Origin of the sequence: Proteus sp. G2618, from assembly GCF_009915995.1 — a bacterium.
Classification (GTDB): domain Bacteria; phylum Pseudomonadota; class Gammaproteobacteria; order Enterobacterales; family Enterobacteriaceae; genus Proteus; species Proteus terrae.
Window position 1 is genome coordinate 288,357 of the sequence record NZ_JAABNI010000023.1, and the last position, 57,671, is coordinate 346,027.

A 57,671-nucleotide genomic window follows, 5' to 3' on the forward strand; every position below is an offset into this window, starting at 1 on the left:
TCTGACATAAATTCATCAGAGTAATAATAATCCTCGCCATTGAGACTTAAATGGGCGATATCAATAAACTCGTCGCTCTTTAACGCGGTTTCTAACTGCGCAATGTCCTCTTCAGTCAGAGAATAGGGCGCATCATACAGCGTTGAAATTGCTAATAGTTCACCTTCTTTTGAACATTGACGTATCGCATTCGCTAGATGTTGTTCAGCAGATAATTCTGCTACTTCCGCAATGGGTTCTTCTGCGATATCTGTTGAGGTGTTAGCACTACGTCCAACACCTGTTTCTGATAATGGCAGTAACCAACGGCGACGAGAAATATCAGGTTGCTCTAAAGCAATATCTGCATCATCAGCGATATCTTGTGGTATAGAAGCCGATGCATTTTGTTCTATCATCATGATCTCCTTCTTTTACCTATTAACTTGGTAATAAACCACGAGACGCTAAATCGTCTGCAACATCTTGTAATCCAAGGCGAACTAAAGTTTCTTTTGTTGGGCAACCTAACTGTGGATCCCAGCCCATTTCTTGATAGAACATGGTGAGAGAAAGCTGCATATCGGCTCTGTCCATTTTGTCTGTACCTTCAGTAAAGACTGGAATATCAGGATCTTTATCGAATACCCATGAACAGATTTGGTCATGCTCATTACGCATATCCATGGTGTTCATTAATTTAACGGTATAAGCGCGGTGTAAAGTGAAGATACGCTCTGAGGCTAAATCCAGATCTTTAGAAGTGGTTGGTTCACCAGTGATAGCGGTAAAGAACTTGGCTTCCATTTCTAAGTCACCACGATAATTACGGCTCTTATGAGGAGAAACCGTCATCGGCCATACCCAGTTACATAAGGTGACCGCATCGTGTAAGCAACTACGTAAAATAGTCCACTTGGTATAAGCAATTTTGGCTTTATTGATTGGTGTATAGTTTTTGGTTTCATCAAAAGCATCACCAGAGCCAAATAGCTCACCCGCAATCTCTTTTTGTAGTTTTAGAGGTAAACCACTACCGATATAGTTGATATGTGTATGTGTCATCGCATCTCGGTTAAACATACAGTTAACGATAGAACCCACTTGAGCCGATGCTTCATTTGCGTGGTGAATTGGGAAGCCCATTGGTGACCAGAGTTTATTTTTCTTATCAGCCCAATACTCTTCACCTAAATTCCAGCGTTGTGCAATGAGATAAGAGCCATCAGCAAGGTGGCTAAATTCACCTTTACGATGCGCTAAACGGTAGTAAAAATCTTTAATAAATTCAGGATTGCCTTCTTCCAGTTTATCCCAAGGAATATCGTTATATTCTTCTTCAGAAAGTACACGCTTAAATACACCGTGGGTATAACAATAAGTGAAGTCACGATGAAGCTGACCGTAGTTACACCAAAGTCCCATATCATCAAAAATATTAAGACCGACTAAGTTACCTACAACGTTACCATCTCCTTTTTTCTCAACATCTTTAGGGCCATTAGGGAAAATGGTTGTGTGAACGAAGTTAGCGACACAAGTGTTACCACCCGTTTGTGGTACTCCAAATTTTTTCGCTTGAGGCACATTGAGTTGAGCCATACAACGGATAGGGCAAGAGTGACAACCTCCCATCTTCACGGTGTATTCTTCAGCTTCTGGTCCTAAGTCAAAGGTTGATTTCATGGTTCTAAAACCAACAGTATTGATATCACCAGGAGGAATTTCGCCTGTTTCAATTGGGCCACCTTCAGCAGCTCCCCAATACAGTCCTTTACGTGCAGTCCAACGAGAGCCTGGGTGTGAATATTCAGCCCATGATTGTGGCGTACTTGGTACAACGTGGTTGTTATTAGAGCCAATCAGTTGTGTCATCATATAGTCGTTAAGTTCTTTTAACGCTTTACGGTCAGCAACGTTAACGCCACGGCTACCTTCGACGACAATGGCTTTTAATTTTTTAGAACCTAAGACTGCGCCAACACCAGCACCACCACTGTGGTTACGGCTATTAATAATGCCGGATAAAGGTACGAGGTTTTCACCCGCAGGACCAATGGTCGCGACACAAGCTTCTGGGCTTGTTTGAGCACATAGTTCTTCTGTGGTTTGACGAACACCTTTACCCCATAAGAAAGAGGCATCTTCAATAGAAACTTGGTCATCATCAATATGGATCCAAACAGGCTTATCTGATTTACCTTCAATAATCAGAGAGTCATAGCCTGCAAATTTCATCCATGCGGCAAAAAATCCCCCCATATGAGCATCAACGACAAGATTGCCACGAGTAAAAGTGGAAAGAGAGGTGATATTGACGCGTGAGCTGCAAGGCGCACCAGATCCAGTTAGAGGTCCTACTGCGAAAACAACTTTATTTTCTTCATCAAAAGGTTTAACGCCGGGAGCAACCTCTTCGTACATAATCTTGTAACCAAAGCCCATGCCTCCAATTAAGGATTTATATTTGCTTGAGCTTTCACGAGTGATGGCACCGGTAGTTAAATTGATTCTTAGAATGTTTCCAGTCCAGCCGTTAATCATAATATTGCTTCCTAATCTAAATGTGGTTCAGTGATGTGATTGTCTGGATTTATTAAACAGTAATTTCTTTCCATTCAATGATTTGCAGAGCACCTGTTGGGCACGCTGATGCACACTCACCACATAAATTACATTTGCCGGATTTTTTAGTTTGTGGGTTGACGGTTGCCATCATCCACGGACAGGCTGTTGTACAGGCGGCACAACCAATACAACGACGTGTATCAACGACAATACAGCCGAACTCTTCTTGATAACGGATAGCTTTTACTGGGCAAACCTTCATACATTCAGGATCTTTACATTGGCGGCATGTATCCGTTGTAAAGTTTAAATCGCCATAAAGTCCACCACCGGAGCCAATACCTTTATCACCAAAATAAAAATGACGATGGATTTTTGTGCGCGAGAAGAATGAACCTACGCTTCCATCATTCCATGTTGTACATGCTGTTTCGCAGCGGTGGCACCCTGTACAACGCGCTCTATTTGTAACTAAGACGCCTTTAGGTGTTGTGGTTAATTGAATTATTCCGCTATCTATTTCTTCTTGCTTACAACCTAAAAGAGAAAGCAATGCGGGTGCTATTGTGATCCCTGCAAGCCCTTTACCGGATATTCGCAGAAACTCTAGTCTTGATAGCCCAATATCTAATATTGGACGGTGATGTGTATCAGACATTAATATTTATCTCCGCTTAACTAATTTATATAAGAATTAAGTTGTGATGATAAATTCTTTATTTATCCGCTTGCTTTACCGTTATATAAAAAATATAATAACGCTATAGTTAAGGGATATATTATAAGATTTAACTATTTTTATGATAAAAACACACTGAGACTAAATGTTAAATATTTGTATTTACAATGTGTTATCTCCATTTTTTACGTATTTTTATTATCCTTTATGATAGTGTGGTTATTAAAAAATTTATTCTGTGATAGCTATCATAGAAATAAAAATAGAGAGTGTTATTAAATTTTATTTAATTAAATGATTATTGTTTTTATCTGTAATTAAGAAAGAGAATAAATACCATTTATATATATTCTTTCATTGAAATTAAATTAAAAGTGATTTGCTCTTATATTCTATAAAATATTATTATTTTAATAATAATTTGATATTCAATATTAAATATATACATAATCAAAAATAGATATTGATTATTATTAATAGAATAAAATATGAATAAATTGTAAAACCATGACTAGATCATTTTTATAAAAAAAGAAACCTTATCTAATCAAGAGAAGGTTTCTTTTGTTGTTTTATTCGATGGCTTTATTGTTAGTAACCCACTGCTTTACCAGCTGGGCGACGAACATCATTTGATCCATAAAGATAACTTTCACGTACTGCACCAGAAACAGCGGAATCATTACCTGATGATGCTGGGATCACTCCTTCTTCTCCTGGGAGTCCGACCATAATAAGTTCAGCCGCTCCCCATGGAGTCTGTTCTACCATTTTATATCCCATGGCAGAGAGTTTCTCTAAAGTGTCTTTTGATAATCCTCTTTGCTCATAATAAACCTCATCCGGTAACCATTGATGGTGAATGCGAGGGCTATTAACCGCTTCTTGTGGGGGCATTCCAAACTCAATGATATTCAGTGCCGTTTGTAAGGTGATCGAGATAATACGTGAACCTCCTGGCGATCCTAAAATAAGGAAAGGTTTGCCTTCTTTAGTCACAATCGTTGGGCTCATTGATGATAGTGGGCGTTTTAATGGCGCAATACTATTGCGTTCACCTTGAACTAAACCATAGAGATTTTTTTCACCAACTTTGGTTGTAAAGTCATCCATCTCGTTGTTGAGGAAAAATCCAGTTCCCGGTGCGATGACTACGGCACCAAAGCGGCCATTAATGGTGTAAGTGGTCGAAACTGCATTGCCGTCTTTATCCATTACTGAGTAGTGTGTTGTTTCAGGGCTTTCATGAGGAGCGATACCAGGTTGTACATTTTCTGATGGCGTTGCTTTATTCGGTTTGATTTGTTGGCGTATTTCTGTGGCATAAGCTTTATTTAATAACTTTTCTGTAGGGTTTTTAATAAATTGGGGATCACCAAGAAAAGTATTTCTGTCCATATAAGCATGACGCATTGCTTCTGTTAAAGTATGAACATATTCAGCTGAATTAAAGCCCATCGATTTGAGATCATAACCTTCCAAAATATTTAGCGTTTGGCAGATAGTAACTCCGCCTGAACTTGGTGGCGGTGCAGAAATAAATTCATAACCTCGGTAAGTACAGGTGATAGGTTTGGTTTCTGTGATAGTAAAATTAGCAAAATCTTCTTGAGTTAACAGGCCATTATGTTGTTTCGAAGCTTCTTCAACTTTTTTAGGGATCTCTCCTTGGTAAAATGCATCAGAACCTTGGTTTGCGATGAGTTCTAATGTATTAGCTAAATCAGTTTGAATTAGGCGATCACCGGGTTGCCACGGTGTTCCATCTGGTTTTAAGAAAATTTTTGCAGACTCAGGATCTTGTTTAAAACGCTCTGTTGTCGTTTCTAACACATCAGTATCAGCGCGGGTTAAAATATATCCTTCTCTTGCAAGCTTAATTGCAGGCGCCATGACATCTTGGCGTGAAAGCGTACCGTATTTCTCTAATGCTGAATTCAATCCTTTTACTGTACCGGGTACTCCTGAAGCAAGATAACCATATAGGCTGGCATCTTTAATCAAATTTCCATCTTTATCTAAATACATATTTTTAGAAGCAGAAGAGGGAGCAGTTTCCCTAAAATTTATAAAAGTATTTGTACCATCAGCAAGGTGTATTGTCATAAAACCACCGCCACCAATATTACCACAGCAAGCATTTACGACTGCTTGTGCATAACCGACGGCAACGGCGGCATCAATCGCGTTACCCCCTTTTTGTAAAATATCATTCCCGACTTGTGATGCGAGGTGTTGAGAGGAGACAACCATGCCATGCTGTGCTTCAACAGCGGGTTCATAGGCTGCATAAAGTGAATGTGAAAAAAGGGTAGTAAGTAATAGCAGGTGCATTTTTTTTATAGTAATCATTATTATCTCCATTAATAACAGGGAGTTATTTTGAATAGATACAAATATAGAGTTTTACGCTGTTATTAATATGAATTAACAATTGCGTAACAATAAGTATAGAGAGAGGTTATTAGTGATGAGAATTTTTTTTGATGTGATGATCACAAAATTATCTTTAAGCAGATAAACAATAAGCTTATGTATAACTAATAACAGTAATAAATAGAGTGGATAAAAAATGAAAAGATAAGTGCTGAATAAACAAAAAAAGCCTGTTTTCACAGGCTTTTAAAAATGCGTTAGCTTACTGAACTATTACAGTTTGCCAGAGTTTGCTTTCAGGTATTTAGCAACGCCGTCTGGAGATGCGCCCATACCTTCTTGACCTTTTTCCCACTGTGCAGGACAAACGTCTCCGTGCTCTTCGTGGAATTGCAGTGCATCTACCATACGGATCATTTCGTCGATATTACGGCCTAATGGCAGATCGTTAACGACTTGGTGACGGACAACACCTTCTTTGTCGATCAGGAATGAACCACGCAGTGCAACGCCTGCTTCTGGATGTTCGATGCCGTAAGCTTTGATGATGTCGTGTTTGATATCAGCAACCATTGGGTATTTAACTTCACCAATACCACCGTCATCAATAGGAGTTTTACGCCATGCGTTATGAACGAATTCTGAGTCCATAGAAACGCCGATGATTTCAACACCACGTTTTTTGAATTCTTCAAAACGGTGATCGAATGCAATCAGCTCTGAAGGGCAAACGAAAGTGAAATCCATTGGCCAGAAGAAAATAACGGCAGGTTTGCCTTTGATAAATGAATGCAGGTTGAAATCATTAACAATCTCACCATTACCTAAAACGGCAGCAGCTGTGAAATCAGGGGCTTTGCGAGTAACCAGAACCATAATGTACTCCTGTAAATTGAAAGAGTTTATACTCGTCATATTTCAAGTTGTAGCGTTGTTGACTGTGCTCATTCGCACTAGTCACATACTATTGTATGCTCCTAGCGACTCATTCACTTGTCGCCTAGCTACACCTTGAACTATTTAGAGCAAATTCAGGGTGTATACCTTGTTTATACTCGTCATATTTCAAGTTGTAGCGTTGTTGACTGTGCTCATTCGCACTAGTCACATACTATTGTATGCTCCTAGCGACTCATTCACTTGTCGCCTAGCTACACCTTGAACTATTTAGAGCAAATTCAGGGTGTATACCCTGTTTTTAAATGATGCATACAGCATAAATAATCAATCGCTATTGATAAAGTCAAACAGAACAATCTATTTGATAGATTATAGCTATCAGTTTAATACAATAAAGTAGGATTATTTATGACTCCTTGTATAACGATTCATTCTAATCAACTTTGGAAATGAATACTATGCTTGTTAACAAATCGTTACGAATAATATGATAAATTGACTCAGCATCTATTTGATATATCAAATGTAATTCGACAATATGACAAAAAGATGAAACTCAAAATGACAGTTAAATGTATCAGTCATCAAGTTGATGTTGCTGTGCTCTTTCTAGCAATTGTGGATAAAACTGCCAAAAAATCCCACTTAATTCATCGTAATGTGTTTCGAGTACGATATAAGAGCCCGCAAGTGCGCTTAGTCGTGGTCTTCTTCTCGCCATTCCTTTCAATGTTTGAGCAATATATGCCTTGTCAGCATAACGAATTAACCAAGATTGTGACCATAGATATTCGTTGAGCTCTTGGAATTTTTCAGGTGTTTGCCATAAATCTGGTTCAATAATATTTCGAGTCTTGGTGACAAATTCAGTCAATGGTATATGCGGTTCAAACTTTGACCAATTTAAAGAAAGAAAATGATCCCAAAAAACATCTAAGGTAATCGGTGAAACTCGGCGATATTCATCAGGAAATAAAAGGCGAGCTTGTTTGACTAATGGGTGAGTATCAGTGAGTACATCAATACGTCTATGCATACGAATACCCTCAATAACAGCTTGGCTGTAATCAGAGCTAGGTGCGCCTTTGACGTAATCTGCCATCATATTACCTAATAGAGAGCTTTTTGCCCTAAAGGCCAGATGCAAGTGAGCAAGATAATTCATCTCATCATCATAGCGCTTTTTGAATAAAAAAGGGCTTCTTTGTTGCACTGATAAGCTGGCAGCACTAGACTAGTCCGCCTGTTTTTTATGAAAGTAGTCGTTTAATTATGCGTGTATCAGACTTTACATTTGAATTGCCAGAAGCCTTGATTGCTCACTATCCTCAACCTCAACGCAGTGGTTGTCGTTTGCTCTCTTTAGAAGGTGAGACTGGTGCTTTATCACACGGTATTTTTACCGACGTGTTAGATAAAATAAATGCCGGTGATCTACTGGTTTTTAATAATACTCGCGTGATCCCTGCGCGTATTTATGGCCGTAAAGCGTCAGGCGGTAAAATCGAAGTGTTAGTTGAGCGTATGCTTGATGAACATCGTGTGCTTGCCCATGTTAGAGCCTCTAAATCACCCAAAGAAGGCGCTGCGCTTGTACTAGGTGAAGATGAAAGTGTACAGGCAACTATGGTTGCGCGTCATGATACACTTTTTGAAATTCGCTTTGATGATGAAAGAGATGTTCTCACCATCCTAAATAGCATTGGGCATATGCCTTTACCTCCTTATATTGATCGTCCTGATGAAGAATCTGATAAAGAGCTTTATCAGACGGTCTATAATGAGCGTCCAGGCGCTGTTGCCGCTCCGACTGCGGGATTACACTTTGATGAACCATTACTTCAAGCCTTAAAAGAAAAAGGTGTGGAGATGGCATTTGTCACACTGCATGTTGGTGCGGGTACTTTCCAACCAGTACGTGTTGATAACATCGAAGAACACACAATGCATTCTGAATACGCAGAAGTACCACAAGACGTGGTTGATGCTGTATTAGCATGTAAAGCGCGTGGTAATCGAGTGATTGCAGTGGGTACAACTTCTGTTCGTTCTTTAGAAAGTGCTGCGAAAGCAACAAAAGATGCGTTAATCGCGCCTTTCTTCGATGATACCCAAATCTTTATTTATCCGGGTTACCAATATCAAATTATTGATGCATTGATTACGAATTTCCATTTGCCTGAATCAACTTTAATCATGCTGGTTTCTGCTTTTGCAGGGTATAAAAATACCATGAATGCATATAAAGAAGCTGTTGAGCAAGAGTATCGTTTTTTCAGTTATGGTGATGCGATGTTTATTACTCGTAATTCTTTAGCTATTAATGAAAAAGTAGGACAAGAATAAAGATTTATTATTCTTTTTAACGTTTTTCTTCGTTTTATGAATTGTTATTTCAACTTTATTACTTAATCCCTTTGACTAAGCACTGTTTTTGTTGAAGTAACATATACAGCCGTCTAACAAATGATTAGAATGTGCTGTTTTTTATTGCGCATTGGACTGTTTTTCTGATGCTTGGAGGATGAGTGAAATACGAATTAGACAAAACCGACGGTAATGCTCGTCGCGGTCGCCTTATTTTTGAACGTGGTGTTGTTGAAACACCTGCATTTATGCCAGTGGGTACTTACGGCACAGTAAAAGGAATGACACCTGAAGAAGTAAAAGCAACAGGTGCACAAATTCTTTTAGGTAACACCTTCCACTTATGGTTACGTCCTGGTCAAGAAATCATGAAATTACATGGTGATTTACATGATTTTATGCAATGGCAAGGTCCTATTTTAACGGATTCAGGTGGTTTCCAAGTCTTTAGTTTAGGCGCAATGCGTAAAATTAAAGAAGAGGGTGTTCACTTCCGTAACCCTATTAATGGCGAAAAAATTTTCTTAAGCCCAGAAAAATCAATGGAAATCCAATACGATTTGGGTTCTGACATTGTGATGATTTTTGATGAGTGTACGCCATATCCTTCAGATTGGGATTATGCGAAAAACTCAATGGAGATGTCATTACGTTGGGCTAAACGTAGTCGTGCGCGCTTTGATGAACTTAATAACAAAAATTCATTATTCGGTATTATTCAAGGCGGTGTTTACGAAGATTTACGTGATATCTCTGTAAAAGGGCTAGTCGAAATTGGTTTTGACGGTTACGCTGTCGGCGGCCTTGCGGTCGGTGAGCCTAAAGAAGATATGCATCGTATTTTAGAGCATGTCTGCCCTCAAATTCCTGCGAATAAACCGCGTTATTTAATGGGTGTTGGTAAACCAGAAGATTTAGTTGAAGGTGTTCGTCGTGGTATTGATATGTTTGACTGTGTCATGCCAACACGAAATGCACGAAATGGCCATCTGTTTGTAACCGATGGTGTTATTAAAATTCGTAATGCGAAACATCGCTCTGATACATCAACACTTGATGAACATTGTGACTGCTATACCTGTAAAAATTATAGCCGTGCTTATTTACATCATCTTGATCGTTGTAACGAAATTTTAGGTGCAAGGCTGAACACTATTCACAACTTACGTTATTATCAACGTTTGATGGCTGAGATTCGTCAGTCTATTGAAGATTCACGTTTTGAAGAGTTTGTACACGAATTCTACGAACGTATCGGAAAACCTGTCCCACCGCTAAATGGCAGTGCGACTAAATGTGAATAATGTATACGAGAAAGCCCAATTCTGTGTATGATATTGGGCTTATAACTTGAATATCGTCGATATCGACAACAATGAGGAAAAGTGAATGAGTTTTTTCATTTCTGATGCTGTAGCTTCTGCTGGACAAGCAGCACCTGAAGCTAGCTTTATGTCTATTTTACCGATGTTAGTGATCTTTATTCTGATTTTCTATTTTATGATCCTACGTCCACAGCAAAAACGTACTAAAGAACATCGTAAACTGATGGATTCTATCGGTAAAGGTGATGAAGTTTTAACGACTGGTGGTTTAATTGGTCGTGTTGTTAAGGTTTCAGATAACGGCTATATCGTTGTTGCTCTGAATGAAACAACTGAAGTAACTATCAAACGTGACTTTGTTGCCGCTGTATTACCTAAAGGCACAATGAAAGCTATTTAATAACATTTCCCCAAAGGGAAAAGGGAACTGCCGTGCTAAACCGTTATCCTTTGTGGAAGTACCTGATGTTGATAGCCGCTATCCTCATCGGTCTGCTTTACGCACTTCCTAACCTATATGGTGAGGATCCGGCTGTTCAAATCACTGGCGCGCGGGGAACCGCCGCCAATGAGCAAACACTGGATCAAGTTCGATCTTTATTAGATAAAGAAAAAATTGAAGCGAAATCTATTGCACTTGAAAATGGTGTGATTTTGGCTCGTTTCGGTAACCCTGATATTCAGTTACGTGCCCGTGAAGTGTTGTTACCTGCATTAGGCGACCAGTTCATTGTTGCACTTAACCTTGCACCGGCAACACCAAAATGGTTAGAAGCCATTGGTGGTGAGCCGATGAAACTGGGGTTAGACTTACGTGGTGGTGTTCACTTCCTGATGGAAGTTGATATGGAAACTGCGTTAGGTAAACTTCAGGAACAAAATGTTGAAAGTCTGCGTACATTATTACGTGACGAAGGTATTCCATATTCCTCTATCCGTAAAACGGATAGCTATGGTGTTGAAATCCGTTTCCGTAATTCGGATGATCGCTCTAAAGCTTCAGATTACCTAGCTCGTCGTAATCAAGATCTCATTTTTAGAGATGGCGCAAATAACTCATTAAGAGCTATTTTTACTGACGAACGTTTACGTGATGCACGTACTTATGCGGTACAGCAAAATATCACTATCTTACGTAATCGTGTTAACCAGTTAGGTGTTGCAGAGCCATTAGTTCAACGCCAAGGCGCTGACCGAATTGTTGTTGAGTTACCAGGTATCCAAGATACCGCTCGTGCTAAAGAAATCTTAGGTGCGACAGCAACATTAGAATTCCGTTTAGTCAATACTACCGTTGATCCTTCTGCCTTAGAAACAGGTCGTATTCCGGGTGACTCAGAAGTGAAATATACCCGTGAAGGTAGACCAACTATTCTTTATAAACGCGTTATTTTAACGGGTGACCACATTACTGACTCAACCTCTCAGGCTGATGAATATGGTCAACCTCAAGTGAATATTTCACTTGATAGCGCTGGTGGTTCTATTATGTCTAACTTTACGAAAGATAACGTCGGTAAACCGATGGCAACACTGTTCGTAGAGTATAAAGACAGCGGTAAACGCGATGAGAATGACCGTGCTGTATTGGTTAAAAGCGAAGAAGTTATCAACATTGCGAATATTCAGAGTCGTTTAGGAAATAGCTTCCGTATTACGGGTATTTCAAATGCGAATGAAGCTCGTCAATTATCTCTGTTATTACGTGCTGGTGCGTTGATTGCACCTATTCAAATCGTTGAAGAAAGAACGATTGGTCCAACTTTGGGTCTGCAAAATATTACTCAAGGTTTAGAAGCGTGTTTATGGGGTCTGATTGCGTCAGTTTCCTTTATGATAATTTATTATCGTAAATTTGGTGTGATTGCGAGTACTGCATTAATGGCAAACTTAGTGTTAATCGTTGGGGTAATGTCACTATTACCGGGCGCAACACTGACCATGCCGGGTATTGCGGGTATCGTATTAACACTTGCCGTCGCCGTCGATGCCAATGTATTGATAAACGAACGTATCAAAGAAGAGTTACGTAATGGTCGATCAGTACAACAAGCAATCCATGAAGGTTATAAAGGTGCCTTCTCCAGTATTATTGATGCGAACTTAACCACATTAATTACAGCTGTGATCCTTTATGCAGTCGGTACCGGCTCAATCAAAGGCTTTGCTATCACAACTGCAATTGGGGTTGCTACATCCATGTTTACCGCTATCGTCGGTACTCGTGCGATTGTAAACCTGTTGTATGGTGGTAAACGCGTTAAGAAACTGTCTATTTAAGGAGCACGTTGTGGCACAGGATTATACTGTTGAACAATTAAACCATGGTCGTAGAGTCATTGACTTTATGCGTTGGGACAACGTCGCCTTTAGTATTTCGTTTCTGCTTTTGATAGCATCAATTGCTATCATTTCCGTGAAAGGATTTAACTGGGGACTGGATTTTACAGGTGGTACAGTAATTGAGATCAATCTCAGTCAACCAGCCGACCTTGATAAAATGCGTGATAGCCTAGATGCAGCGGGCTTTAAAGATCCTCTGTTACAAAACTTTGGTAGCAGTCGCGATATTATGGTGCGTATGCCTCCTGTTGAAGGGCAGGCGGGTCAAGAATTAGGTAAGAAAGTTATCGATGTTATTAATGCTGAAGTTGATAACGATGCTGTGGTAAAACGTATTGAATTTGTTGGGCCAAGTGTGGGTAGTGAATTGGCTCAAACAGGTGCAATGGCGTTATTATCTGCACTTATCTGTATTCTTATCTATGTTGGATTCCGTTTTGAATGGCGTTTGGCGTTAGGTGCTGTTATCGCACTTGCGCATGACGTGATTATTACGCTGGGTGTGCTTTCACTATTCCACATAGAGGTTGACTTAACCATTGTGGCATCATTGATGTCTGTTATCGGTTACTCACTAAACGATAGTATTGTCGTATCAGACCGTATTCGTGAGAACTTCCGTAAAATTCGTCGAGGTACTTCATATGAAATTATGAACGTTTCTCTGACACAGACATTAAGCCGTACCATCATGACATCAGCAACAACATTATTGGTTGTATTAATGCTGTATATCTTTGGTGGTTCAATGCTAGAAGGCTTCTCTTTAGTCATGTTAATCGGTGTTTCTATCGGTACTATTTCTTCTATTTATGTGGCTTCTGCATTAGCACTGAAAATGGGAATGAAACGTGAACACTTGATTGTACAAAAAGTGGAAAAAGAGGGTGCAGATCAGACAACACTCTTACCATAATAGAGCGTTTTTCTGATAAAACATTGCAAACACCCTGCCAGTGTATACTGACAGGGTGTTTTTTGTTCACTGAACAGGTACACTGTTTATGAGTATTGTCAAAAGTAGGAATAACTATGCATTGCCCATTTTGTGGAGCCGTAGATACCAAGGTAATTGATTCCAGACTTGTTGGTGATGGTTCACAAGTGCGCCGTCGTCGCCAATGTCTTGTTTGTCATGAGCGTTTTACTACCTTTGAAGTAGCAGAGCTTGTGATGCCTCGTGTTGTGAAAAGTGATGAAATACGTGAGCCTTTTGATGAAGAGAAACTTCGTCGAGGTATGCTTAAAGCATTAGAAAAACGTCCAGTGAGTTCAGATGATGTTGAAGCTGCGATAAGCCATATCAAATCACAACTAAGAGCGACGGGTGAAAGAGAAATACCTTCAAAAGAAATTGGCAATTTTGTTATGGAACAACTAAAGAAACTCGATAAAGTGGCTTATATTCGCTTTGCTTCGGTTTATCGTAGTTTTGAAGATATCCGTGATTTTGGTGAAGAAATCGCAAAATTACAGGATTAATGCGCTAATACTGTGATTTATTTAATGATTTGATAAATAACGATAAATAATAAAATTATATGTAATTATTATGACAAATAACAACAGCAACAATCCAAGTGAAAATGAAAGCCTGCATGATGAATACTATATGCGTCGAGCTATTGAGCTTGCAGCATTAGGTCGCTTTACAACATCACCTAACCCTAATGTGGGATGTGTGATCGTAAAAGAGGGTGAGATTATCGGTGAAGGTTATCACCATCACGCAGGTGGCCCTCATGCTGAAGTTAATGCATTAAAAATGGCTGGGGATAAAGCAAAGGGGGCGACGGCTTATGTCACACTTGAACCTTGTAGCCACTTTGGTAAAACACCACCTTGCGCTGATGCCTTGATTAATGCAGGTGTAAAACGAGTTGTTGCTGCGATGCAAGATCCTAATCCTCAAGTTGCAGGCCGTGGTTTGCACAAATTATTATCAGCGGGGATTGATGTTTCACACGGCGTTTTAATGCAAGAAGCTGAAAAACTTAACGTTGGGTTTTTTAAACGAATGAGAACAGGCTTCCCTTATATCCAGCTAAAATTAGGTGCATCTTTAGATGGTAAAACGGCATTAGCATCAGGTGAAAGCCAATGGATAACCTCTAAAGCATCTCGTCGAGATGTGCAAAATTTCCGGGCTCAAGCTAGTGCTATTTTAACGACCAGTGCAACAGTAATTGCTGACAACCCTTCTATGAATGTTCGTTGGGATGAGCTTTCAGATGAAATCAAAGCGATCTATCCTGAAGAAACGCTACGTCAACCTATTCGTATTGTTACTGATAGCCAAAATAGAGTGAGTGAAAATCATAAAATCACTCAAATTGAAGGCGAATGCTGGTTGGCGCGTACAAAATCACAGCCAAGTGACTGGCAAGGCAATGTATCAGAAATCCTATTACCAACAAATGGCAAAAGCAGAGGTGTGGACTTAGTTTTATTAATGATGCAATTGGGTAAACGCAATATCAATACTGTATGGGTTGAGAGTGGCGCTCATTTTGCTGGTGCATTATTAGAGGCTGGGCTTGTTGATGAACTTATTATTTATATAGCGCCTAAAATTTTAGGGAATGATGCTCGAGGATTATTTGCACTTTCTCCACTTTCATCATTATCCGAAGCACCTGAATTTACAGTAGATTCTCTCCAACAAATTGGCTCTGATATCAGAGTTTGTTTAAAACCTCGTTATTAATAGACGCAAATAAGTGTGTCTACGGCGCTATTTGTAGTAAAATAGCGCCGTGTGTGTTATTTCCTGTCGTTACGACATCGTTATCAGCCAACTAAATGCCTTGATTTATCAAGGGTTTTTGGCTCCTTTGCTGTGTAATAATAAAACAGAGCGCAGTAAAGGAAAGAATATGATAAAATCCGCGCCCCCGCGGATAGGAGAAAAAGGTAACCTATGAACGTAATCAAAGGTGTTGTCGCGGCGCCAAACGCACGCGTAGCAATTGCAATTGCCCGTTTTAATAATTTCATCAACGACAGCTTATTAGAAGGTGCGGTTGATGCATTAGAACGTATTGGACAAGTTTCCTCTGAAAATATTACCGTCGTTTGGGTTCCAGGCGCTTATGAGTTGCCATTAACTGTTAAAGCATTAGCAGAAAGCGACAAATACGATGCAGTTATCGCATTAGGTACTGTTATTCGTGGTGGAACTGCACATTTTGAATACGTTGCTGGCGAATGTAGTTCTGGTCTATCTCAAGTTGCAATGCAAAGCGAGATCCCTGTGACTTTTGGTGTATTAACAACTGAAAGCATTGAACAGGCCATTGAACGCGCTGGAACTAAAGCGGGCAACAAAGGTGCTGAAGCGGCAATGACAGCACTTGAAATGATCAATGTACTTAAAGCCATAAAAGGCTAATCATCTGTTTTAACTTAAGGGGAATTTTGTGAAACCTGCTGCTCGTCGTCGTGCTCGTGAGTGTGCTGTTCAAGCTATCTACTCATGGCAATTATCCGGAAATGACATCGCGGATGTGGAATTGGAGTTTTTATCCGAGCAGGATACCCAAGGTGTAGATATTGCTTATTTTCGTGAGCTTTTAGTGGGTGTTGCCATTAATGCAACACGTTTAGATAAGGCAATGGAACCTTATTTATCCCGCCAGCTTGAAGAATTAGGTCAAGTTGAAAAAGCAATTTTACGTTTAGCAATGTTTGAACTTAGCTTCCGTGAAGATGTTCCTTACAAAGTTGCGATTAACGAAGCGATTGAACTGGCTAAGGTATTTGGTGCTGACGATAGCCATAAATTTGTTAATGGCGTGCTTGATAAGGCAGCGCCAACTGTACGTAAAAAATAACGTTTTTCACGTTTCCTCTATGGTAAATAATTCAAGGCCGGTATTTCCGGCCTTTTGTTTAATAAAGCTAGTATGCATAGCTCAATAGGAAATAGATAATGCCTTGTGGTGAATTCTCCCTTATTAAGCAATATTTCACTTCACAACCTGTAAAACGAAAAGATGTGAGTACAGGAATTGGGGATGACTGCGCAATATTGACGGTACCTGAAAAGCAACAAGTCGCTATTAGTACCGACACTTTAGTTAGTGGTATTCACTTCCTTCCTTCTATCTCACCTGAAGATTTAGCCTATAAAGCACTTGCTGTAAATATTAGCGACTTAGCTGCCGTTGGTGCAGATCCTTCTTGGGCTTCATTAGCTTTAACGCTACCAGATACAAACAGTGAATGGCTTGAGGCATTTAGCCGTTCTTTCTTTGCGTTAGCTGATTATTATGCAATCCAGCTAATTGGCGGTGATACTACTCGCGGTCCTTTAAGTTTAACAATCACAATACAAGGGCTTGTTCCACAAGGAACTGCATTACTTCGTTCTGGCGCTAAAATTGGTGATTGGATCTATGTTACGGGGTTCTTAGGTGATAGCGCTGCGGGACTTGCTGTATTACAAAATAGATTACAGCCGACAGAAAAAGAACATAGTGATTATTTTATCGCAAGGCATTTGCGCCCTCAGCCTCGTTTACTGCAAGGGCAAGCATTACGCCATTTAGCGACATCTGCGATTGATATTTCTGATGGACTTATTTCAGACTTGAACCATATTCTCACGGCAAGTGGGTGTGGGGCTCGCTTAAATTTAGATGCATTGCCTTACTCGCCAGCGATGAAAGCGGAAGTGAGTGAAGAACAAGCGGAGATTTGGGCATTAAGTGGTGGTGAAGATTATGAGTTATGCTTTACGGTGCCTGAAATCAATCGTGGCGCTTTAGAGATTGCATTAGCGCATACTGGGGCTGATTTTCACTGTATAGGGCAAATTATGCCGATTGCTGAAGGCATTCGTTATTTACGTGATGGCAAAGATGTTTACCCTAATCTCAAGGGGTTTGATCATTTTAGTGAGTCTAATGAGTAACCTTACTTTAATTTAAAGGCGCTTTATTAGCGCCTTTGATGATCTTGATAATATCTAAATCTATGTTTAAAGAGATTATTTTATCTTAGTTCTTTTTCACAAATTCAGACTTCAATTTCATTGATCCAAAGCCATCAATTTTACAATCGATATTATGATCGCCTTCCACTAAACGGATACCTTTTACTTTAGTACCGATTTTTAGCATGGTTGAGCTACCTTTGACTTTGAGATCTTTAATCACAGTTACTGAATCGCCATCAGCTAATAAATTACCGTTAGCATCTTTAACTACTAACTCATCGTTATCAACAGTTGGTTCTGCATCGTTCCACTCGTGTGCACATTCAGGGCAAACATACATTGCACCATCTTCATAGGTGTATTCAGAATTGCACTTAGGACAAGAAGGTAATGACATAATAATACTCTCAAATTTTATCAAAATGGGAAGTGATTAATCGTCACAATGAGGATAACACTTGCCCCATAAATTAAAGGACACATTATCATTTAAGAGTGAAAGTTCTAAGCAATCCCCTAAATGGTACTGCCTCTGATAATGCGAAAGGGCAATAGTATAATAGATTTGATGTAAATTTGCATCTTTCACAGGCTATGACGTAAAGAGTGAGGGAAAGTAGGCTAAATATAGAGTGTTAAATAGAAAATAAAGATATATAAAAGTAGTTTTAAATATTTAATAACTTAATGATATTAAAGTGATAATGTTATAAATATAACTAAAAACAAATGCCCTCATCTTAAAGGAGAGCATCATCAATAATAGTGTTAATCTTCTTATTATGGTTTTATAAAATGACTCACCGAACCACGCTCTATAAGTTTAGGTGTAAGCACCAAAACATTGTCATCAGCATCGATATTCTCCATACGATGTAATAATTGGCTGACAGCAAGTTTACCCAATTCATCTTTAGGTTGGTGAATGGTAGAAAGAGGTGGGATCATATAAGAAGCCAGGTCGATATCGTCATAACCCATGACTGAAATATCATCAGGTACACGCAAACCTTTTTGATAAATAGCTTGATAAGCACCAACAGCCATTGCGTCATTACAGGTGAAAACCGCTTGTGGTAAGACAGAATGTGAGAGTAATTTTTGCATTGCGCTAAACCCGCCTGCAAATTCAAAATCACTGGTTAACACAAACTCTTCTCGAATAGTGAGTCCTGCTTTTTGCATCGCATTGTAATAGCCTTGCAAACGATGTTTTGCTGGGAGTTTATCTTGTGGACCAGCAATACAGGCAATTTCAGTAAAGCCTTTTTCAATCAGATAATTGGTGGCGATTTCTCCCCCAAGCAGGGAGTTATCTTGAATAATATCTCCGCCGTATTCAAACGGAGACCAATCCATCATGACCATAGGTAAACGAGGATAACGATTTAGTACTTCATGAGAGGGCGCTCGGGCTTCTGTTGACATCAATAATAAGCCATCAACACGTTTTTGTAGCAACGTTTCAAGGCTACTATCCATACGCTCGTAATCCCCTTCGGTATTACATAAAATTAGGCTATAGCCTTTTTCGTAGCAACTGCGTTCAACACCACGCACAACTTCTGCATAGAAAGGGTTGCTACTAGCTGTCACTAACATACCAATAGTGTGAGTACAGTTCATTTTTAAACTGCGTGCTAAAGCTGAAGGCGCGTAATTTAAGGTTTTGATAGCATCATTAACCTTTTTACGAATACCTTCGCTAACATAACGATTGTTATTGATAACGTGAGAAACAGTTGATGTCGAAACGCCCGCCAAACGGGCGACATCTTTCATTGTTGCCAAAGTACTATGCTCGCTCTGCTAAAAATGATTCGATTTCATGACGCCAAGGAACAGATGATTGCGCACCATGACGTGTAACTGCAATGGCAGCTGCTGCGTGAGCAAAACGGATAGCCTCAACGGAAGGTTTCCCTTCTAATATTGCAGTGACAAATGCACCGTTAAATGTATCACCTGCGGCAATGGTATCAACAGCATCGACACGAAATCCGGGAATTATCATGCCTTTTCCTTGTTCACTAAACCATACACCACGGCTACCCAAAGTGATAAGCACTTGTTTGATACCTTTTTGATGTAAAATTTCGGCAGCTTTTGCCGCACCCGCTTCATCATGCACAGAAACGCCTGTTAATATTTCGGCTTCCGTCTCATTTGGAGTGATAACATCAATAAAACTCAGAAATTCATCAGATAAAGGTTGTGCTGGTGCTGGGTTTAAAATGACTTTCGTTTGGTGTAATTTTGCCAGTTTTGCGGCTTCAAAAACAGTCTCTAACGGTGATTCTAATTGCATCAGCAAGGCATCAGCATGCTCAACAACATGATGATATTGCTGAAAATGTGTAGGTGTTAGTGCGCCATTCGCACCTGCAACAATACTAATTACGTTTTCACCTTGTTCATTAACAAGGATCATCGCAACACCTGTTGGTGTTTGCGGAATAATACTAATTGCATCGATATGAATATTATCTGTTTTAAGCTGTGAAATTATCTCACTTCCTATCGCATCATCACCGACACAAGCAATAAAGGTAATATCGGCGCCACTGCGACCACAAGCAACGGCCTGATTTGCACCTTTACCACCAAAGGCTATTTTGTATTGATGACCAATAATGGTTTCACCGGGTTTTGGAAATTGTGAAATATTCATAATGTGGTCAACGTTAATGCTACCTAGAACAGCAAGGCGAGGTGTTGTCATAGCCTTTATCCTTGTGAAAACGTGTTTTAATGATTAAAGCTACCACGGAGCAATATTACCCCGTGGTATTTATTGTTGTTATTTTTTAATAACTAACTCAAGTTCGACAGGGATTGTTGCATCCACTTTTTCGCCTTTGAGAATTTTATCTGCGGTTTGAATGCCGATAATACCAATTTGGTCTGGGCGTTGAGCAATGGTTGCACCTAACATGCCACGGTTTACCGCTTTGATCCCATCATCTGTACCATCGAAACCAATCACTAATACATCGGTACGACCGGCAGTTTGTAATGCACGTAATGCACCTAATGCCATTTCATCATTCTGTGCAAAAACAGCTTGAACCGCAGGATAAGCAGTTAATAAATTTTGCATCACGTTAAGACCTTTAGTACGGTCAAAATCAGCAGGTTGGCTGGCAAGTACATTTAGTTTATGAGCATCAACCGCTTGTTTAAAGCCTTCTCCACGTTCACGAGATGCAGAAGTTCCGGTGATCCCTTCTAGTTGGATAACTTTGGCATCACTAGCCACTTTATCTGCAATATAATCACCCGCCATTTTACCGCCAAGACGGTTATCTGAAGCGACGTGACTGACGACTTCACCTTTGTTTGCAACGCGGTCTAAAGTGATCACTGGGATTTTGGCTTTATTGGCTAACATAACAGCGTTACCCACAGCATCAGAGTCTGTCGGGTTAATGAGCATTAAGCGTGTGCCTTTTACTGTCAGATCTTGCACGTTAGCGAGTTCTTTAGCTGGATTGTCCATCGAGTCAAGCACAACTAAATCGTAACCTAATCGATTAGCTTCTTTCTGCGCGCTGTCTTTCATGGTGACAAAGAAAGGATTGTTAAGTGTTGAGATAACTAGTGCAATCGACTCTTTTGCAAATGCGTTGGCGCTGATTGTGGCGCTTAATGCAACAACAGAAAGAAGTGTCGCCATTTTTTTGAGTTTCATAATATAAGTTCCTGTCGGGATTCGGATTAAGAGAATAGAGAGTTATTTTTTGTTATCTACCAAAACAGCAAGTAAGATGACCACCGCTTTTACTATCATTTGATAGTTTGATGATATTCCTAATAAATTCAGTGCATTATTTAAGAAACCTAGAATAAGCGCACCAATTAATGTACCGATAATACGACCTTTACCACCAGCAAGACTGGTACCACCCAAAACAACTGCAGCAATAGCATCTAGCTCATAACCATTACCTGCCATTGGTTGTGCTGATGAAAGACGAGCAACTTCAATGATACTGGCAAGGGCGGCTAATAAACCACACAGTGCATAAACAATGATTTTGATTTTATCGACGCTAATACCTGATAAACGTGTTGCTGATTCATTACCCCCAAGCGCATAAATATAACGGCCTAAACGGGTATGATGTAATAAATACCATGCGCTTAAAAAGACGATCATCATGAGCCAGATTGGGGTTGGAATACCAAATGGGCGACCAATGCCAAACCAGCTAAACAGATCGGCATTATCGCTAAAGCCTGTATTAATTGGGCTACCGTCGGTATAGACGCGGGTAACGCCACGCAGTAATAACATCATGACTAGCGTAGCAATAAAGGCTTGAACTTTACCTTTAGCAACGATAATTCCTGTTACACCACCAATAGCTGCACCTAATGCCAATGCTCCAACAACAGCAACAAGTGCATTAACATCAGCACCTACCATAGAAGCAGCAACAGCACCTGTTAATGCAAGCAATGAACCAACAGATAAGTCGATACCGGATGTCAAAATAACCAGAGTCATCCCAACGGCCATAATGGCGTTAACCGATGTTTGTTGGAGAATGTTGAAAATATTATTTAAGGTAAAAAAATTAGGGCTGAGTGTGGAAACGACGACAATCAGAATAAGCAGAGCAATCAGTGATTTTTGCTCTAATAGCCAAGCTTTTGAGAACCAACGTTTTGACGCTGGAATTGAATTTGTGCTCATATCAAACTCCTACTTTAGCGTCATATTGTTTACCAACAGCCGCAGCCATTAGCATTTCTTGTGTGACATTGTGAGCGGAAAACTCACCACTAATACGACCTTCATGCATAACCAAAATACGGTCACTCATTCCCATTACCTCAGGCATTTCAGAAGAAATTAAGATGATGCTTAATCCTTCTTGTTTAAATTTATTAATTAGCTGATAAATTTCTTTTTTAGCGCCCACATCAACGCCACGAGTGGGTTCATCAAGAATAAGTACTTTAGGGCGAGTCATTAGGCCTCTTGCGATAGCCACTTTTTGTTGATTTCCCCCTGATAAGAAACCAATGATTTGATCCATTGAAGGGGTTTTTATATTGAATAATTTAATAAAATCTCCAACAGTGAGTTGCTCTTCTTTATGATTAAGCACACCCATACCGCGGCTAAAATAGCGTAGTGCAGTCAGAGACATATTTTCTTTTACCGACATACCGAGCACTAAACCATCACGCTTTCTATCTTCAGAGATGTAAACAATGCCTTGTTCTAAACCTTCAGCGGGTTTTTTGATTTGGCAAGGTTTACCATCTAACTCAACGGTGCCATTGGTTTTGGGTAATGCGCCGTAGATAATTTTCATTAATTCAGTACGGCCAGCACCCATTAAGCCTGAAATACCAAGAATTTCGCTTTCATGTAATGAAAAACTGACATCATGAACATCTTCGCCACTGAGGTTAATGACATTGAGTTTGGCTTTACCTTGAGGAATATTAATACGAGGGTATTGGTCTTCTAACTTACGACCAACCATCATTTCAATCAGAGTGTCTTCTTTTAATGAGGCGACAGGTTTTTCACCAATAAACTGACCGTCTCGCAATACAGTCACGTCATCGCAAATCTCAAAGATCTCTTTTAAACGATGAGAGATATAAACAATGCCACAACCTTGATCTCTTAGTTCACGAATAACACTAAATAGCGATTCAGTTTCAGTGTCAGTTAATGCATCTGTTGGTTCATCCATAATAATGACTTTGGAACCAAAACTAAGCACCTTGGCAATTTCTACCATTTGCTGATCACCAATCGATAATTCAGACACTAAACGGTGACTACTGTAAGCAAGATTTAATCGGGCTAATAACTTATCGGCTTCTGCATACATTTTCTTCCAATCGATAGCGCCAAAGGCACGGGTAAATTCACGACCTAAGAAAATATTCTCTGCAATGGTTAATTCAGGAATAAGGTTAAGCTCTTGGTGAATAATACCTATCCCTGCTTCTTGAGAGGATTTGGGGCCATTAAAAGCACAACTTTCACCTTGATAAATCACTTCGCCGGCATCTTTTTTATAGATCCCTGTGAGTACTTTCATCAGTGTTGATTTTCCTGCGCCGTTTTCACCGACTAAAGCCATCACTCGACCAGGGTAAATTCGTAACGTCGCACCTGATAGTGCTTTTACACCGGGGAATGACTTATCAATATCTTTAAGTTCAAGTAAAGGTTCCATATTGTCCTCAAAAAGTCACACCAGAAAACAACACAATATTGGCATAAGGCGTACATTCACCGGTTCTAATAACAGCTTTATTTTCAGTAAGTTGTTTTTTGAATGCTTCATGTGAAACATACATTATTTGAATAGACTTCTTCTGCTCTTGCTCTAATAAATAGAGATAAGAGAGGATTTCATTAAAAAGAGAGGGATTGATGGTTTTAATTTCTTCTGCCAGCATCACGGCTTCAACTTGCATCTCATGAGTGATTGTTTGCAACACGGACATAAAGTCTGGAATACCCTGAGTGAGAGCAATATCAATACGTTCAACAGAGGAGGGAATAGGTAATCCGGCATCTGCAATAGTGATTTTGTCAGTGTGTCCTAAACGTGAAATTACACTCGAAATAGGACTATTAAGTAATACACCTTTTTTCATGTTTTCTCCTCAGCGAAACGTTTCGCTGTCTATATAGTAGAAAAGAAAAGTGGGAAAACAAGTTTGATTTATTCATATTGTGAGCATGATCGAAACGTTTCGTTGGCAAACAAAAAGAAAGAAAAATCTAACTGATTGAATAAATTAACGCTGAATGGATTCAATGAGGAAAGTGATTGTTTTCAGAGAATTTCATAAAAATGTGATGAAAGACAAAATTATAATGGAAGAGGAAAATATGCGGTTTGAAAGTGTAAACCAGTATATAAAAGTAGGTAAACTTCAGTCTGGAAAATACATTAACCTCCCCTATAGTTAATTAGGAGAGGTTTTTTAATTATTTAAATTCAATCAGTTAGCTTGATAGGCTTTGATTGATTTTTCAATACCTTCAGCATCTAATCCTAAGTCAGTTCTGATTTCTTCTTGTCCACCTTGTGGTACAAATAGATCAGGTATACCTAAGTTTAAGACAGGTACTAAGCAACGTTCTTGCATCAATAACTCATTAACACCGCTTCCTGCACCACCCATAATGGCATTCTCTTCTAGTGTTACCAACGTATCATGTTGTTCTGCCAGAGAAAGGATAAGGGATTTATCAAGAGGTTTGATAAAACGCATATCAGCCACAGTTGCATCAAGTTTTTCAGCTACTTCTAACGCTTCGGGTAGTAATGTACCAAAGTTTAGAATAGCAATGCCTTTACCTTGACGACGAATAATACCTTTACCCATAGGTAGTGGACTAAGTGGTTGTAATTGCGCACCAACACTAGAGCCTCTTGGGTAACGTACTGCAACAGGACCATCTTGATAGTGATAACCGGTGTGAAGCATTTGGCGGCACTCATTTTCATCACTTGGTGCCATAATAACCATATTAGGAATACAGCGTAAGAATGAGAGATCAAAAGCACCTTGGTGAGTTTGACCATCAGCTCCCACAATACCACCACGATCAATAGCAAATAAAACAGGCAGTTTTTGAATGGCAATATCGTGGATCACTTGGTCGTAAGCGCGTTGTAAGAATGTTGAGTAGATAGCAACGATAGGCTTATAACCACCAATTGCTAAACCTGCAGCAAAGGTAACAGCGTGTTGTTCTGCGATCGCAACATCAAAGTATTGTGATGGGTATTCTTTTGAGAAACGCACCATACCAGAGCCTTCACGCATAGCAGGGGTAATTGCCATGAGTTTCGGATCGGTTGAGGCTTCTTCACATAACCAGTCACCAAAAATTTTAGAAAATGTAGGTCGTGCATTAGGGCTTTTAGGTAATGTACCTGCTTGTGGATCAAATTTAGGTACAGCGTGCCAGCTAATAGGATCACGTTCAGCAGGTGCATACCCACGACCTTTCTTAGTCATAATATGCAGAAGCTGAGGACCTTTTAGATCACGCATATTGGCGAGTGTTTGCACTAACGCAATAACATCATGACCATCAACTGGGCCGATATAATTAAAGCCTAACTCTTCAAACATGGTGCCGGGAACAACCATGCCTTTAATATGTTCTTCTGTCTTTTTCAGTAATTCTTTAATCGGTGGAATACCAGAAAAGACCTTTTTTCCACCTTCACGTAAAGTGGTATACAGTTTGCCTGATAGCAATTGAGCAAGATGATTATTCAATGCACCAACGTTTTCGGATATTGACATCTCGTTGTCATTAAGTACAACGAGCATATCTGGCTCAATGTCACCTGCGTGATTCATTGCTTCAAAAGCCATACCCGCAGTAATTGCACCATCACCAATCACACAAACTGTTTTTCTGTTCAGCTTTTCTTGTTCAGCTGCAACAGCCATACCTAAACCTGCACTGATAGAGGTTGAAGAGTGACCGACACAAAGTTTGTCGTATTCACTCTCTTCTCGCCAAGGGAAGGGGTGCAACCCATTTTTTTGACGGATAGTATCAATGCGGTCACGGCGACCTGTTAAGATTTTATGGGGATAGGCTTGATGACCAACATCCCAAATAAGATTATCAAAAGGGGTTTTATAGACGTAATGAAGAGCAACCGTTAACTCAATAGCACCTAAACCTGAGGCGAAGTGACCACTTGAGCGGCTGACACTGTTAAGAAGAAATAGCCTTAGCTCATCACAGAGTTTAGGTAAACTCTCTTTTGGTAATAGGCGCAAATCTTCTGGTGTTTCAACCAACGCCAATGTGGGATATTTTTCGATATCAATGCTCATGTGATGCCTATTAATTAATCACTTGTAATAGGGAAAGAACAGGTAAGCTGCTCTCTTTATTTTTTATTAGTTTTTCCGTTCGACGATAAAACTCGCTAATTGTTTAAGCGTGGTCGTATCGTACTCGTATTGCTCAAGAAACGCTAAGGCATCCAGTGCTTCGTTATACAATTCCTGTGCTTTCTTTTGAGCTTGCTCTAACCCAAGAAGTGCAGGATATGTACTTTTTCCTGATTCTTGGTCACTACCTTGACGTTTTCCTGTTTCTTCAGTACTGCCAATGACATCTAAAATGTCATCTTGTACCTGAAATGCAAGGCCAATAGAGTGGGCATATTTATCTAGTGCGGGTAATACATCATGGCCTTTTGAGCCAGCACTAAATGCGCCTAAGCGAACAGCTGCACGAATTAATGCACCTGTCTTGTGTAAATGGATTTTTTCAAGAGATACGAGATCAATCGATTTATCTTCTGCTTCAAGATCAAGAGCTTGACCGCCGCACATACCAGCGAGCCCGCTGGCTGTTGCTAATTCAGCAATCATTGCAACACGATCACTCATTGCAACATCAGGCATTGGATTTTTCGCTAAGATCTCAAAAGCGAGTGTTTGTAATGCATCACCTGCTAAAATTGCGTTGGCTTCACCAAACTCAATATGACATGTAGGTTTACCACGACGTAAATCATCATCATCCATCGCAGGCAGATCATCATGAATAAGAGAATAGGCGTGGATACATTCTACTGCGGCGGCGGGTGCATCAAGGTTAAGAGCAGGGATTTTAAACATTTCACCCACTGCATAAACAAGGAAAGGACGTAAGCGCTTTCCCCCTAAAAGAGCACCATAATGCATGGCTTTACCTAGAGGCATGTCAGTAAATGGTAAAGCGGATAGCGCTTGGTTTAATGCATCGTCAACACGCTGGTGGGCGGAATCTAATTTATGACGGAACGCATCCGTACTTGAAGTTGCGTTACTCAATTATTCTGCCTCTTGGATAAAATCATCAGGAGTTGCGTTATCATCTTCTTTAAGAAGAATACGAACACGCTGTTCAGCGTCTTGTAATGTTTTTTGTCCAACACGGGCTAGACGAACGCCATGTTCAAACTCATTAAGCGCTTCTTCTAAAGGGAGTTCACCGGATTCTAAACGGTTTACGATTTGCTCAAGTTCTTGCATAGATGCTTCGAAACTTGGTGTTTGTGCGATGTCTTCGTTAATTGGTGTCGTTTTCTTAGCCATAATATTTTTGATAATAAAGCATGTTAGCGCTGAATAATAGCGATCATCTTACTACAATTAAGAAGAAAATTTCTTATTCAGTCGATGATTTTTGCGGGTGAGCCCTAAATATTGGTGATATACTTTGTGACTTTTATAAACTCCAGTCAATTTACATCACTGTAGTTTATGTTTCTACTTAATAACCTATGACCATTGACTATGAAGTTTATTATTAAATTATTCCCCGAAATTACGATCAAAAGCCAATCAGTTCGTATACGTTTTATCAAGATCCTCACTAGTAATATTCGTAATGTACTTAACACATTAGGTGATGAAATCACGGTTGTCCGCAATTGGGATAACATTGTTGTTGTCAGCAAGGATGAAAGCAAAAGTGAAGCGGTATGTGATGCATTAACACGTATTCCTGGTATTCATCACTTTTTACAAGTAGAAGAGCATCCGTATACTGATCTACACAATATTTTTGAGCAAACTTTTGCAGCATTTAAGCATTTAGTTGAAAACAAAACATTTTGTGTTCGTGCCAAACGTCGTGGTAAACACAGTTTTACTTCAAATGAAGTTGAGCGCTATGTTGGTGGTGGTTTTAACCAACACGTTGAAAGTGCTAAAGTGAAATTAACTCGTCCAGATGTCACCATTAATTTGGAAATTGAAGATGACAAACTTATTCTGGTGAATGCGCGTTATGAAGGCATTGGTGGTTTCCCAATTGGTACACAAGAAGATGTTTTATCACTGATCTCTGGTGGTTATGACTCAGGTGTATCGAGCTATATGTTAATGCGTCGTGGTAGCCGGGTTCACTATTGTTTCTTTAACTTAGGTGGTTCTGCTCACGAAATTGGCGTTAAACAAGTTGCGCATTATTTATGGAACCGTTTTGGTCGTTCACATAAAGTGCATTTCGTTGCTGTTGATTTTGAGCCTGTTGTCGCAGAAATCTTAGAAAAAGTCGATGATGGTCAAATGGGTGTTGTATTAAAACGTATGATGGTACGTGCAGCATCAAAAGTAGCGGAGCGTTATGGTGTTCAAGCAATTGTTACAGGCGAAGCATTAGGGCAGGTTTCTAGCCAAACCTTAACTAACTTACGTTTAATTGATAATGCGACAGACACGTTAATTTTACGCCCTCTTATCACTCATGATAAAGAGAACATTATCAATATTGCACGTCAAATTGGTACAGAAGATTTTGCTCGCACAATGCCTGAATTCTGTGGTGTGATTTCAAAAAGCCCAACAGTGAAAGCGGTAAAAGCGAAGATCGAAGCAGAAGAAGAGAAGTTTGATTTTTCTATTCTTGATAGCGTTGTTGAAAATGCTAAGAATATGGATATTCGTCGTATTGCCGAAGAAACTGTACAGCAAGTTACTGAAGTTGAAATGGTCTCTGAATTTGGAGCTAACGACGTTATTCTGGATATTCGCTCACCAGAAGAGCAAGAAACGTCACCATTAAAGATAGAAGGTGTTGATGTTAAAGAGCTACCTTTCTATAAACTAAGCACTCAGTTTGGTGATTTAGATAAAGCAAAAACCTATTTACTCTATTGTGATCGTGGAATGATGAGCCGCTTACAAGCGCTTTATTTACGCGAGCAAGGTTTTGAGAACGTTAAAGTCTATCGTAAAAAATAATATATAACGTTTATTTTGTTGATAAAAAAGCCACTATAAAGTGGCTTTTTTAATTATACAACTTTTATGTTGGGGAATGTCGCTGCCATTCTTTGGATGATTACTTTGCTCTTATTGCTTGACCATCATCATGGTGCTTGCACGAGCCCACATTTTTTACAAAATGCTTCATGTTTATAGAGCCAAGGGCGTATGTTGGCTCTTAAGCTAGAAATATTATCTAGAACTAAGGAATATATTAATCTTAAAAAGAGGTCAAATTCAAAGATTACTTAAAAGGCTGATTGCAATAGAACATGTTAATCCTGATCTATTTAATTTTATAGTTGCTGTATTTAATGTTGTTCCCGTTGAGAGTAAGTCATCAATTAAAATAATATTATAATGATTTAATCTATTAATATCGAAATCTGGGTTTATTTCCCAAGGAGAAAAGTAGTGTCTAATTTTGTTTGGTATTTTCTTCATTAAAATAATTCTTAATTACTTCTTCCACAGTACATTTAATAAATACATCATTATAAAAAGCAGTTCTGAAATGGCGAGAGATCCTTCTTGCTAAGAAGTATGGTACTGCTGTAGATGACGGCATAACGATAAATATAATATTTTGATCTATTATTTTATTTAAAATAGCTAAGAAGGAAGGTTTGAATTTGTATAGCTCATCTTTTTTTATTTTATAGTTATAAATACCTTTTAATGAATATATTAAAGGGTTATCATCTCTATCTCTATCTCTATCTCTATCTCTATCTCTATCTCTATCTCTATCTCTATCTCTATCTCTATCTCTATCTCTATCTCTATCTCTATCTCTATCTCTATCTCTATCACTATCACCAAATTTAGTTCGAATATAGTTAACTTGTTTTTCTTACCTATTATGCTAATTTTAGGATTTTTATTAATGCTTGTTATTAGTCGACATTCATGCTGAGTATTTAAAGTAATTATTTTATTTTCAGAAATATCTATACCCAGAAGATTGTATCCTTATATATTAGTCGAGTAACTAAATTTATTTCTCATGATAATAACATGTTGAACATAGCTTAAATATAAAGAATATCTGAAATAAAACTAGAACCACTTTAATAATATTATATATTTGCGGTTCTAGTTATCTACTTACCTATCCCCAAAACCTGTAAATTCATCTTGGTAATTATAAATGCCGGGTGGCAATACAAGTTGTTTGGCAACATCGGCAGCGACTTCTTTGCCTTTTAAACGTTCGATAATTTTGAGTGCAAAATCAATAGATGTTGCAGGTGCTTGGCTAGTAATTAAGTTTACTCTTTCATCAAAATAGACTCGGTAATCTACCCATTTTTTCGGTGATATTTTATCTTTTAATGTAGGAAAACCCGTCATATTGCCAATGGGGAAAATATTGTGGGACTCAAGAATAATTGCAGGTGCTGCACAGATGGCTGCAACAAGTTTATTTTCACTGTGCATACGACGTACTTTCTCAACCACTAAAGGGCTATCTCTTAAGGTTTCAGTACCTTGTAAACCACCCGGTAGAATAATTACGTCATAGTGATGATCAACGACACGAACTAAAGGTGCATCAGCTACAATTTTAATACCACGAGAACAAGTGATAATAAGATCATCAACATCATCTTCTGCACTTGCAAGCACAACATTAATACCCGCTCTAACCAGCAAATCTGTGGTGGTAACGACTTCGGTTTCTTCACTTCCATTAGCTAGGCAGATGAGCGCTGATATGGTCATAATTGCCTTCCTGTTGTTTAATAAATTGAAAAAGGCGGTTATTTTCGGGTAATACAAGCCCTTGTTCTGAAGCTCGACGTAATAAATAACCAGTAATATAGTCAATCTCTGTATGGCGTTGATATTTCACATCTTGATACATAGACGAATAATTATTTGCAGTTTGTTCTATCGTATCAATAATATATCCATGAAGATGGGCTTGAGATGTTGGTACAACACCTTCGCGCTCCATTACTAAATAAACTTCATCGCATATTTTTTGAATATGTTCAGGATAACGCAACAAATCCCCATTACGGCATTGATAATAAACGGTAAGAGGGTTGATAACACAATTAACTGCAAGTTTTAGCCAACTAATCGTATGGATATCATTATGCCAAGCGACATCAGGTAAAGCATGATGCAAGATTTCTGCTAAATAACTGTATTGTTGAGCTGCATGATTTAATGGACCTATATGTGTTATTCCAGTTGCTGTATGAATAACATCTTGGCCTTGTTGGTATGCACCATGAGTAATAATGCCTTGTAAAATAGGCCTGATAACTGAGTGTTTTGTTGCGGTTAATTCATCAGCAGTACCCATACCATTATGAATTAGTAAAATAGGACACTGTGCAGAAAGATTAGGTAATAGTGCATTAACTGCATCTGAGACTTGCCAAGATTTTAAGCAAACTATTAATAATTCGCTTTGTTTTAACCATTCAAGTTGATTTGCGGTAATACGCTGATAAAAAGGTTCGCCATTAATACTATCAACACTTACATCTAAAAAAGGCTGAGGTACTCTTAGCCAACCTTGTACTTCATGAGATTGAAGTGTTAAAGCTGCAACCCAAAGTTTACCAATCGAACCACACCCTAAAACGGTAATTTTCATTGTGCCTCTTTTTGCAAATCGTAATAGCGTAAGGGGGCTACTGACGGTCATTAGACTATTTAGCTAAAATTATAACATTGATTACACTTCTCTGTTTAAAGTATGTTTGCGCTTTACTGTAAGAGGAAATTAACAGTTGCCCCGTAAATTCTCGTCCAATGTGAAGTAACTCCATAAATTTGTTATTGAATGTACAATGCTTTTTTGCAACCCTAAAAGAAGCTATTATTCGGGTTGTATTTATTTATTGAGGAAGAAAGAATGCCATCTTTTGATATCGTATCTGAAGTTGACTTACATGAAGTGCGAAATGCGGTAGAAAACGCACAACGTGAACTGACTACTCGCTGGGATTTTCGTAACGTTGAAGCAAGCTTTGAATTAAACGAAAAAGCAGAGTCAGTGAAAACGACCAGTGTATCTGAATTTCAGGTTCAACAATTATTAGATATTCTGCGTGAGAAAATGGCAAAAAGAGGGATTGATGGTGCAGTATTAAATATCCCTGAAGAGATGACTCACAGCGGAAAAATGTACAGCGTAGAAGCCACCTTAAAACAAGGTATTGATACAGCTTTAGCGAAAAAAATTGTTAAGCTGATCAAAGACAGTAAGTTGAAAGTTCAGGCTCAAATTCAAGGTGAGCAAGTTCGTGTTACAGGTAAATCACGCGACGACTTACAAGCCGTGATGAAATTAGTAAGAGAAGGCGAGTTAGGGCAGCCATTCCAATTTAACAATTTCCGTGACTAATTGTTCATCTATTTAGTCATACAAAAATGCGCTGTTGAACCAGCGCATTTTTATTTCATCCAATAAATTTATTGGACTTCAAACTAAAGGGATCAGAGCCTCTAATGTTGCTCTTGGTGTCTGTTTAGTATCAACCTTGATATAAGCACTTTGTTCATCCGCCATAATCACAACTTCATTAACACCGGGTTGTTGCTTAAATAATTGTTGTAGTTGCTGTTGTTGGCTTGAAGATAAGCTTTCAGGCAATTCAACACGTAAGCTACTAACATAAGAGGGTTGGCGTAATGTTAGGCTAATAAAAAACCAAATAAGACCAATCACTAAACAGCCTAAAAATACAGTCTGCGCATTATAATGTTGGTAAAGCCATCCTCCTAAAATTCCACCTAATGCCACACCTAAAAATTGGCTAGTAGAATAAATTCCCATTGCTGTGCCTTTATAACCTGCTGATGCTTCTTTACTGATTAATGAAGGAAGAAGTGCTTCCATAATATTAAATCCAATAAAGAAAACTTGAATACCCGCAATAATTAACCACAAGCTAGAGCCTGAAATAATCAAAATAACTTGAGCAATAATAAGTAAGGAAATACAGAATAAGAAAACTTGTTTCATTTTTCGTTTCTTTTCTGCATAGATAATAAAAGGAAGTACAGTAATAAAGGCGATAAGCATGGTGACTAGATAAACAATCCAATGTTTCTCTTTCGCTAAACCTGCGTTACTCATAACCAGAGGAAGTGCAACAAATGCGGCCATTAATAAAGTATGTAGTGAAAAAATACCTGTATTCAATTTGAGAAGTTGTACATCAAATAAAACCTTTTTTACGCTACCACGAACAAAACCTGACTCTCGATTAAGAATATGGTGTTCGCTATTCGGCACAGTAAAAAGTGTAATAATAATGCCACCAAAGGCGAGTAGGGCAATTCCCCAAAATAGGCCATGTAAACCAAAAATATGCGTTAAAATAGGTCCTAAAACTAAGGCTAAAGCGAATGTTATCCCAAAACTAATACCAATAAAGGCCATTGCTTTTGTTCTATTTTGTTCTCGTGTTAAATCTGATAACAAAGCCATTACTGCAGCTGAGATAGCTCCCGCTCCTTGCAATGCTCTGCCAATAATAATGCCGTAGATATTGTCACTGAGAGCCGCAATCAGACTACCAAGAATAAAAATAATTAAGCCAAAAACAATCATAGGTTTTCGACCAAATTTATCAGAGAAAATACCAAAAGGAATTTGGAATATAGCTTGTGTTAATCCATAAATACCGATGGCTAGTCCAATGAGAGATTCTGTTGCGTGTTGTAGTTGAAGCCCATAGGTGGTTAAAACTGGGAGTACCATAAACATGCCAAGCATGCGAAGAGAAAAAACAGTGCCTAGTCCCCATGTGGCTTTGCGCTCTAATGGGGTCATTTTATTATCATTCATGGATTACCTCATATTACTGATACCCCCATTGTAATGACATTTTCTAGTGAGGTTAATCAATAAATGGGATACAAAAAAGACAAAACTGTACTGATATCATGCGAAGTCGTAAAGGAGATAAAAAAATACCAGTCAGGAGGCTGACTGGTATTTAGGTTACTTTAATAAATACATTATCTTATATACGCAAAAACCGCTTCTGTTGAGCTTGTTGGGTCAACAGACATCATTACGCTTAATGAAGTGATTGCGACAATAGAGAAAATAAATAATTTTCGTGCCCACACAATATCATTGGTTGCTTTGTAACCCGATAAAGCCATACCTAACCACCAAATACTGACGGCTGAAGCCACAATCAGGTATTTATAGCCTGCATAACCAACTAATGTCAGCATTAAGGTTGCGATCATAAACGCCAGAATATAGAGAATGATATGACGTTTCGCGACTGAGATCCCTTTAATTACAGGTAATACAGGGATATTTGCAGCTTGGTAGTCTTTAAAACGGAAAATAGCAATGGCATAAGAGTGGGGCATTTGCCACAAACTAAAGATAAGTAATAGGATTGCCGCGCCTGCATCAAATTCACCGCTAACGGCACAATAGCCGATAACAGGAGGTGCAGAGCCAGATAAACTTCCAATCAGTGTGCCATAAACAGATTTACGCTTCATGTAGAGGCTATAAACCCCAACATAAATAATAAAACCGAATACAGCGATAAACATTGCAAGTGGGTTGGCTGCTACATAGAGCAGCACAACACCTGCAATACCTAATACTGAGGCATAAATCAGGCTAATTCGAGGGTCAATTAATCCTTTAACTAATGGGCGATTCTTCGTTCTTTCCATGATACGGTCAATATCACGGTCAATATAGTTGTTAAAAACACAACCAGAAGCAACGACCAGAGACACCCCAAGTAGAGTCGCGAAAAATAGGGAGTAATCAATCTCACCTTTAGAAGCGAGCAGAAAACCACCTATTACAGAAATTAAATTTCCGAAAATAATTCCTGGTTTGGTGACTTGTAGGTATTGCTTAATCATAGCGACAACTCTTAATCCATCATCATATTGATGTTCAGGTTGTACATAATCCACAACGAGCCTACGACAACAATGCCGATAATAAGCAGTGTGAACAGGAATGCGACGACGTTCCAGCGCTCTTCTGATGACGTATTCATATGCAAGAAGCAGACTAAGTGAACCACAATTTGCACAACTGCCATACCGACAACAGTCCATAGAATTGTTGCTGGTGTCGCTGTTCCTTCCATCACCATCCAAAATGGAATAACGGTGAGGATAACAGACAGAATAAAGCCAATCAGATAAGACTTCATGCTGCCGTGGCTTGCGCCTGAAGGAGAAGTATTTGGATGACTCATTACATCGCTCCCATCAGATAAACTACGGTGAACACACAGATCCAGACAACGTCAAGGAAGTGCCAGAACAGACTTAAACAGCTTAAACGAGTACGGTTAACTTCAGTTAAACCACGGCGTGATACTTGGATCATCATAATAACAATCCAAATTAAGCCAGCCGTTACGTGAAGACCGTGTGTTGAAACTAATGCAAAGAATGCAGATAAGAATGCACTGCGATCTGGGCCATAACCTTCTGCGATTAGCTCATGGAATTCGTAAACTTCCATGATGACGAAACCTAGGCCGAATAAGAAAGTAACAAATAACCACAGATTAACTTGGCTAACGCTACCTTTGTTCATGCCCAGCATAGCGAAACCAAAAGTGATACTACTAAATAGCAGTAAGAAGGTTTCAACTAAAACAAACGGTAAGCTAAAAATTTCTTTACCTGAAGGGCCATCCGCAATCCCGTTAACAAGCACCGCATAAGTGGCGAATAAGCTGGCAAACAGGATAAGGTCGCTCATTAGGTAGATCCAGAAGCCGAAAACTTTCGTCGCTCCTGCATCGTGGTGCCCATGATGCTCATGGGCGTTTGTGTTATTTACAGTTTGAGTAGACATTATTTCACACCTGCTTTTTTCAGTTCTTCATAATGCTTATTCTCGAGAGCTTCAATTTCAGGTACTTGGACATAGTAATCCACATCTGTATCAAAGCTTTTCACGATCCAAGTGACAATCATGCCAGCGAAACCAACGATAGCTAACCACCAGATATGCCAGATCATGGCAAAACCAAGTACTAAGCTGAATGCTGAAATAATCACACCAGCACCTGTATTTTTAGGCATATGGATTGGTTCGTATTTAGTTGGACGCTGATAAGCAGTACCTTTTTCTTTTTGATCCCACCATTCATCACGCGTTTGAACATTAGGTTCAACGGCAAAGTTATAGAAAGGAGCAGGTGAAGAAATTGACCATTCCAGAGTACGTCCGCCCCACGGATCTCCCGTTAAATCACGGTTTTGATCACGGTCACGGATACTGACGTAGATCTGGACAACTTGACAAGCGATACCGATAGCAATCAGTGCAGCACCACCCGCAGCAACCATCAGCATTGGATGGAACTCTGGGTTGATGTTTTGGCTGATACGACGAGTCATACCCATAAAGCCAAGAATGTACAGTGGCATAAAGGCCATAAAGAAGCCGATAAACCAGAACCAGAATGCACGGATACCCCATTTTTCATTCAGTGTGAAACCAAATGCTTTAGGGAACCAGTAAGTCATACCAGCGAAACAGCCGAATACCACACCACCGATAATAACGTTATGGAAGTGAGCAATTAAGAATAAGCTGTTATGTAGAACGAAGTTTGCACCCGGAACGGCTAACAGAACCCCAGTCATTCCCCCAACAGAGAAGGTGATAAGGAAACCGATAGTCCATAACATTGGGCTTTTATATTCGATACGGCCTTGATACATCGTAAACAGCCAGTTAAATATTTTAACCCCTGTTGGTATAGCGATGATCATCGTGGCTATACCGAAGAAGGCATTGACGTTGGCACCAGAACCCATAGTAAAGAAGTGGTGTAACCAAACGATAAATGACAACACGGTAATAACGACAGTTGCACCAACTAATGAGGTATAACCGAATAACCGTTTTTTAGAGAATGTTGCTGTAACTTCAGAGAACACACCAAATACAGGCAGAACAAGGATATAAACTTCTGGATGACCCCAAGCCCATACAAGGTTGATGTACATCATCATGTTACCGCCCATATCATTGGTAAAGAAGTGCGTACCAAGATAGCGGTCTAAAGTTAACAACGTAATAGTGACTGTTAAAATTGGGAATGCAGCGATAATCAGGACGTTAGTACATAAAGCAGCCCAAGAGAATACAGGCATTTTCATCATGCTCATACCCGGCGCACGCATACGCAGGATAGTCGCGAAGAAGTTAACCCCTGTTAGAAGCGTACCAATACCGGATATCTGTAAACTCCATATCCAATAATCGACCCCGACTCCTGGGTTATATTCCAAACCAGAAAGTGGCGGATAAGCTAACCAACCTGTTTGAGCAAATTCACCGATACCCAAAGAGATGTTGATTAATAACACACCCACAACAAAGAACCAGAAGCTCAGGGAATTAAGGAATGGGAATGCCACATCACGAGCACCAATTTGTAAAGGTACAACAAGGTTCATCAGACCCACAACAAAAGGTGTTGCCATGAAGAAAATCATGATAACGCCGTGTGCGGTAAAAATCTGATCATAGTGATGAGGTGGTAAGAAACCTGCTTCACCAGCAGAGGCGAGAGCTTGTTGGCTTCTCATCATAATCGCATCGGCAAAGCCACGGAACATCATGACCATTGCAACGAGGATATACATAATACCAATTTTTTTATGGTCAACGCTGGTTAACCATTCGGTCCACAACCATTTCCATTTACGAAAATAAGTTAGTGCGCCAACAACAGCAAGCCCACCAAGAACAATACCGAGTAAAGTAACGACGATAATTGGTTCATGTAGCGGGATTGCATCAAGAGTTAATTTTCCGAACATGCCTTTATTCCTCTGCTCCTGCATGCGCCGCATGGCTCATGTTCATATTCATTGTTGCATCAGCTTGTGCTGTCTGATTGCCACTGGTGTGAGCGCCATGACCCGTGTGACCAAATTTAGAAATGGTCTCTTGGAATAACATTGGCTTCACGCTTGAATAGTAGGTCACTGGATTTTTCTGGCTTGGTTTAGCAAGTTCATTAAATGCAGCGGTCGTATTTAACGTATCTGACGATTGTTTGACTTTTTCAACCCACGCATCGAAACCGGCACGATCAGGTGTCGCAATCGCTGTAAATTTCATATCAGAGAAACCGTGTCCACTATAACTTGCTGACATCCCTGGATATTCGCCAGGCTCATTAGCAATTAAGTGCAACTTAGTTTGCATTCCTGCCATCGCATAGATTTGTCCACCTAAGCGAGGGATAAAGAATGAGTTCATGACAGAGTCAGAAGTGATTTTGAAATTAACAGGAACATTAGTAGGGAAAGCCAGTTCATTAACTGTTGCAATACCTTGTTCTGGATAGATAAATAACCATTTCCAATCCATTGAAACAACTTCAATGGTGACAGGTTTTTCTGTGGACTCTAATGGTTTGTAAGGATCAAGTTCATGGGTTGTTTTCCATGTGATGCTTGCCAAAATCACAATAATGATAATTGGCACAGTCCAAACGACGAGTTCGATTTTATTTGAGTGAGCCCAGTTTGGGCGATAGGTGGCTTTAGTATTGGATTCACGGTAGCGAAAAGCGAAAACAATCACCATCAGTATTACCGGTATCACAACAATTAACATTAAACCAAGCGCAATGAGGATTAATGTTTTTTGCTCAGCGCCGATAGCGCCTTTGGGATTCATTAACGCCATATCACAGCCACTTAATAGAAGAGCTGCTGCTAATAGCGAGAGTGTCCCAATACTTTTTATGTATTTCATAAGTCTCATCCAACGACCCAAATGATAAAGGTTCTATTGTTGTTTCATCAGTATCAGTAAGGACATTTTACGGTAAGGTTGCGACAGTGTAAACAATTGTAATGGTAAGTAAGTGATTGGTTGGTCTTTTGTGTTAATGTGATCACAAGTAATCAAAGTATTAAATAAATGTTAATTTAATTATTGCATATTAACTATAATTTCATAAAGTATCATGTTTTTAAAATAAATACATATTTTTACAAATAAAAATGCAATAAAAAGTGTAAGAAAACGTATTCTGATTAAAAAAGTAACAAATTAGAGGTCGGAGGAGAGTTGATAGGTAAAATCCTTTTTATATTGATGTTTAATATCTATATTTGATACTTGTATGATTTTTAATATGGGTAATTAGTGATTTGATGAATGTTTATATCCAATGAGAAATATTTTCATTAAGTGATAAAAAGAGGTTACAGCGGATAAAAATCGATCCGCTGTAATAAAAATTAACAATTTCCTATCAGAAGTTATATTTCAAGCTATATACAATGCCATCTTGCAGAAAACTCTCTCCTAGCTTTTTATAAGCATAACGATACTGAATTCCAGTAGTGATAGATGTTGTCGGATGCCACCAAATGGCTAAAGCGCCATTAATGCCATTTTTACCTCCATTGCCATAACGTTTGTGTCGTTGGAATTCCATTTCATGCCAGTTTGTTAGGCTAAACTTTTGATTTTTTATATTAAAATCATATCCAGCAACCCAACCAGCCACATAACCGTTGTTACCTGAATATTTAGATTGATCGACATAATGAAGGGCAATAAAAGGTTTAAACCATAAATTAGCAATTTGTGTGTTATAGCCAACGCCGTAAAGTGTATTTACTTCATGGAAGTTACCACCATATTTTTTACCAGGGAGTGACCATGTACCGTAAACATGCCCGTATAGATTGAAATGACTTTCACCTAAATAAATGCGGCTTGTTGCTTTGACGGTATAACGTTGATTATCACCCGGTTGCGCTTTTCGAGGATTAAACGGATTTTCAAGATCAAAAAAGCCATAAAACTCCCCCCATGAAAAATTAGTAGCACCTTCAAGTTCTAAATAGGCAAAATCATCTTTATGGGAAGTTTTGCCAGTTTTGTGTGTTGTATGTGTTGTCCAATCCAAGTAGTTAATACTAGCGCTTGCAAATCCTCCTAAATAGCTTGCCTGAGAAGGTAAAGAGAATGTTGTTGCGATGACAAACAAAAATGATTTTTTGATCATAAATTATCCCGATGGCTTATGGCCGATTATGGTTGCGGTGAATGTTCAGTTTTTCTTTTTTATTAGAATAATAAACTATAAAAATCCTTTTTATGGAAATTTGAGCTTAAAATAAGATCTATTTCTAGAATTTTGATATTAGTTTAAAAAATGAGAAATTTTGTATTTCTTTATTTTATTTTTTGAATTAATAGCAAAAATAAAAAAGGAGTTTTTGATAAGAAGAGGAAATTTAAGGAGATAATGATAGAAAATGGCACTTAGATGAAAAAGTAATATGAACAGCGCAAAAATACCTCACGACACAAGAATGAAGGGGTAGTATCATTAGCTCATATTTGTTTTTACTTTATTTGGAATTTTCATTGTGACCTCATTTGCTGAACTTAACGCACTTCCTGCTGAACAACTCGCTAACCTTAATGAATTGGGTTATCTCACTATGACTCCAGTTCAAGAAGCTGCTTTGCCCGCCATTCTTGAAGGAAAAGACGTTCGTGCTCAGGCAAAAACAGGCAGTGGTAAAACAGCTGCTTTTGGTTTGGGAGTTTTGCAATGTATTGATGCAAAACAATTTAATACCCAATCACTTATTTTATGCCCAACGCGAGAACTTGCTGATCAAGTTGCAAATGAATTACGTCGCCTTGCTCGTTATCTTCCAAATATCAAAATATTAACACTGTGTGGTGGTGTTCCATTTAGCATCCAGCGTGATTCATTGATTCATGCTGCACATATTATTGTTGCAACACCGGGTAGATTACTTGATCACATAAGAAAAGAGACTGTTACTTTAGATGATGTGAAAACATTGGTATTGGATGAAGCAGACAGAATGTTGGATATGGGATTTTTTGATGATATCAACGACATTATTTCTCGTATGCCAACCGCACGTCAAACATTGCTCTTTTCTGCAACTTGGCCAAATGAGATTGCAGCAATTAGCCGTAAAATCCAGCAAAATCCAGTAACTATTGAAATAAACTCTGTTGACGAACTTCCGGCGGTTGAACAGCAGTTTTATGAAATATCTCGTCACGGAAAAATAGGATTACTGCAAAAACTTTTAAGTCGTGAGCAACCTGCTTCTTGTGTGGTGTTTTGTAACACGAAACGAGATTGCCAAGATGTGTATGAAACACTGACAGAAAGCAACCAAAGTGTACTAGTTCTACACGGCGATATGGAACAAAGAGAGCGTGACCAAACGCTTATTCGCTTTGCTAATGGGAGTTGTCGTGTATTAGTAGCAACAGATGTTGCGGCTCGAGGACTAGATATTAAAGCGTTAGAAATGGTGATTAACTACGAATTATCGTGGGATCCTGAAGTGCATGTTCATCGAATCGGTCGGACAGCTAGAGCAGGCGAAAGTGGATTGGCTATTAGCTTTTGCGCACCAGAAGAAATTCAGCGTGCTAACGCTCTAGAAGAGATGCTTCATATGAAGATAAATTGGTTACCAGTACCAGCAGGGCTACAAATTACGCCTCTTGAAGCAACAATGGCAACATTATGTATTGATGGTGGTAAAAAAGCCAAAATGCGTCCGGGTGATATTTTAGGCGCATTAACGGGCGATATGGGGTTCAATGGTGCCGACATTGGCAAAATTATGATTAACCCAACACATGCTTATGTTGCCGTAAAACAATCTATCGCCAAACAAGTCTGGAAACAGCTGCAACAAGGTAAAATTAAAGGTAAAGCAGTAAAAGTAAGATTGTTTAGATAATTTTTCTTTACTAAGAATATAGAAAGGACAGCTTAAGCTGTCCTTTTTTATGGTTCATATCTTGAGAAGGCAATAAAATTAATATGTTGTTTTTTTAAGGGCTAAATAATCTAAGATTGTGCCAAAGACAAGGCTTATCGCACCAATAATAACACCGTATAAAAAGAGTGTTGAAGCCCACGAACTTAATCTATTAGTATCTATTGACTGAATAAAATCAACAGAATGGAATATTTCTAAAGTCGGTAGTGAATTTGTAATAACAAGAATTAAACTACAAATAAAGAAGAAAACGGTCAGCATCAAACCATACATAGCAAAACGGTACTGTTTAATAAATAAAGTTCTTCTAAGGAATTCACCTGTTTTTTGCGTATAAATAAGTGTGTTTTTCGAAATCAACAATAAGATAAGGCCGGGTACAGAAGCAACAATAGAAAAAAGATAAAATGCTTCCCAACCGTGGCTTTCAACATACCAGCCAGCAACGGGGCCAACATAAACACGACCAATGGCAGAGAGAGCTGAGAGCAACGCAAATTGTGTTGCTGAAAAGGAGAGATGACAAAGTGTCATTAAGAGGGCAACAAATGCAGCTGTTCCCATTCCTCCACAAATATTTTCAAATGCAACTACCGCACCCATGCTATAAATACTTTGCTCAGAAACAGCTAAATACCAATAACCAATATTTGAACCACCTTGCAAAATACCAAAAGTCATCAGTGCTTTAAATAAACTCCAACGGCGCATTAATAAGCCACCTAGTAATGCCCCAATAATAGTGGCTGCAAGTCCAAGTGTTTTATTTACTAATCCTACTTCACCGGCATCAAATCCAGCACCGCGAATAAGAAAGGTGGTACTTAAACTTAGAGCAAAGGCATCACCCATTTTATACAGCACAATAAGCAGTAAAATTAGCCAAGCATTATTGCGAGAGAAGAATTCATATAAAGGCTCAATAACAGCTTCATAGAGTGTACGTGGTGGCTTTACGGCGGTTTCTGGCTCTTGAGCAAGTAATGTGGCAATAATACCAATTCCCATTAAGGCAGCCATTAACCAGTACATGTTTTGCCAGCCAATATATTTATCGGCTAACCAAAGCGCCATTCCTCCTGAAACAAGCATAGCTATGCGATAGCCTAATACAGAAACAGCAGCACCTGTACCACGCTCATCTGCTTTTAAAATATCTGTTTTATAGGCGTCAAAAACAATATCTTGTGAAGCAGAACAAAAGGCAACAATGACAGCTAAAGAGGCAAGCCACCATAAATGATCATTAGGATTTAGAAATCCCATTCCTGCAATACCAATCACTAACCCTATTTGAGTGAGCAACATCCATCCTCGGCGACGGCCAAGAAAAGAAGGGGTATAGCGATCCATAAAAGGCGACCAAAGGAATTTAAAAACATAGGCTTGTCCCACTAATGAGAAAAAACCAATGGTTTTTAAATCGATATCTTCTACCGTCATCCATGCTTGTAATGTACCCGCGGTTAACGCCAGAGGTAATCCAGAAGTAAAGCCAAGTAATAGAAGAATAAATGATTTATACCAAGTGGTTTGTTTGAAGGCGGGCTGAACCATGCAAAAATTCCTTTAAACGACCTGTTTTAAGTAACAGGTCGTTTATTCTAATAAAATTAACGGGCGTTAGATTTGATAAATTGACTGACTGAAGCGTCTTTTGCCATATCGTTAACGAGTTCACTTAAGACATTGTTAATCGCAGCGGCAATTTTCTCATTAGTTGCACCAAATGGACCTTGAACATTGTAGCTAGTACGGAATGTTTTGGTATTAGAACTGCCATTCGGTAAGGTGACGATAATTGAAATATCCGCTTTTGCACTGATATTATGACGAACACTTCCTTCACCAACATCTGCATTGAGTTTATTGATAACAATAATCACATCAGCAGAAGCCGGAGAACCTATCATAAAACCACGGGCTGTCATTTGTTTTTGTAAAACTTCTTGCATTAAAAATGCAATATCACGAGTTGGAACAAGGACTTCTAATTTACCGTTGCGGTTGATTTCCGCTAAGTTTTTTGATGCTCGTTTGTCTTGGCTTGAAATATTCAGTGAAATAGGGCGCATTGTTGGATCCGCCGCAGGAACTGACATCACTGGCTCGATAGATAATTTGTTACTAGGAGTTGCACAACCTGAAAGCAGTGTTAATGCAAAAACAGCACAGAGTAAATTTTTAATCATGAGGTAATCTCGGTTAAATATATCTGTTGTGTTAACAAGTAGAATAGGCTTCAAACTTTAGCCTATCATACCATTGCTGATAGGTTGCTAATATCCCCTTAACGAACGAAATTATCTGATTTTATCAATTGATTTTATTTCAAATTACTCTCGTTTTTACTCATGTATTTGACAATATTCGGTCAATGATTTTACTCAAGATGAAAAATAAGCGATTATCATCAGCAAAATTAAAAAGAATAAGCTCATCATTTTGTATTGATAAAGACTAAATCAATATAGTCTGGTTGACTTATTTTTTATTCGCCATGGTATAAAGGCTAGAGTATTAGGGGCAGAGATGATCCGTGATGATATTGAGAATAAGCTGATTTCACGCTTTTCACCGCATTTTTTACAAGTAATAAACGAAAGCCATCGCCATAATGTGCCCGAAGGCTCTGAAAGCCACTTTAAAGTCATTATCGTTAGTGATGATTTTAATGAAAAACGTAGTGTTTCACGCCATCGTGATGTGTACCAAACATTAGCTCATGAAATGGAAAATGGTGTTCATGCACTAGCATTGCACACCTTTACTTTGAGCGAATGGAATGAACAACAGGATAAAGCATTACGCTCTCCTGGGTGTCGTGGCGGAAGCCAAGAAGATTAACAACCTTATCGTTAATCGTGAGTAAATAGATCTTAAGATGCGTATTTTTTGTTCTTTATAGAGGAAAAAAGGGGCGAGTTGCTCGGTTTTATGAAAAAATTGAGGAATAAAACGGCTCTTTCTCGACTCAACCCCTCTAGATCGTTATAATGTCGCGTCTAATTTTCAGTAAGGTTTCGGGATGCTTCTGATATCAGGGATCCTCGTTTTTTTAAATGTGGCGGCCCCGGTTCTGAAAGGAAAATAAACTTAAATATGTCAATATCATGTTAGTTTCTTTTAAAGTAGACCGAGCACTAAAACTTATTTTGAGGTAACAAGATGCAAGTTTCTGTTGAAACGACTCAAGGCCTAGGGCGTCGTGTCACAATCACCGTACCAGCCGCTGATATCCAAACTGCTGTAGACAGTGAACTGAAAAAAGCTGCTAAAACTGTTCGTATTGATGGTTTCCGTAAAGGTCACGTTCCAATGTCAATGGTTAAACAGCGTTACGGTATGTCAGTACTGAATGATGTTCTGGGTGACCTGATGCAGCGTAATTTCATTAACGCTATTATCGAAAACAAAGTAAACCCAGTTGGCGCGCCTGACTACAAACCAGAGCAATACAAAGAAGGTGAAGACTTTGTTTACTCTGTAGAATTCGAAGTTTTCCCAGAAATCGAACTGAAAGATCTGGAAAGCATTGAAGTTGTAAAACCTGTCGTTACTGTTAAAGACGAAGACGTTGATAACATGTTAGAAACACTGCGTAAGCAACAAGCAGAGTGGAAAGACAAAGATGGCGAAGTTGCAGCAGAGGATCGCGTAACTGTTGATTTCAACGGTTCTATTGACGGTGAAGAATTTGAAGGTGGAAAAGCTGAAGATTTCGTACTGGCAATGGGTCAAGGTCGTATGATCCCAGGTTTCGAAGAAGGTGTTATCGGTCATAAAGCTGGCGAAGAATTCACAATTGATGTGACTTTCCCAGAAGATTACCACGCTGAGAACCTGAAAGGTAAAAAAGCACAATTCGCTATCAACCTGAAAAAAGTTGAAGAGCGTGAACTGCCAGAATTAACTGAAGAGTTCATCAAGCGTTTTGGTATTGCTGATGGTTCTGTTGATGGTTTACGTGCTGAAGTACGTAAAAACATGGAACGTGAACTGAAAAATGCAATCCGTACTCGTGTTAAATCACAAGTTATTGATGGCTTAGTTAAAGCAAACGAAGTTGACGTACCAGCAGCTGCTGTTGACAGCGAAATCGAAGTTCTGCAACGTCAAGCTGCTCAACGTTTTGGTGGCGACGAGAAACAAGCTCTGCAATTACCACGTGAACTGTTTGAAGAACAAGCTAAACGTCGTGTAATCGTTGGATTACTGTTAGGTGAAGTGATCAATAGTAATGAACTGAAAGCAGAAGACGACCGTGTTAATGCACTGATCGACGAAATGGCTTCAGCTTACGAAGATCCATCAGAAGTTGTTGAGTTCTACAACAAGAACGAACAACTGATGAACAACATCCGTAATCTTGCATTAGAAGAGCAAGCGGTAGAAAAAATCTTAGCAAATGCTAAAGTAACTGAAAAAGAAACTAACTTCACTGAACTGATGAACGAAGTTCAAATGGGTTAATTCTTAACCGCGAATATCGGTTTTAAGCAAAAACCCGTGGTTTTTACCACGGGTTTTTTTCAGTTTGTATATATTTATCAAATTTTGCCTTGAAATTTGAGCGATTATCTCCAGATAATTCTATATTCTCTTTATCACTCCTCGCGAGGCGCCTTGAATGTCTTGTGAGAGATTAGATCATTAGAAATGGTCATGATCAATTATCTCAAGTAAAATTGTTGTCATTGGCACCAATAAGAATGCAATAGGAGACAGACATGTCATTTAACGACACACAGGAACAATTCGCACCTAATATGGCTCTGGTGCCGATGGTTATAGAGCAAACTTCGCGAGGAGAGCGTTCTTACGACATTTACTCACGTTTATTAAAAGAACGTATTATTTTCCTGACTGGCCAAGTTGAAGATCACATGGCTAATCTTATCGTTGCTCAAATGCTATTTTTAGAAGCAGAAAACCCAGAGAAAGACATCAACCTGTATATCAACTCACCAGGTGGCGTAATTACTGCGGGTATGTCTATCTATGACACCATGCAGTATATCAAAGCAGATGTTAGTACAATTTGTATGGGGCAAGCGTGTTCAATGGGCGCTTTCTTACTATCTGCTGGTGCGAAAGGTAAACGTATTTGCTTACCTAACTCTCGTGTGATGATCCACCAACCGTTAGGTGGTTACCAAGGTCAAGCAACAGATATTCAAATTCATGCTCAAGAAATTTTGAAAGTAAAATCCCGTATGAATGAGCTAATGGCTCAACATACAGGTAAATCTATTGAAGAAATAGAGAGAGACACTGAGCGTGATCGTTTCTTATCCGCTAACGAAGCGTTAGAATACGGATTAGTGGATAAAGTCTATACTCAACGTAGCTAATCATTACACGTTGTAATAGCAACTGAATTAATACGTTTCCTTTGTTGGTCAATAATGCAAAGGAAGCGGCTATCAATATTTATGTAAAAAGACTTTCTTCTTCTTATAAATGATAAGAGGAATAACTAAGTGAGGTTGACTGATGACAGATAAGCGCAAAGATAGCTCAGGGAAGCTTCTGTATTGCTCTTTCTGCGGTAAAAGCCAGCATGAAGTGAAAAAATTGATCGCTGGTCCGTCGGTTTATATCTGTGATGAATGTGTCGATCTTTGTGTTGATATCATTCGTGAGGAAATAAAAGAACTGGCACCTCATCATGAACGCAGTGAATTGCCAACGCCACATGAAATCCGTAAGCACCTTGATGACTATGTTATCGGTCAGGAATTGGCTAAAAAAGTTTTGGCTGTTGCCGTTTATAACCATTATAAACGCCTGCGTAATGGCGATAAAGCCAATGGTGTTGAGCTAGGGAAAAGTAATATTTTGCTGATTGGCCCTACTGGTAGCGGTAAAACGTTATTAGCAGAGACATTAGCACGCTACCTTGATGTTCCTTTTACTATGGCAGATGCCACAACGCTGACAGAAGCGGGTTATGTGGGTGAAGATGTTGAAAATATCATTCAAAAACTGCTACAAAAATGCGATTACGATGTGCAAAAAGCACAACGTGGTATTGTTTATATTGATGAAATTGACAAGATCACTCGTAAATCTGAAAACCCATCAATCACTCGTGATGTGTCTGGTGAAGGTGTACAGCAAGCATTATTGAAATTAGTTGAAGGCACTGTGGCTTCTGTTCCTCCTCAAGGTGGACGTAAGCACCCACAACAAGAGTTTTTACAAGTAGATACTTCTAAGATCCTCTTTATCTGTGGTGGTGCATTTGCAGGGCTCGATAAAGTTGTTGCGCAGCGTTTAAATACACATTCAGGTATTGGTTTTGGCGCAGAAGTTAAAAGCCAAAAAGAGAAAGCTAGCGAAGGTGAATTATTAGCCCAAGTTGAGCCAGAAGATCTGATTAAATTTGGTCTTATCCCTGAATTTATTGGTCGTTTACCTGTTGTTGCAACGCTAGGCGAGTTAAACGAAGAAGCATTAATCCAAATCTTACAAGAACCTAAGAATGCACTGACTAAGCAATATCAGGCATTATTTAAATTAGAAGGTGTGGATTTAGAATTCCGTAAGGAAGCGCTGACTGCAATTGCGAAAAAAGCTATGGTACGTAAAACAGGTGCGCGTGGTTTACGTTCGATTGTTGAAGCAGCATTACTTGATACGATGTATGACCTTCCTTCATTTGAAAATGCAGAAAAAGTGGTCATTGATGAAGGTGTTATTAATGGAAAATCTGAGCCACTGGTTATTTATAGCCAACCAGAAAATCAGGCTTCAGGTGAATAATGCATCATAATTTGGCAATGTCTCTTATCTGACATTATCTAGTTTTCTCTCAAAATAAGAGAGAAATTTAAGATAAAGCGCGCCAGCGCAATAAAAATGAGGGAATTTTCCCTCATTTTGTTTTTTTAATGGGTAATGCTATTGAATGTCAGAAAAGTGCCCTTATATATTTTGACAATCCGTGGAATTAATTTTATTTGGTGACATGCGAATAAAATTACCTGTAAAAGCGTTAAGCTAAAAACGAAGAGAGAGCTCTATGAATCCTGAGCGTCCAGAACGTATTGAAATACCTGTATTGCCATTACGTGATGTCGTTGTATATCCGCATATGGTGATCCCGTTGTTCGTTGGTCGTGAAAAATCTATTCATTGCTTAGAAGCTGCGATGAACGACAACAAACAAATTATGCTGGTTGCGCAGAAAGATGCATCTACTGACGAACCAGGTGTTAATGATCTTTTTTCTGTTGGTACAGTTGCCTCTGTTTTACAGATGCTAAAACTGCCTGATGGAACAGTGAAAGTACTTGTTGAAGGTATTCGTCGTGCCAAAATTACGACGTTATCTGATAATGGTGAATACTTTCAGGCGAAAGCAGAATACCTTGAAACGCCAGCAGTTGATGAGCGCGAACAGGAAGTCTTAAATCGTACAACGATTAATCAGTTTGAAGGTTACATCAAACTGAATAAAAAAATTCCGCCAGAGGTATTAACCTCATTACATGCTATCGAAGAATCAGCGAAATTAGCAGACACCATTGCTTCTCATATGCCGCTGAAATTAAAAGATAAGCAAGCTGTACTTGAAATGTCTGATGTTACAGAACGCCTTGAATATTTAATGGCGATGATGGAATCAGAAATCGATCTGCTACAAGTTGAAAAACGCATTCGTAACCGCGTTAAAAAGCAGATGGAAAAGAGTCAGCGTGAGTATTATCTCAACGAGCAAATGAAAGCGATTCAAAAAGAATTAGGTGAGATGGATGATGCACCTGATGAAATGGAATCGCTGAAACGTAAAATCGACGCTGCAAAAATGCCAAAAGAGGCAAAAGAGAAGACAGAAGCGGAACTTCAGAAATTAAAAATGATGTCGCCAATGTCAGCAGAAGCCACGGTTGTACGTAGTTATATTGATTGGATGGTTCAAGTTCCTTGGAATAGCCGTAGCAAAGTTAAAAAAGACTTAGTGAAAGCACAAGAAGTTCTTGATACTGACCATTACGGCTTAGAACGTGTTAAAGAGCGTATCCTTGAATATCTCGCGGTACAATCTCGCGTTAGCAAAATTAAAGGACCAATTCTGTGCTTAGTTGGGCCTCCAGGTGTAGGTAAAACCTCACTGGGTCAATCTATTGCTAAAGCAACAGGCCGTAAATATGTTCGTATGGCGTTAGGTGGTGTACGTGATGAAGCTGAAATTCGCGGTCACCGTCGTACTTACATTGGTTCTATGCCAGGTAAATTAATTCAGAAAATGGCAAAAGTTGGCGTCAAAAATCCACTTTTCCTGTTAGATGAAATTGATAAGATGTCATCAGATATGCGAGGCGACCCGGCTTCTGCACTGTTAGAGGTGTTAGATCCAGAACAAAACATCGCATTTAACGACCATTATCTGGAGGTTGATTACGATCTGTCTGATGTTATGTTCGTGGCGACATCTAACTCCATGAATATACCAGCACCATTGTTAGATCGTATGGAAGTTATTCGTTTATCTGGTTATACCGAAGACGAAAAACTGAATATTGCTAAGCAACATTTGTTACCAAAACAGATTGAACGTAATGCGCTAAAACCAAGTGAGCTGACAATCCATGACAGCGCAATTATGGGCATTATTCGTTATTACACGCGTGAAGCAGGTGTACGTAGTTTAGAACGTGAAATTTCTAAATTATGCCGTAAAGCAGTAAAACAACTGTTAATGGATAGCACAATCAAACATATTGAGATTAACGAAGATAATCTCAAAGACTACTTAGGTGTTCGTAAAGTTGACTATGGTCGTGCTGATACTGAAAACCGAGTGGGCATGGTAACAGGACTTGCATGGACAGAAGTTGGTGGTGATCTACTGACTATTGAAACAGCAAGTGTACCAGGTAAAGGCAAGCTAACATTCACTGGCTCTTTAGGTGAAGTGATGCAAGAGTCTATTCAAGCGGCAATGACAGTGGTTCGTGCTCGTGCTGATAAACTTGGTATTAATGGCGATTTCTATGAAAAACGTGATATGCACGTACACGTTCCTGAAGGTGCAACACCAAAAGATGGTCCAAGTGCAGGTATCGCAATGTGTACTGCATTGGTATCAAGCCTAACAGGTAACCCTGTACGTTCGGATGTTGCAATGACGGGTGAAATTACGTTACGCGGACAAGTATTGCCAATTGGCGGACTGAAAGAAAAGTTACTTGCTGCACATCGTGGTGGAATTAAGACAGTTCTTATCCCAGATGAAAATAAACGTGATTTAGAAGAAATTCCTGAAAATATTGTTGCTGATCTGGATATTCACCCAGTGAAAACAATTGAGGAAGTTTTATCGCTAGCCCTGCAAAATTCGCCGTTTGGCATGGAAGTTGTGACTGATAAATCACACTAAAGAGTGATGTTAGTCATAAATTATAGCTAAAAAAAAGGCTGGGTAAGTAATAAAAGCTTGCCAGCCTTTTTTTGTGTCGCTAATTTAATTGGGATTTTAATTAAAAATGCTGTTTTATCGGTCTTGCTATATCTAAAAAGGCTTGATATAACGACGTTTGCAAAATTTGCCATTAATGGTGAAAAATAACGCATAAAATTATGGGGATGAAAGCGTGAATAAAACTCAACTGATCGACAAAATTGCTGCAAATGCAGATATCTCAAAAGCGGCAGCAGGTCGTGTTGTAGATGCTCTGGTTGCTTCTATCACTGAATCTTTACAAAAAGGTGATGATGTAGCATTAGTAGGTTTCGGTACTTTCACTGTACGTGACCGTGCAGCTCGTACAGGCCGTAACCCACAAACAGGTAAAGAGATCCAAATTGAAGCTGCAAAAGTTCCTGCATTCCGTGCAGGTAAAGGCTTAAAAGACGCAGTTAATCAATAATAGTTGAACTTATTTTCTGCCAATGTGTTATTAGCTTAACGTTATGGATAAACAGAAAACGACTCAATTAAAAAATGGAGCGCATCTTTTTGAGATGCGCTTTTCTTTTTTTTAGGTTATAAATCACGATTAAACCTTGTATTCTCTGGCGATAAGACGTGAAACTGAAGTAGTCATTTGATAGAATGACGCGTTGTTCTATAACTGAAATAGACAACAATGAATGATTCAGTGATGAGTTAAATGGTTATCGTAATCAATGAATCAAATAATGCTGTTTAGTTTTTCTTAGTTATAGAAAGTGCGTGTTAAGACTGCGCATTAATACGGGACTGGCTGTTTTTAATGATTGTCGCGTGTCGCGACATTTTGATATTAAGCCAGCATGGGCATATTATCTTTTCGCTGTGCTCAAAATAGTCGTGTAACACCCATAAAAATAATTTTTATTTCACCAAACGGAGCCTCGTCTCGTTATGATGGACAACATTCGTTCCACTGCTAATAATCCATTTATAAAGATATTATTAGCTGTGATCATCCTCTCCTTCGTCCTAACTGGTGTGGGCGGATATCTCTTTAGTTCGGGCGTTAATGATGCTGCTGAAGTTAACGGATATAAAATTAGCCGTTCTCAATTAGAGCAAACTTATCAGCAACGTCGAGCTCAATTACAACAAGATATGGGGGAAAATTTTGCTGCTCTTGCTTCATCGGAAGAAGGTCAGAAACTTATTCGCCAACAAGCGCTTGATATGCTGATCAACCAAGCATTACTTGATCAATTTGCACAAAATCTGGGTATTTCAGCCGGTGATCAGCAAATTAGAGATGCTATTTTTGCACTTCCTTACTTTCAAACTGACGGCAAATTTGACAATAAAAAATATGTCGATTTATTGAAAGGCAATAATATTGATGCAGATGCCTTTGCAGAAGGTATTCGTCAAAATCTTATCAACCAGCAATTAAAATTTTCTATTCAAGGTACAGATTTTGCCTTAGATAGTGAAGTTAAAGAATTTGCAGGCTTAATGCTACAAAGCCGTAATGTACGCTTAGCATCATTAGACATTCAGCCATTCCTTGAAAAAGAAACGGCCTCTGATGAAGAAGTGAAAGCGTTCTATGAGCAAAACAGCCAAATGTTCATCGCGCCAGAGCAATTTAAAATTAGCTATATCCAATTAAATGCTCAAAAAGATTTTAATAACATCAACATTACTGATGAAGAAGCGAAGGCTTACTATGATAGTAATATTGATGAATTCACAGCTGCAGGACAAAAACAATACAGCATCTTAGTATTAGCAGATGAAGCAGCAGCTAAAGCGGCAGAAGAAGAGCTGAAAAAAGGCGCTGATTTTGTTTCGTTAGTGAAAGAAAAATCTATTGATAGTTTTTCTAAAAAACAAAATGGTTCTTTAGGTTGGATAACTATCGGACAAGAATTACCCGAGCTGGCTAATGCAAGTTTGACAGAAAAAGGCCAAATTTCTAAGCCTGTTAAAATCAGCAATGGTTACGCAATTTTCCGCCTTGATGATGTTAAACAATCTGTTGTAAAACCATTTGATGAAGTGAAAACAGATTTATTGGCTAAAATGCGTGAAAATAAAGCAATTGATGATTTCTTCGCATTACAACAAAAAGTGAGCCAAGCTGCGTCTAACGACAACGACACATTAGCGCCTGCCGCTAAAGCGGGCAATGTAACTGTTGTTAATACTGATTGGTTTGATGAAAACACAGTTCCTGCACCATTAAATAATGAAAAACTCACCCAGTTAATTTTTGGTGGTTCATTAGTGGATGAAAATGGCCCAACAGGCATGAATTCAGATATGGTGACGTTAGGTAATGACAGTGCATTTATCATGCGTGTAGAAGGTTATAAGCCCTCAGCAAGTCAACCATTAGATAAAGTACGCGATCAAGTTGTTATGCTGGTTAAACAGCAAAAAGCATCACAAGCAATGAATGCACAAGCTCAAAAACTTTTAGCTGCATTGAAAGAAGGCAAAGGCGAAGAAGCACTTAAAGCTGCTAATATTTCGTTTGGTAGTGAAGAAAGCATTGTTCATTCATCTGCAACAGATGTAGTACAAACTGCTATTTTCTCTATGCCAAAACCTGCTGAAGGTAAAAAAGAGTATGGTATGACTAATGTACCTGGTACTAAAGTCGTCCTCATTCAATTAGACAGCGTAACAGATGGCAAACCAACATCTGAACAACTAGAGTTTATGACTAATCTCTATCGTGCTCAGATGGGCGAAGAAGCGTTACAACTCATGTTACGTGATCTAAAAGATAACGCTAAAATTGAAATTTTTGATAAAGATTATCAATAATCAATTTTGAATTATTACATTGAAAACCCAGCATAAAGCTGGGTTTTTTTATGGCAGCTATCCTTGATAATGTAAATAATAACTCCGCCTCTCGAAAAACTCATGTTTGAGAGCGAGCCCGACAATTTTTTGTAATACTTTTTTTATTCATTTTTATTTTTCGTGACTTCTCGAGGTTTTATTTTTATGTAATTGCTGATTGATCAATATATTGGCATTCTTCTTCTGCATTCAGAAATCTCTGTATGTCATCGAATTTGAAATTATTGAATAAAAGGAAATTATGATTATGAAGATGGATAAAAAAGTGTTATCAGGTTTTATGGCCTCTATTTGCCTTGCTTTGGGATTAGGTCTTTCTCCTCTCTCTTATGCAGAAGAAACCCCGGCTTCAACACCAACGGTTTCTATCGAAACTCACACCTCAGTTGATCGTGATGCTAAAGAAAATAAAGCTAACACAGAAGGTAAAGTTAATTTAAATACGGCAACAGTAGATGAGCTAATGGGATTAAAAGGAATAGGAAAAGCGAAAGCGCAAGCCATTATTGATTATCGCGAGCAGTTAGGGCGTTTTACCTCTATTGATGAACTTGAAAAAGTTTTTGGAATTGGTATGAAGTTAGTTGATCAAAATCGTGATTTTATCGTTATTAATTAAGGTATTCATTCTTATACGATGTTGAGCATAAGTGACAGCAGAAACGTGAATATTAATTGAAAATCCCCGTGTTTCTCTTTGATTTTTTTGATAAGAGAAACACGTTTTCTTAGCGTTTTCTGTTCTGAAAGAAAACGAAATAAACCTATATCAGAAATTACTAAATTTATTTTCTTGGCTATATTTATGGTATCGCAAAAAAACTTTATAAAAAGTTTATAAGAATAATCAAGAGGTAATAAATTGATATGAGTACATTAATTAAAGTTTATGGCTTCCATTTAGATGTTTTTGAACATGTGAATAATGCACGTTATCTTGAGTTTTTAGAGCAAGCTCGATGGGATTGGATTGAGCAACATTTAGATTTTGATTGGTTTAAGCGCAATGGCTTGGCGTTAGTGGTTGCTAATATCAATATTAATTATCGCTTACCTGCAAGCTTAGGTGATGAGTTACTGATTGATTGCGATGTTGCTGAAGTAGGGATTAAAAGTGGCGTACTTTCTCAGAAGATCGTGAGAAAAAAAGACGGCGCACTTATCTCTGATGCATTAATCACGTTTGTTCTTGTAGACATTAACACCAAAAAAGCATTGACATTAACAGATCTGCTAAGAGAGAAGCTTGAGTATGTACGTCAATCATCCTAATACACAAAGAGAGTATTAGAGATCTCTCACTCAATGCTATTAGACTAATCAAATATGATTTAATGCAGTGATAATGTTTGATGAATTATCACTGCATGAGCAAATAGAACGGTGGGGAAGCAAAGTAATTATGATGATTTAAGGCCTACTTTCTGTTTCATCGCCTGCATAATTGGTGTTTTATCGGCTAAGTAAGTGCTTAATCCTCGTTGTCTTAAATGGCAGGCTGCACATTCACCACAGCCATCACCTTGAATACCGTTATAGCAAGTTAAGGTTTCGTGACGAACGAAATCTAACTTCTTATAGTAATCAGCAAGGGCCCAAGTTTCAGCTTTATCTAACCACATTAATGGTGTGATAAATTTAATATCACGTGCAATACCTAAGCTGACAGCATGATTTAGTGCTTTTACAAATTCATCACGACAATCAGGGTAACCAGAGAAATCTGTTTCACAAACACCAGTGATGACACTCTCTGCACCAATTTGATAAGCGTAAATTGCCGCTAAAGTGAGGAAAAGGATATTTCTACCTGGCACGAAGGTACTAGGAATATCACTTTCTTCACTTTCTTTGAAATCAGGAACAGGAATATTGTCGCGAGTTAGGCTACTGATAGCGAGTTCATTGAGTAAACTTACATCTAAAACTTTATGCGCAGTTGCTCCCAGTAATTGACTAACTTTTTGTGCTACCTCAATTTCTTCTTTATGGCGTTGACCATAATTAAACGTAATACAATGTACTTCATCGTACTTTTCCAATGCTTGAATAAGGCAGGTTGTCGAATCTTGTCCACCACTAAAGACAACGACCGTTTTTTTCATCAGAATACTCCTGAATATTGAATTTCTATAAGGATTAGTACGCATAAAAGTACATATATTATGGCAATTTATTACCGATTTATCATTAGATGATTACTCTTATAGTAAGGGGCAGGTTATCATTATTTTTTGTAGGGGCATATTTTGAAGGAGTATCTATGTTAGATAAGATTGACCGTAAACTATTAGCGCTATTACAGGAAGATTCAAGCCTCTCACTGAATACTTTGGCTGAGGCTGTTAACCTAACCTCAACACCTTGCTGGAAACGATTGAAAAGACTAGAGGATGAAGGGTATATTCGTAAGCGCGTTGCGCTGCTTGATAGTGAAAAAATCGGGCTAGGTCTAACAGTTATTGTTATGATTAGAACACAGCAACATAATAGCGAATGGTACGAACAGTTTGTTTCATTTGTTAAGCAAATGCCAGAAGTACTGACATTCTATCGAATGGCGGGTGAGTGTGATTATCTAATGCATGTTGAAGTAGTAGACATGAAAAGTTACGACCTATTTTATAAGCGTATGGTTAATGGCGTACCGGGTCTTATTGATGTGACTTCTAACTTCGCAATGGAAAAAATTAAATACACAACGGCAATGCCGATACCTGAATAAGGTTCATCTTTACCAACTGGCACTTTTATTTTTGTATAACCTTAGGATTTAAGGCGTGGCTCTATTTTCACAGCTCAGTTGGTATTTTCTCAGTGAATGGCGTCGTTATGTAGGTGCCATTTTCTTATTGATGGTTATCGCAGTATTACAGGTGATCCCCCCGAAAATTGTTGGGATCATTGTGGATGGTGTCGATAACCATAGTCTGACATTTAGCCAAGTAATGAATTGGATTGGTGTGATGGTATTAATTGCCCTCGCAGTTTATCTTTTACGTTATTTTTGGCGTCTTTGGTTATTTGGTGCATCTTATCAACTAGCAGTGAAACTGCGGATGCAAATTTACCAACAACTTAACCAGCAATCCTCTTCATTTTATCACCGCTATCGTACAGGTGATTTAATCGCACGTACCACCAATGATGTTGATAAAGTCGTTTTTGCAGCGGGCGAAGGTGTATTGACCTTAGTGGATTCTATGGTTATGGGGCTTGCTGTGCTTGTCATGATGAGTATTCAGTTAAGTTGGGAACTAACATTAATTTCATTATTACCTATGCCAATCATGGCAATTTTAATTAAGCGATATGGCGATAAACTACACA

At 38.8% G+C, this 57,671-nt stretch carries 53 protein-coding genes (2 of these 53 cut by a window edge); 25 read left to right on the forward strand and 28 right to left on the reverse strand.

The features are described from left to right. From GWJ01_RS13375 to GWJ01_RS13400, 6 genes are all read right to left on the reverse strand, one after another. A protein-coding gene (locus GWJ01_RS13375) for a YdhW family putative oxidoreductase system protein (protein ID WP_227003098.1) crosses the window boundary here: on the reverse strand, nt 1-398 show its 5' portion. The gene continues 316 nt to the left of window position 1, outside the view; the window shows 398 of its 714 coding nt (coding positions 1-398); its start codon is at nt 396-398; its stop codon lies beyond the left edge, outside the window. 22 nt (nt 399-420) lie between these two features. After that, nucleotides 421-2,523: an aldehyde ferredoxin oxidoreductase gene (locus GWJ01_RS13380; protein WP_109393230.1), complete on the reverse strand. Its 2,103-nt coding sequence runs from the start codon at nt 2,521-2,523 to the stop codon at nt 421-423. A gap of 52 nt (nt 2,524-2,575) precedes the next feature. Then, entirely contained in the window at nt 2,576-3,205 is a 630-nt protein-coding gene (locus GWJ01_RS13385) for a ferredoxin-like protein (RefSeq protein ID WP_006535141.1), read from the reverse strand. Between the two features lie 612 nt (nt 3,206-3,817). After that, entirely contained in the window at nt 3,818-5,578 is a 1,761-nt protein-coding gene (gene ggt / locus GWJ01_RS13390) for a gamma-glutamyltransferase (RefSeq protein ID WP_161711191.1), read from the reverse strand. 297 nt (nt 5,579-5,875) lie between these two features. Beyond that, on the reverse strand, nt 5,876-6,478 hold the full coding sequence (locus GWJ01_RS13395) for a peroxiredoxin C (protein ID WP_109401317.1): 603 nt from the start codon (nt 6,476-6,478) through the stop codon (nt 5,876-5,878). Between the two features lie 601 nt (nt 6,479-7,079). After that, a complete protein-coding gene (locus GWJ01_RS13400) occupies nt 7,080-7,667 on the reverse strand; it encodes an acyl carrier protein phosphodiesterase (RefSeq protein WP_109393384.1) in 588 nt (195 codons plus the stop codon). Between the two features lie 107 nt (nt 7,668-7,774). Between GWJ01_RS13400 and queA the strand changes: the two genes are divergently transcribed. The 10 genes from queA to thiL all read left to right on the forward strand — a co-directional run bounded on the left by queA (nt 7,775) and on the right by thiL (nt 17,452). Next, entirely contained in the window at nt 7,775-8,848 is a 1,074-nt protein-coding gene (gene queA, locus GWJ01_RS13405; protein ID WP_109393233.1) for a tRNA preQ1(34) S-adenosylmethionine ribosyltransferase-isomerase QueA, read from the forward strand. A gap of 182 nt (nt 8,849-9,030) precedes the next feature. Continuing rightward, nucleotides 9,031-10,173: a tRNA guanosine(34) transglycosylase Tgt gene (gene tgt / locus GWJ01_RS13410; RefSeq protein ID WP_036911729.1), complete on the forward strand. Its 1,143-nt coding sequence runs from the start codon at nt 9,031-9,033 to the stop codon at nt 10,171-10,173. 85 nt (nt 10,174-10,258) lie between these two features. Beyond that, nucleotides 10,259-10,594 carry a preprotein translocase subunit YajC gene (yajC, locus tag GWJ01_RS13415; protein ID WP_006535133.1) on the forward strand — a complete coding sequence of 112 codons (336 nt, stop codon included), beginning with the start codon at nt 10,259-10,261 and terminating at the stop codon, nt 10,592-10,594. Between the two features lie 32 nt (nt 10,595-10,626). Continuing rightward, nucleotides 10,627-12,474, forward strand: coding sequence for a protein translocase subunit SecD (gene secD, locus GWJ01_RS13420; protein ID WP_109393234.1), 1,848 nt, complete (start codon nt 10,627-10,629; stop codon nt 12,472-12,474). A gap of 10 nt (nt 12,475-12,484) precedes the next feature. Next, nucleotides 12,485-13,453 (forward strand): protein translocase subunit SecF, encoded by a 969-nt coding sequence (gene secF, locus GWJ01_RS13425; RefSeq protein WP_109401315.1) that lies wholly within the window; start codon nt 12,485-12,487, stop codon nt 13,451-13,453. A gap of 116 nt (nt 13,454-13,569) precedes the next feature. Beyond that, complete coding sequence (gene nrdR, locus GWJ01_RS13430; protein WP_006535128.1) at nt 13,570-14,019, forward strand: transcriptional regulator NrdR; 450 nt, start codon at nt 13,570-13,572, stop codon at nt 14,017-14,019. A gap of 70 nt (nt 14,020-14,089) precedes the next feature. Then, entirely contained in the window at nt 14,090-15,244 is a 1,155-nt protein-coding gene (ribD, locus tag GWJ01_RS13435; RefSeq protein WP_167394828.1) for a bifunctional diaminohydroxyphosphoribosylaminopyrimidine deaminase/5-amino-6-(5-phosphoribosylamino)uracil reductase RibD, read from the forward strand. A 213-nt stretch (nt 15,245-15,457) separates the two neighbouring features. Continuing rightward, nucleotides 15,458-15,928 (forward strand): 6,7-dimethyl-8-ribityllumazine synthase, encoded by a 471-nt coding sequence (ribH, locus tag GWJ01_RS13440; protein WP_023580887.1) that lies wholly within the window; start codon nt 15,458-15,460, stop codon nt 15,926-15,928. 28 nt (nt 15,929-15,956) lie between these two features. Further along, on the forward strand, nt 15,957-16,370 hold the full coding sequence (gene nusB, locus GWJ01_RS13445; protein ID WP_006535124.1) for a transcription antitermination factor NusB: 414 nt from the start codon (nt 15,957-15,959) through the stop codon (nt 16,368-16,370). Nucleotides 16,371-16,468: 98 nt separating this feature from the next. After that, entirely contained in the window at nt 16,469-17,452 is a 984-nt protein-coding gene (gene thiL / locus GWJ01_RS13450) for a thiamine-phosphate kinase (protein ID WP_099659975.1), read from the forward strand. An 85-nt stretch (nt 17,453-17,537) separates the two neighbouring features. Here thiL and GWJ01_RS13455 read toward each other — a convergent pair whose 3' ends face one another. From GWJ01_RS13455 to xseB, 10 genes are all read right to left on the reverse strand, one after another. Further along, entirely contained in the window at nt 17,538-17,873 is a 336-nt protein-coding gene (locus tag GWJ01_RS13455) for a zinc ribbon domain-containing protein YjdM (RefSeq protein WP_109393237.1), read from the reverse strand. Nucleotides 17,874-18,256: 383 nt separating this feature from the next. Continuing rightward, nucleotides 18,257-19,267 (reverse strand): ribose operon transcriptional repressor RbsR, encoded by a 1,011-nt coding sequence (rbsR, locus tag GWJ01_RS13460; protein WP_193528578.1) that lies wholly within the window; start codon nt 19,265-19,267, stop codon nt 18,257-18,259. 4 nt (nt 19,268-19,271) lie between these two features. Then, a complete protein-coding gene (gene rbsK / locus GWJ01_RS13465; protein ID WP_109393239.1) occupies nt 19,272-20,198 on the reverse strand; it encodes a ribokinase in 927 nt (308 codons plus the stop codon). Between the two features lie 78 nt (nt 20,199-20,276). After that, on the reverse strand, nt 20,277-21,167 hold the full coding sequence (rbsB, locus tag GWJ01_RS13470) for a ribose ABC transporter substrate-binding protein RbsB (RefSeq protein WP_109393240.1): 891 nt from the start codon (nt 21,165-21,167) through the stop codon (nt 20,277-20,279). A 42-nt stretch (nt 21,168-21,209) separates the two neighbouring features. Next, a complete protein-coding gene (rbsC, locus tag GWJ01_RS13475) occupies nt 21,210-22,175 on the reverse strand; it encodes a ribose ABC transporter permease (RefSeq protein WP_075672017.1) in 966 nt (321 codons plus the stop codon). A 1-nt stretch (nt 22,176) separates the two neighbouring features. Further along, nucleotides 22,177-23,685: a ribose ABC transporter ATP-binding protein RbsA gene (gene rbsA, locus GWJ01_RS13480; protein WP_109401311.1), complete on the reverse strand. Its 1,509-nt coding sequence runs from the start codon at nt 23,683-23,685 to the stop codon at nt 22,177-22,179. A gap of 7 nt (nt 23,686-23,692) precedes the next feature. After that, entirely contained in the window at nt 23,693-24,112 is a 420-nt protein-coding gene (gene rbsD / locus GWJ01_RS13485; protein WP_109401310.1) for a D-ribose pyranase, read from the reverse strand. A 351-nt stretch (nt 24,113-24,463) separates the two neighbouring features. After that, nucleotides 24,464-26,329, reverse strand: coding sequence for a 1-deoxy-D-xylulose-5-phosphate synthase (gene dxs / locus GWJ01_RS13490; protein WP_109401309.1), 1,866 nt, complete (start codon nt 26,327-26,329; stop codon nt 24,464-24,466). A gap of 66 nt (nt 26,330-26,395) precedes the next feature. Then, nucleotides 26,396-27,319 (reverse strand): (2E,6E)-farnesyl diphosphate synthase, encoded by a 924-nt coding sequence (ispA, locus tag GWJ01_RS13495; RefSeq protein WP_109393244.1) that lies wholly within the window; start codon nt 27,317-27,319, stop codon nt 26,396-26,398. Next, on the reverse strand, nt 27,320-27,583 hold the full coding sequence (gene xseB / locus GWJ01_RS13500; RefSeq protein WP_109393245.1) for an exodeoxyribonuclease VII small subunit: 264 nt from the start codon (nt 27,581-27,583) through the stop codon (nt 27,320-27,322). Nucleotides 27,584-27,784: 201 nt separating this feature from the next. Between xseB and thiI the strand changes: the two genes are divergently transcribed. Then, complete coding sequence (gene thiI / locus GWJ01_RS13505; protein ID WP_161711192.1) at nt 27,785-29,236, forward strand: tRNA uracil 4-sulfurtransferase ThiI; 1,452 nt, start codon at nt 27,785-27,787, stop codon at nt 29,234-29,236. A 702-nt stretch (nt 29,237-29,938) separates the two neighbouring features. Further along, nucleotides 29,939-30,088, forward strand: a complete 150-nt coding sequence (locus tag GWJ01_RS18730) for a hypothetical protein (protein ID WP_202611215.1) — start codon at nt 29,939-29,941, stop codon at nt 30,086-30,088. Nucleotides 30,089-30,367: 279 nt separating this feature from the next. On the opposite strand, the gene yajL is transcribed toward GWJ01_RS18730, so the two are convergent. Both yajL and panE read right to left on the reverse strand, forming a co-directional pair. Continuing rightward, a complete protein-coding gene (gene yajL / locus GWJ01_RS13510; protein ID WP_109393247.1) occupies nt 30,368-30,985 on the reverse strand; it encodes a protein deglycase YajL in 618 nt (205 codons plus the stop codon). Beyond that, nucleotides 30,954-31,874: a 2-dehydropantoate 2-reductase gene (gene panE / locus GWJ01_RS13515; RefSeq protein ID WP_109401307.1), complete on the reverse strand. Its 921-nt coding sequence runs from the start codon at nt 31,872-31,874 to the stop codon at nt 30,954-30,956. Before panE ends, yajL begins: the two co-directional genes overlap by 32 nt. Nucleotides 31,875-32,135: 261 nt before the next feature. Between panE and GWJ01_RS13520 the strand changes: the two genes are divergently transcribed. Next, the gene (locus GWJ01_RS13520; protein ID WP_072063676.1) at nt 32,136-32,627 is read left to right on the forward strand and encodes a YajQ family cyclic di-GMP-binding protein; all 492 of its coding nucleotides are present in this window, start codon (nt 32,136-32,138) and stop codon (nt 32,625-32,627) included. Between the two features lie 78 nt (nt 32,628-32,705). Here the strand turns inward: GWJ01_RS13520 and GWJ01_RS13525 are convergent, their stop codons facing one another. The 7 genes from GWJ01_RS13525 to GWJ01_RS13555 form a co-directional block, all read right to left on the reverse strand. Beyond that, complete coding sequence (locus tag GWJ01_RS13525) at nt 32,706-34,076, reverse strand: MFS transporter (RefSeq protein WP_161711193.1); 1,371 nt, start codon at nt 34,074-34,076, stop codon at nt 32,706-32,708. Between the two features lie 173 nt (nt 34,077-34,249). Beyond that, nucleotides 34,250-35,134: a heme o synthase gene (gene cyoE / locus GWJ01_RS13530; protein WP_109393250.1), complete on the reverse strand. Its 885-nt coding sequence runs from the start codon at nt 35,132-35,134 to the stop codon at nt 34,250-34,252. 11 nt (nt 35,135-35,145) lie between these two features. Then, nucleotides 35,146-35,478, reverse strand: coding sequence for a cytochrome o ubiquinol oxidase subunit IV (locus GWJ01_RS13535; protein ID WP_006535101.1), 333 nt, complete (start codon nt 35,476-35,478; stop codon nt 35,146-35,148). Beyond that, nucleotides 35,478-36,089: a cytochrome o ubiquinol oxidase subunit III gene (locus GWJ01_RS13540; protein ID WP_109393251.1), complete on the reverse strand. Its 612-nt coding sequence runs from the start codon at nt 36,087-36,089 to the stop codon at nt 35,478-35,480. Before GWJ01_RS13540 ends, GWJ01_RS13535 begins: the two co-directional genes overlap by 1 nt. Beyond that, nucleotides 36,089-38,071, reverse strand: a complete 1,983-nt coding sequence (cyoB, locus tag GWJ01_RS13545; RefSeq protein WP_109393252.1) for a cytochrome o ubiquinol oxidase subunit I — start codon at nt 38,069-38,071, stop codon at nt 36,089-36,091. The genes GWJ01_RS13540 and cyoB overlap by 1 nt, the downstream gene beginning before the upstream one ends. 4 nt (nt 38,072-38,075) lie before the next feature. Further along, entirely contained in the window at nt 38,076-39,026 is a 951-nt protein-coding gene (gene cyoA / locus GWJ01_RS13550) for a cytochrome o ubiquinol oxidase subunit II (RefSeq protein WP_109393253.1), read from the reverse strand. A 496-nt stretch (nt 39,027-39,522) separates the two neighbouring features. Next, nucleotides 39,523-40,284 (reverse strand): nucleoside-specific channel-forming Tsx family protein, encoded by a 762-nt coding sequence (locus GWJ01_RS13555; protein ID WP_161711194.1) that lies wholly within the window; start codon nt 40,282-40,284, stop codon nt 39,523-39,525. 367 nt (nt 40,285-40,651) lie between these two features. Here GWJ01_RS13555 and dbpA point away from each other — a divergent pair, with 367 nt between their 5' ends. Beyond that, complete coding sequence (gene dbpA, locus GWJ01_RS13560) at nt 40,652-42,025, forward strand: ATP-dependent RNA helicase DbpA (protein WP_109401304.1); 1,374 nt, start codon at nt 40,652-40,654, stop codon at nt 42,023-42,025. 78 nt (nt 42,026-42,103) lie between these two features. On the opposite strand, the gene ampG is transcribed toward dbpA, so the two are convergent. Beyond that, on the reverse strand, nt 42,104-43,624 hold the full coding sequence (ampG, locus tag GWJ01_RS13565) for a muropeptide MFS transporter AmpG (RefSeq protein WP_161711195.1): 1,521 nt from the start codon (nt 43,622-43,624) through the stop codon (nt 42,104-42,106). Between the two features lie 56 nt (nt 43,625-43,680). After that, on the reverse strand, nt 43,681-44,259 hold the full coding sequence (locus GWJ01_RS13570) for a YajG family lipoprotein (RefSeq protein WP_075671987.1): 579 nt from the start codon (nt 44,257-44,259) through the stop codon (nt 43,681-43,683). A 340-nt stretch (nt 44,260-44,599) separates the two neighbouring features. On the opposite strand from GWJ01_RS13570, the gene bolA reads away from it, so the two are divergent. From bolA to GWJ01_RS13615, 9 genes are all read left to right on the forward strand, one after another. Next, nucleotides 44,600-44,914: a transcriptional regulator BolA gene (bolA, locus tag GWJ01_RS13575; protein WP_075671985.1), complete on the forward strand. Its 315-nt coding sequence runs from the start codon at nt 44,600-44,602 to the stop codon at nt 44,912-44,914. A gap of 321 nt (nt 44,915-45,235) precedes the next feature. Then, complete coding sequence (gene tig / locus GWJ01_RS13580; RefSeq protein WP_023580863.1) at nt 45,236-46,540, forward strand: trigger factor; 1,305 nt, start codon at nt 45,236-45,238, stop codon at nt 46,538-46,540. A gap of 257 nt (nt 46,541-46,797) precedes the next feature. Further along, on the forward strand, nt 46,798-47,421 hold the full coding sequence (gene clpP / locus GWJ01_RS13585; protein ID WP_004245088.1) for an ATP-dependent Clp endopeptidase proteolytic subunit ClpP: 624 nt from the start codon (nt 46,798-46,800) through the stop codon (nt 47,419-47,421). 142 nt (nt 47,422-47,563) lie between these two features. Next, entirely contained in the window at nt 47,564-48,835 is a 1,272-nt protein-coding gene (gene clpX / locus GWJ01_RS13590; RefSeq protein ID WP_006535087.1) for an ATP-dependent protease ATP-binding subunit ClpX, read from the forward strand. 259 nt (nt 48,836-49,094) lie between these two features. After that, nucleotides 49,095-51,455 carry an endopeptidase La gene (lon, locus tag GWJ01_RS13595; protein WP_075671981.1) on the forward strand — a complete coding sequence of 787 codons (2,361 nt, stop codon included), beginning with the start codon at nt 49,095-49,097 and terminating at the stop codon, nt 51,453-51,455. Between the two features lie 214 nt (nt 51,456-51,669). After that, nucleotides 51,670-51,945 carry a nucleoid-associated protein HU-beta gene (hupB, locus tag GWJ01_RS13600; RefSeq protein ID WP_036911695.1) on the forward strand — a complete coding sequence of 92 codons (276 nt, stop codon included), beginning with the start codon at nt 51,670-51,672 and terminating at the stop codon, nt 51,943-51,945. A gap of 476 nt (nt 51,946-52,421) precedes the next feature. Then, nucleotides 52,422-54,299 (forward strand): peptidylprolyl isomerase, encoded by a 1,878-nt coding sequence (gene ppiD / locus GWJ01_RS13605; protein ID WP_161711196.1) that lies wholly within the window; start codon nt 52,422-52,424, stop codon nt 54,297-54,299. 289 nt (nt 54,300-54,588) lie between these two features. Continuing rightward, complete coding sequence (locus GWJ01_RS13610) at nt 54,589-54,960, forward strand: ComEA family DNA-binding protein (RefSeq protein WP_227003097.1); 372 nt, start codon at nt 54,589-54,591, stop codon at nt 54,958-54,960. A gap of 248 nt (nt 54,961-55,208) precedes the next feature. Continuing rightward, on the forward strand, nt 55,209-55,613 hold the full coding sequence (locus tag GWJ01_RS13615) for an acyl-CoA thioesterase (protein ID WP_161711197.1): 405 nt from the start codon (nt 55,209-55,211) through the stop codon (nt 55,611-55,613). Between the two features lie 128 nt (nt 55,614-55,741). Here GWJ01_RS13615 and queC read toward each other — a convergent pair whose 3' ends face one another. Continuing rightward, the gene (gene queC, locus GWJ01_RS13620; RefSeq protein WP_109401301.1) at nt 55,742-56,446 is read right to left on the reverse strand and encodes a 7-cyano-7-deazaguanine synthase QueC; all 705 of its coding nucleotides are present in this window, start codon (nt 56,444-56,446) and stop codon (nt 55,742-55,744) included. A gap of 158 nt (nt 56,447-56,604) precedes the next feature. Between queC and GWJ01_RS13625 the strand changes: the two genes are divergently transcribed. Next, a complete protein-coding gene (locus GWJ01_RS13625) occupies nt 56,605-57,066 on the forward strand; it encodes an Lrp/AsnC family transcriptional regulator (protein WP_036911686.1) in 462 nt (153 codons plus the stop codon). A 55-nt stretch (nt 57,067-57,121) separates the two neighbouring features. Further along, nucleotides 57,122-57,671 carry the 5' end (the start) of a SmdA family multidrug ABC transporter permease/ATP-binding protein gene (locus tag GWJ01_RS13630; protein WP_109401300.1) on the forward strand. It continues 1,196 nt past the right edge of the window, so the window shows 550 of its 1,746 coding nt (coding positions 1-550); it begins with the start codon at nt 57,122-57,124; the stop codon falls past the right edge of the window.

What these genes read in the sequence shown, in the direction of transcription:
- GWJ01_RS13385 (WP_006535141.1), bottom strand. Translation starts at nt 3,205, where the DNA reads ATGTCTGATACACATCACCGTCCAATATTAGATATTGGGCTATCAAGA.
- xseB (WP_109393245.1), bottom strand. Translation starts at nt 27,583, where the DNA reads ATGGCTAAGAAAACGACACCAATTAACGAAGACATCGCACAAACACCA.
- ppiD (WP_161711196.1), top strand. Translation starts at nt 52,422, where the DNA reads ATGATGGACAACATTCGTTCCACTGCTAATAATCCATTTATAAAGATA.
- GWJ01_RS18730 (WP_202611215.1), top strand. Translation starts at nt 29,939, where the DNA reads ATGAATATATTAAAGGGTTATCATCTCTATCTCTATCTCTATCTCTAT.
- GWJ01_RS13525 (WP_161711193.1), bottom strand. Translation starts at nt 34,076, where the DNA reads ATGAATGATAATAAAATGACCCCATTAGAGCGCAAAGCCACATGGGGA.
- ribD (WP_167394828.1), top strand. Translation starts at nt 14,090, where the DNA reads ATGACAAATAACAACAGCAACAATCCAAGTGAAAATGAAAGCCTGCAT.
- GWJ01_RS13570 (WP_075671987.1), bottom strand. Translation starts at nt 44,259, where the DNA reads ATGATTAAAAATTTACTCTGTGCTGTTTTTGCATTAACACTGCTTTCA.
- GWJ01_RS13535 (WP_006535101.1), bottom strand. Translation starts at nt 35,478, where the DNA reads ATGAGTCATCCAAATACTTCTCCTTCAGGCGCAAGCCACGGCAGCATG.
- cyoE (WP_109393250.1), bottom strand. Translation starts at nt 35,134, where the DNA reads ATGATTAAGCAATACCTACAAGTCACCAAACCAGGAATTATTTTCGGA.
- rbsC (WP_075672017.1), bottom strand. Translation starts at nt 22,175, where the DNA reads ATGAGCACAAATTCAATTCCAGCGTCAAAACGTTGGTTCTCAAAAGCT.
- yajC (WP_006535133.1), top strand. Translation starts at nt 10,259, where the DNA reads ATGAGTTTTTTCATTTCTGATGCTGTAGCTTCTGCTGGACAAGCAGCA.
- yajL (WP_109393247.1), bottom strand. Translation starts at nt 30,985, where the DNA reads ATGACCATATCAGCGCTCATCTGCCTAGCTAATGGAAGTGAAGAAACC.
- GWJ01_RS13625 (WP_036911686.1), top strand. Translation starts at nt 56,605, where the DNA reads ATGTTAGATAAGATTGACCGTAAACTATTAGCGCTATTACAGGAAGAT.
- ribH (WP_023580887.1), top strand. Translation starts at nt 15,458, where the DNA reads ATGAACGTAATCAAAGGTGTTGTCGCGGCGCCAAACGCACGCGTAGCA.
- nrdR (WP_006535128.1), top strand. Translation starts at nt 13,570, where the DNA reads ATGCATTGCCCATTTTGTGGAGCCGTAGATACCAAGGTAATTGATTCC.
- panE (WP_109401307.1), bottom strand. Translation starts at nt 31,874, where the DNA reads ATGAAAATTACCGTTTTAGGGTGTGGTTCGATTGGTAAACTTTGGGTT.
- thiI (WP_161711192.1), top strand. Translation starts at nt 27,785, where the DNA reads ATGAAGTTTATTATTAAATTATTCCCCGAAATTACGATCAAAAGCCAA.
- bolA (WP_075671985.1), top strand. Translation starts at nt 44,600, where the DNA reads ATGATCCGTGATGATATTGAGAATAAGCTGATTTCACGCTTTTCACCG.
- GWJ01_RS13380 (WP_109393230.1), bottom strand. Translation starts at nt 2,523, where the DNA reads ATGATTAACGGCTGGACTGGAAACATTCTAAGAATCAATTTAACTACC.
- cyoB (WP_109393252.1), bottom strand. Translation starts at nt 38,071, where the DNA reads ATGTTCGGAAAATTAACTCTTGATGCAATCCCGCTACATGAACCAATT.
- clpX (WP_006535087.1), top strand. Translation starts at nt 47,564, where the DNA reads ATGACAGATAAGCGCAAAGATAGCTCAGGGAAGCTTCTGTATTGCTCT.
- GWJ01_RS13400 (WP_109393384.1), bottom strand. Translation starts at nt 7,667, where the DNA reads ATGAATTATCTTGCTCACTTGCATCTGGCCTTTAGGGCAAAAAGCTCT.
- cyoA (WP_109393253.1), bottom strand. Translation starts at nt 39,026, where the DNA reads ATGAGACTTATGAAATACATAAAAAGTATTGGGACACTCTCGCTATTA.
- GWJ01_RS13555 (WP_161711194.1), bottom strand. Translation starts at nt 40,284, where the DNA reads ATGATCAAAAAATCATTTTTGTTTGTCATCGCAACAACATTCTCTTTA.
- rbsD (WP_109401310.1), bottom strand. Translation starts at nt 24,112, where the DNA reads ATGAAAAAAGGTGTATTACTTAATAGTCCTATTTCGAGTGTAATTTCA.
- ggt (WP_161711191.1), bottom strand. Translation starts at nt 5,578, where the DNA reads ATGATTACTATAAAAAAAATGCACCTGCTATTACTTACTACCCTTTTT.
- GWJ01_RS13455 (WP_109393237.1), bottom strand. Translation starts at nt 17,873, where the DNA reads ATGTCATTACCTTCTTGTCCTAAGTGCAATTCTGAATACACCTATGAA.
- tig (WP_023580863.1), top strand. Translation starts at nt 45,236, where the DNA reads ATGCAAGTTTCTGTTGAAACGACTCAAGGCCTAGGGCGTCGTGTCACA.
- ampG (WP_161711195.1), bottom strand. Translation starts at nt 43,624, where the DNA reads ATGGTTCAGCCCGCCTTCAAACAAACCACTTGGTATAAATCATTTATT.
- queC (WP_109401301.1), bottom strand. Translation starts at nt 56,446, where the DNA reads ATGAAAAAAACGGTCGTTGTCTTTAGTGGTGGACAAGATTCGACAACC.
- rbsA (WP_109401311.1), bottom strand. Translation starts at nt 23,685, where the DNA reads ATGGAACCTTTACTTGAACTTAAAGATATTGATAAGTCATTCCCCGGT.
- clpP (WP_004245088.1), top strand. Translation starts at nt 46,798, where the DNA reads ATGTCATTTAACGACACACAGGAACAATTCGCACCTAATATGGCTCTG.
- GWJ01_RS13540 (WP_109393251.1), bottom strand. Translation starts at nt 36,089, where the DNA reads ATGTCTACTCAAACTGTAAATAACACAAACGCCCATGAGCATCATGGG.
- GWJ01_RS13610 (WP_227003097.1), top strand. Translation starts at nt 54,589, where the DNA reads ATGAAGATGGATAAAAAAGTGTTATCAGGTTTTATGGCCTCTATTTGC.
- rbsB (WP_109393240.1), bottom strand. Translation starts at nt 21,167, where the DNA reads ATGAAACTCAAAAAAATGGCGACACTTCTTTCTGTTGTTGCATTAAGC.
- thiL (WP_099659975.1), top strand. Translation starts at nt 16,469, where the DNA reads ATGCCTTGTGGTGAATTCTCCCTTATTAAGCAATATTTCACTTCACAA.
- GWJ01_RS13615 (WP_161711197.1), top strand. Translation starts at nt 55,209, where the DNA reads ATGAGTACATTAATTAAAGTTTATGGCTTCCATTTAGATGTTTTTGAA.
- queA (WP_109393233.1), top strand. Translation starts at nt 7,775, where the DNA reads ATGCGTGTATCAGACTTTACATTTGAATTGCCAGAAGCCTTGATTGCT.
- GWJ01_RS13395 (WP_109401317.1), bottom strand. Translation starts at nt 6,478, where the DNA reads ATGGTTCTGGTTACTCGCAAAGCCCCTGATTTCACAGCTGCTGCCGTT.
- dxs (WP_109401309.1), bottom strand. Translation starts at nt 26,329, where the DNA reads ATGAGCATTGATATCGAAAAATATCCCACATTGGCGTTGGTTGAAACA.
- lon (WP_075671981.1), top strand. Translation starts at nt 49,095, where the DNA reads ATGAATCCTGAGCGTCCAGAACGTATTGAAATACCTGTATTGCCATTA.
- rbsK (WP_109393239.1), bottom strand. Translation starts at nt 20,198, where the DNA reads ATGACAACACCTCGCCTTGCTGTTCTAGGTAGCATTAACGTTGACCAC.
- GWJ01_RS13520 (WP_072063676.1), top strand. Translation starts at nt 32,136, where the DNA reads ATGCCATCTTTTGATATCGTATCTGAAGTTGACTTACATGAAGTGCGA.